Origin of the sequence: Tatumella morbirosei (assembly GCF_000757425.2) — a bacterium.
GTDB classification, from domain to species: domain Bacteria; phylum Pseudomonadota; class Gammaproteobacteria; order Enterobacterales; family Enterobacteriaceae; genus Tatumella; species Tatumella morbirosei.
This window is the reverse complement of the sequence record NZ_JPKR02000003.1, coordinates 1,383,261-1,440,931: the sequence shown is the minus strand read 5'-3', so window position 1 is coordinate 1,440,931 and position 57,671 is coordinate 1,383,261. Positions and strand designations below refer to the sequence as shown.

The 57,671-nt window shown below is 50.6% G+C and carries 49 protein-coding genes (2 of these 49 cut by a window edge); 15 read left to right on the top strand and 34 right to left on the bottom strand.

Annotated features, from left to right (window positions below; translation table 11 throughout):
* The 25 genes from HA49_RS09490 to HA49_RS09370 all read right to left on the bottom strand — a co-directional run.
* Positions 1-751, bottom strand: the 5' portion of a protein-coding gene (locus HA49_RS09490) for a peptidoglycan-binding protein (protein ID WP_038022417.1). The gene continues 107 nt to the left of window position 1, outside the view; 751 of the gene's 858 nt are visible here — the first part of the coding sequence; the start codon lies at positions 749-751; its stop codon lies off the left edge, out of view.
* A gap of 89 nt (positions 752-840) precedes the next feature.
* Positions 841-2,292: a serine/threonine protein kinase gene (locus HA49_RS09485; protein ID WP_038022414.1), complete on the bottom strand. Its 1,452-nt coding sequence runs from the start codon at positions 2,290-2,292 to the stop codon at positions 841-843.
* Between the two features lie 2 nt (positions 2,293-2,294).
* Entirely contained in the window at positions 2,295-4,946 is a 2,652-nt protein-coding gene (gene tssH / locus HA49_RS09480; protein ID WP_046791734.1) for a type VI secretion system ATPase TssH, read from the bottom strand.
* 50 nt (positions 4,947-4,996) lie between these two features.
* The gene (gene tssG, locus HA49_RS09475) at positions 4,997-6,058 is read right to left on the bottom strand and encodes a type VI secretion system baseplate subunit TssG (protein WP_046791733.1); all 1,062 of its coding nucleotides are present in this window, start codon (positions 6,056-6,058) and stop codon (positions 4,997-4,999) included.
* Positions 6,055-7,926, bottom strand: a complete 1,872-nt coding sequence (gene tssF / locus HA49_RS09470; protein WP_038022767.1) for a type VI secretion system baseplate subunit TssF — start codon at positions 7,924-7,926, stop codon at positions 6,055-6,057. The genes tssG and tssF overlap by 4 nt, the downstream gene beginning before the upstream one ends.
* A 2-nt stretch (positions 7,927-7,928) precedes the next feature.
* Positions 7,929-8,504 (bottom strand): type VI secretion system baseplate subunit TssE, encoded by a 576-nt coding sequence (locus tag HA49_RS09465; RefSeq protein WP_038022411.1) that lies wholly within the window; start codon positions 8,502-8,504, stop codon positions 7,929-7,931.
* A 12-nt stretch (positions 8,505-8,516) separates the two neighbouring features.
* Positions 8,517-9,464, bottom strand: coding sequence for a hypothetical protein (locus tag HA49_RS09460; protein WP_038022409.1), 948 nt, complete (start codon positions 9,462-9,464; stop codon positions 8,517-8,519).
* Positions 9,465-9,476: 12 nt separating this feature from the next.
* Positions 9,477-10,253 (bottom strand): PP2C family protein-serine/threonine phosphatase, encoded by a 777-nt coding sequence (locus tag HA49_RS09455; protein WP_038022408.1) that lies wholly within the window; start codon positions 10,251-10,253, stop codon positions 9,477-9,479.
* Positions 10,253-12,061 (bottom strand): type VI secretion system-associated FHA domain protein TagH, encoded by a 1,809-nt coding sequence (gene tagH, locus HA49_RS09450; protein WP_038022766.1) that lies wholly within the window; start codon positions 12,059-12,061, stop codon positions 10,253-10,255. Before tagH ends, HA49_RS09455 begins: the two co-directional genes overlap by 1 nt.
* Before the next feature lie 104 nt (positions 12,062-12,165).
* The gene (locus tag HA49_RS09445; protein WP_038022407.1) at positions 12,166-12,648 is read right to left on the bottom strand and encodes an Hcp family type VI secretion system effector; all 483 of its coding nucleotides are present in this window, start codon (positions 12,646-12,648) and stop codon (positions 12,166-12,168) included.
* Positions 12,649-12,731: 83 nt separating this feature from the next.
* Positions 12,732-14,231 (bottom strand): type VI secretion system contractile sheath large subunit, encoded by a 1,500-nt coding sequence (gene tssC / locus HA49_RS09440; RefSeq protein ID WP_038022406.1) that lies wholly within the window; start codon positions 14,229-14,231, stop codon positions 12,732-12,734.
* The gene (gene tssB / locus HA49_RS09435) at positions 14,224-14,784 is read right to left on the bottom strand and encodes a type VI secretion system contractile sheath small subunit (RefSeq protein WP_038022405.1); all 561 of its coding nucleotides are present in this window, start codon (positions 14,782-14,784) and stop codon (positions 14,224-14,226) included. The genes tssC and tssB overlap by 8 nt, the downstream gene beginning before the upstream one ends.
* Positions 14,785-14,824: 40 nt before the next feature.
* On the bottom strand, positions 14,825-15,850 hold the full coding sequence (gene tssA, locus HA49_RS09430) for a type VI secretion system protein TssA (protein WP_038022404.1): 1,026 nt from the start codon (positions 15,848-15,850) through the stop codon (positions 14,825-14,827).
* Between the two features lie 19 nt (positions 15,851-15,869).
* The gene (gene tagF / locus HA49_RS09425) at positions 15,870-16,586 is read right to left on the bottom strand and encodes a type VI secretion system-associated protein TagF (RefSeq protein WP_038022403.1); all 717 of its coding nucleotides are present in this window, start codon (positions 16,584-16,586) and stop codon (positions 15,870-15,872) included.
* Positions 16,587-16,606: 20 nt separating this feature from the next.
* A complete protein-coding gene (gene tssM / locus HA49_RS09420; RefSeq protein WP_038022400.1) occupies positions 16,607-20,227 on the bottom strand; it encodes a type VI secretion system membrane subunit TssM in 3,621 nt (1,206 codons plus the stop codon).
* 13 nt (positions 20,228-20,240) lie between these two features.
* Positions 20,241-21,470 (bottom strand): DotU family type VI secretion system protein, encoded by a 1,230-nt coding sequence (locus HA49_RS09415; protein ID WP_038022399.1) that lies wholly within the window; start codon positions 21,468-21,470, stop codon positions 20,241-20,243.
* Between the two features lie 20 nt (positions 21,471-21,490).
* Positions 21,491-22,834, bottom strand: a complete 1,344-nt coding sequence (gene tssK / locus HA49_RS09410) for a type VI secretion system baseplate subunit TssK (protein WP_038022397.1) — start codon at positions 22,832-22,834, stop codon at positions 21,491-21,493.
* A gap of 21 nt (positions 22,835-22,855) precedes the next feature.
* Positions 22,856-23,359: a type VI secretion system lipoprotein TssJ gene (gene tssJ, locus HA49_RS09405; protein ID WP_038022395.1), complete on the bottom strand. Its 504-nt coding sequence runs from the start codon at positions 23,357-23,359 to the stop codon at positions 22,856-22,858.
* A gap of 11 nt (positions 23,360-23,370) precedes the next feature.
* The gene (locus tag HA49_RS09400) at positions 23,371-23,865 is read right to left on the bottom strand and encodes an SH3 domain-containing protein (protein ID WP_038022394.1); all 495 of its coding nucleotides are present in this window, start codon (positions 23,863-23,865) and stop codon (positions 23,371-23,373) included.
* Between the two features lie 43 nt (positions 23,866-23,908).
* Complete coding sequence (locus tag HA49_RS09395) at positions 23,909-24,289, bottom strand: DUF4150 domain-containing protein (protein WP_038022392.1); 381 nt, start codon at positions 24,287-24,289, stop codon at positions 23,909-23,911.
* Between the two features lie 25 nt (positions 24,290-24,314).
* Entirely contained in the window at positions 24,315-24,923 is a 609-nt protein-coding gene (locus tag HA49_RS09390) for a DUF3540 domain-containing protein (protein ID WP_038022391.1), read from the bottom strand.
* On the bottom strand, positions 24,910-26,004 hold the full coding sequence (locus HA49_RS09385; RefSeq protein WP_038022389.1) for a pentapeptide repeat-containing protein: 1,095 nt from the start codon (positions 26,002-26,004) through the stop codon (positions 24,910-24,912). The genes HA49_RS09390 and HA49_RS09385 overlap by 14 nt, the downstream gene beginning before the upstream one ends.
* Positions 26,001-28,532 (bottom strand): DUF2169 family type VI secretion system accessory protein, encoded by a 2,532-nt coding sequence (locus HA49_RS09380; RefSeq protein WP_038022387.1) that lies wholly within the window; start codon positions 28,530-28,532, stop codon positions 26,001-26,003. The genes HA49_RS09385 and HA49_RS09380 overlap by 4 nt, the downstream gene beginning before the upstream one ends.
* 64 nt (positions 28,533-28,596) lie before the next feature.
* Entirely contained in the window at positions 28,597-31,245 is a 2,649-nt protein-coding gene (locus HA49_RS21165; RefSeq protein WP_052752464.1) for a type VI secretion system Vgr family protein, read from the bottom strand.
* A gap of 1,031 nt (positions 31,246-32,276) precedes the next feature.
* On the bottom strand, positions 32,277-34,874 hold the full coding sequence (locus tag HA49_RS09370; RefSeq protein WP_084706394.1) for a heavy metal translocating P-type ATPase: 2,598 nt from the start codon (positions 34,872-34,874) through the stop codon (positions 32,277-32,279).
* Positions 34,875-34,955: 81 nt separating this feature from the next.
* On the opposite strand from HA49_RS09370, the gene cadR reads away from it, so the two are divergent.
* From cadR to HA49_RS09345, 4 genes are all read left to right on the top strand, one after another.
* Positions 34,956-35,399: a Cd(II)/Pb(II)-responsive transcriptional regulator gene (gene cadR / locus HA49_RS09360; protein ID WP_038022380.1), complete on the top strand. Its 444-nt coding sequence runs from the start codon at positions 34,956-34,958 to the stop codon at positions 35,397-35,399.
* A gap of 122 nt (positions 35,400-35,521) precedes the next feature.
* Positions 35,522-36,436, top strand: a complete 915-nt coding sequence (locus HA49_RS09355) for an extracellular solute-binding protein (protein ID WP_038022378.1) — start codon at positions 35,522-35,524, stop codon at positions 36,434-36,436.
* Between the two features lie 5 nt (positions 36,437-36,441).
* Entirely contained in the window at positions 36,442-37,218 is a 777-nt protein-coding gene (locus HA49_RS09350) for a molybdate ABC transporter permease subunit (RefSeq protein ID WP_038022375.1), read from the top strand.
* Positions 37,219-37,457: 239 nt separating this feature from the next.
* Positions 37,458-38,024, top strand: a complete 567-nt coding sequence (locus HA49_RS09345) for an RBBP9/YdeN family alpha/beta hydrolase (protein ID WP_038022373.1) — start codon at positions 37,458-37,460, stop codon at positions 38,022-38,024.
* A 125-nt stretch (positions 38,025-38,149) separates the two neighbouring features.
* Here HA49_RS09345 and HA49_RS09340 read toward each other — a convergent pair whose 3' ends face one another.
* Positions 38,150-39,061 carry an SDR family oxidoreductase gene (locus tag HA49_RS09340; RefSeq protein WP_038022371.1) on the bottom strand — a complete coding sequence of 304 codons (912 nt, stop codon included), beginning with the start codon at positions 39,059-39,061 and terminating at the stop codon, positions 38,150-38,152.
* Between the two features lie 102 nt (positions 39,062-39,163).
* Between HA49_RS09340 and HA49_RS09335 the strand changes: the two genes are divergently transcribed.
* On the top strand, positions 39,164-39,985 hold the full coding sequence (locus HA49_RS09335; RefSeq protein ID WP_038022368.1) for a helix-turn-helix transcriptional regulator: 822 nt from the start codon (positions 39,164-39,166) through the stop codon (positions 39,983-39,985).
* A 24-nt stretch (positions 39,986-40,009) separates the two neighbouring features.
* Here the strand turns inward: HA49_RS09335 and HA49_RS09330 are convergent, their stop codons facing one another.
* Positions 40,010-40,399 carry a winged helix-turn-helix transcriptional regulator gene (locus tag HA49_RS09330; protein WP_038022365.1) on the bottom strand — a complete coding sequence of 130 codons (390 nt, stop codon included), beginning with the start codon at positions 40,397-40,399 and terminating at the stop codon, positions 40,010-40,012.
* A 97-nt stretch (positions 40,400-40,496) separates the two neighbouring features.
* On the opposite strand from HA49_RS09330, the gene HA49_RS09325 reads away from it, so the two are divergent.
* On the top strand, positions 40,497-41,225 hold the full coding sequence (locus tag HA49_RS09325; RefSeq protein WP_038022362.1) for an SDR family NAD(P)-dependent oxidoreductase: 729 nt from the start codon (positions 40,497-40,499) through the stop codon (positions 41,223-41,225).
* A gap of 79 nt (positions 41,226-41,304) precedes the next feature.
* Here HA49_RS09325 and yfiB read toward each other — a convergent pair whose 3' ends face one another.
* The 3 genes from yfiB to yfiR are packed head-to-tail and all read right to left on the bottom strand — an operon-like array spanning position 41,305 to position 43,578.
* Complete coding sequence (yfiB, locus tag HA49_RS09320; protein WP_038022360.1) at positions 41,305-41,781, bottom strand: outer membrane lipoprotein YfiB; 477 nt, start codon at positions 41,779-41,781, stop codon at positions 41,305-41,307.
* Positions 41,778-42,995 carry a diguanylate cyclase DgcN/YfiN gene (gene dgcN / locus HA49_RS09315; RefSeq protein WP_038022357.1) on the bottom strand — a complete coding sequence of 406 codons (1,218 nt, stop codon included), beginning with the start codon at positions 42,993-42,995 and terminating at the stop codon, positions 41,778-41,780. The genes yfiB and dgcN overlap by 4 nt, the downstream gene beginning before the upstream one ends.
* A gap of 4 nt (positions 42,996-42,999) precedes the next feature.
* Positions 43,000-43,578, bottom strand: a complete 579-nt coding sequence (gene yfiR, locus HA49_RS09310) for a regulatory sequestration protein YfiR (protein WP_052752483.1) — start codon at positions 43,576-43,578, stop codon at positions 43,000-43,002.
* A 684-nt stretch (positions 43,579-44,262) separates the two neighbouring features.
* On the opposite strand from yfiR, the gene HA49_RS09305 reads away from it, so the two are divergent.
* Genes HA49_RS09305 through HA49_RS09290 form a run of 4 tightly spaced genes read left to right on the top strand, consistent with a single transcriptional unit; the run spans position 44,263 to position 46,730 of the window.
* On the top strand, positions 44,263-44,544 hold the full coding sequence (locus HA49_RS09305) for a PTS sugar transporter subunit IIB (RefSeq protein WP_038022353.1): 282 nt from the start codon (positions 44,263-44,265) through the stop codon (positions 44,542-44,544).
* A gap of 3 nt (positions 44,545-44,547) precedes the next feature.
* A complete protein-coding gene (locus tag HA49_RS09300; RefSeq protein WP_038022350.1) occupies positions 44,548-45,912 on the top strand; it encodes a PTS galactitol transporter subunit IIC in 1,365 nt (454 codons plus the stop codon).
* Positions 45,909-46,364: a PTS sugar transporter subunit IIA gene (locus HA49_RS09295; protein WP_038022347.1), complete on the top strand. Its 456-nt coding sequence runs from the start codon at positions 45,909-45,911 to the stop codon at positions 46,362-46,364. Before HA49_RS09300 ends, HA49_RS09295 begins: the two co-directional genes overlap by 4 nt.
* A gap of 42 nt (positions 46,365-46,406) precedes the next feature.
* On the top strand, positions 46,407-46,730 hold the full coding sequence (locus HA49_RS09290) for a helix-turn-helix domain-containing protein (protein ID WP_038022345.1): 324 nt from the start codon (positions 46,407-46,409) through the stop codon (positions 46,728-46,730).
* 262 nt (positions 46,731-46,992) lie between these two features.
* Here HA49_RS09290 and HA49_RS21580 read toward each other — a convergent pair whose 3' ends face one another.
* From HA49_RS21580 to HA49_RS09275, 3 genes are all read right to left on the bottom strand, one after another.
* Complete coding sequence (locus HA49_RS21580; protein ID WP_038022343.1) at positions 46,993-47,163, bottom strand: hypothetical protein; 171 nt, start codon at positions 47,161-47,163, stop codon at positions 46,993-46,995.
* A 323-nt stretch (positions 47,164-47,486) separates the two neighbouring features.
* Positions 47,487-48,344, bottom strand: coding sequence for a PA4780 family RIO1-like protein kinase (locus HA49_RS09280; RefSeq protein ID WP_038022341.1), 858 nt, complete (start codon positions 48,342-48,344; stop codon positions 47,487-47,489).
* A 335-nt stretch (positions 48,345-48,679) separates the two neighbouring features.
* Positions 48,680-49,111 carry a carboxymuconolactone decarboxylase family protein gene (locus HA49_RS09275; protein WP_038022339.1) on the bottom strand — a complete coding sequence of 144 codons (432 nt, stop codon included), beginning with the start codon at positions 49,109-49,111 and terminating at the stop codon, positions 48,680-48,682.
* A 203-nt stretch (positions 49,112-49,314) separates the two neighbouring features.
* Between HA49_RS09275 and HA49_RS21975 the strand changes: the two genes are divergently transcribed.
* Positions 49,315-49,437, top strand: coding sequence for a hypothetical protein (locus tag HA49_RS21975; RefSeq protein WP_281177699.1), 123 nt, complete (start codon positions 49,315-49,317; stop codon positions 49,435-49,437).
* Positions 49,438-49,590: 153 nt separating this feature from the next.
* On the opposite strand, the gene HA49_RS09270 is transcribed toward HA49_RS21975, so the two are convergent.
* Positions 49,591-50,028, bottom strand: coding sequence for a MarR family winged helix-turn-helix transcriptional regulator (locus HA49_RS09270; protein WP_046791732.1), 438 nt, complete (start codon positions 50,026-50,028; stop codon positions 49,591-49,593).
* A 98-nt stretch (positions 50,029-50,126) separates the two neighbouring features.
* Here HA49_RS09270 and HA49_RS09265 point away from each other — a divergent pair, with 98 nt between their 5' ends.
* The 4 genes from HA49_RS09265 to HA49_RS09250 all read left to right on the top strand — a co-directional run.
* Positions 50,127-50,918 carry an HPP family protein gene (locus tag HA49_RS09265; RefSeq protein ID WP_084706393.1) on the top strand — a complete coding sequence of 264 codons (792 nt, stop codon included), beginning with the start codon at positions 50,127-50,129 and terminating at the stop codon, positions 50,916-50,918.
* Complete coding sequence (locus HA49_RS09260; protein WP_046791731.1) at positions 50,915-52,741, top strand: chloride channel protein; 1,827 nt, start codon at positions 50,915-50,917, stop codon at positions 52,739-52,741. Before HA49_RS09265 ends, HA49_RS09260 begins: the two co-directional genes overlap by 4 nt.
* Before the next feature lie 659 nt (positions 52,742-53,400).
* A complete protein-coding gene (locus HA49_RS09255) occupies positions 53,401-55,002 on the top strand; it encodes a ShlB/FhaC/HecB family hemolysin secretion/activation protein (RefSeq protein ID WP_425427724.1) in 1,602 nt (533 codons plus the stop codon).
* Positions 55,003-55,198: 196 nt separating this feature from the next.
* Positions 55,199-57,671 carry the beginning of a two-partner secretion domain-containing protein gene (locus tag HA49_RS09250; RefSeq protein WP_052752463.1) on the top strand. 5,864 nt of this gene lie beyond the right edge of the window, so 2,473 of the gene's 8,337 nt are visible here — the first part of the coding sequence; it begins with the start codon at positions 55,199-55,201; its stop codon lies off the right edge, out of view.

Below are 57,671 nucleotides of genomic sequence, written 5' to 3'. Positions count from 1 at the left end.
CTAAAACTTCGATATCCAGTTTGCGCAATACCCCCTGGTAACACATATCCACAATAACATCTTTTATTACAGCCTTTAAATCGCTCCACGGAGTGCAGTCTGCGCTTTTGTATGAGTCGTAAAAAGTCTGTGCTCTGCTGACATAAGCGGGATAGATCCTGGAAAATAAATTAACCTGCATGCTTCTGGTGATAGAACCGCAAATTTGTTTGTTCTGACGCACAAAATCCCGGGCTTTGTTGCCATGAAGACCGTGCCCTTTAGACATTAAAGAGGCGATATGCGGGTCGACGCCGGACTGAAACAGGTCGTTATAGACACTTTTTTCGGTTCTGGCTTTCATATCATATCCCCGCCCGATGGTGACACCGGAAGCCCCGCCCGGCCAGTGGAGTACCCTGCTAAAGTAAGGGCTGGCCGGACTATCATTCCCTTCCGCATCAAAGGTGACTTGCCCGCTTTTAACGTGCAAGGTACCGGACATATCTACAGGGATAGAAATTGCATTATCAGCTGAGATGACCTGCTTATTGAATAGCCGTTTTTCCGTTGCGCCGTTCGGTGAGATAATACCGTCGGGAAAGTGCATAAAGCGTCGTTGAAAGTTTTTTATCGCTGAGATGGTCTGAACCCCGACAACTCCGTCATCAGCCAGTCCGGGAAAACCATTTTCCTGGAGTTTTTTCTGCACGATAAATACATCATTTCTGTTATTTGATCCCCCGATGCCTACGGAGTTATTGATATTCATAGGTTCATTATCCCGTCAGTTATAGTTAAACAATAACGTATCCCGGCCCTCTGTTACCTGCTGCCAGGTACTTTGCTGTAACGAACTCATTATTCGGGCACCTTTAACAGACTGGTGCCCCCGGATTCAGGAATATGCAGCATGTGTTGCCAGGTTTTACCGCTATGTGCGACAGAAAGTTGATAGTCTCCGGGAGCCAGAGTGAGTAACCGGGCACCAGCGCCGGTATGGATTGCTTGCTGTTTGCCATCTATCAGTATTGTGGCGTCCTGAGAAGTGTTGAGATAGACCAGCCCCGACAGCTTTGCTGCGGCTGTTCTGGTGGAAGTCGTTTCTTTGGCGGATTCAGCGACAGCACTGGTCTGTCGGGGCGCTTGTGAAGAGACTACCTGCGGATTCTGCGAAGCGGCTGCCACCCTGCTGGTTTTTTCGGGGGGGGACCGGTGAAACATAACCCCCAGTGCAATGATTACCGCCAGGGCACCCGCGGCAACATAGATATAAACGGGGCGGGAAGCCACGGTATTCATCACAACAGGCTGAGATACTTCGGCCACTTCAGGGGGAGTCTTTGTGACAATCTCCGGCGTGGGATCTATTTTTTTCGGTTTAATTTCCGATGGTTGAACTTCATTGTTGTGGAAGGTGTCGGCCTTTAGAAGAATATCTTCAAGCTCAGTGATGGTTTGCGGACGATTTTCCGGGTCACGTTCGAGCATCTTATCGATGGTCTTCAACAATGCGCGGGAATAGCCTTCCGGCTGGCGCTCTGCCAGTGGCTGATAGCTGTCGCTGATTGAACGCACGACACTGACCGGGGGAGGTTCACCAATAATCAGCGTATGCAGTACTGCACCCAGTGCATAGATGTCTGTCCATGGTCCCTGGTCGCCATCCCGGCCTTCACTGTATTGCTCGATCGGTGCGTATCCAGGTTTCAGCATGATTTCAGTTTTATCTGTTAAATGCCCGATCTCTTTACAGGCTGAACCGAAGTCAAGAAGTACCGGTTCGCCGTTTGCCTGAATCTGAAGATTATCGGGAGCGATATCGCGATGCAGGTAGCCCTGGTCATGCAGGGTTTTCAACGCACTGAACAGCGGGGGTAGCATTTTGCGGATCCATGTCTCAGTCACGACTTCCGGCTGACGACTATAGAGGCTTTTCAACGTTTCACCGCTGTATAGCTGCATCACCATATAGGCGGTATCGTTCGCCTGCCAGAAACGCAATACATGTACCAGACCGGGGTGGGAAAAACGCGCCAGTGTTTTGGCTTCCTGAATAAAGCTGATCAGTCCGGCCTGGAAAATCCGGGTGAAACGTTCGCTGCGCAGCACCAGTCGCATGTCATCAGCACGGCTGACCATTGACGCAGGTATATATTCTTTAATCGCAACCTGGCGATCGAGCTCACGATCGTAAGCCCGATAAACGATACCAAATCCGCCTTCGCCGATGACTTCTTCTATTTGATACTCATTAAAGCAGTATCCTGGCGGCAGCGCCTGTGATGAGGTTCCGGAATATTGTGGGGACATTTTCAGACTCCTGACTGCTCTGTTGGTCCGGCGGATTCGGCGCTGAAGTTATACTGAAAGGCGTGGTCCGCATAAGTGACCTGTAAATGACGTCTGGCAGGCTTCTCTTGTGGTTCGCTTAACAGGAGCTGGCTGATTTGCGGCAGTAGCGTCTGAGTCAGAATTGCGTCGACCATTCGGCCGCCAGATTCACTCTCTGTGCAGCGACACATGACCTGTCGTGCCACTTCCGGCGAAAATTCAGCATCGATTTGATGGTTGTCCAACAGACGCTGTTTAATCTTTTCAAGGCGCAGGTTGATAATACTGAGCAGCATTTCGTCGTTTAACGGAAGGTATGGAATGACCACCAGACGCCCCAGCAATGCTGCCGGAAAGACTTCCCGCAGAGGCTGGCGTAACAGAGCGGTCAGTGCTTCTTCACTCGCCTGTGGACTGGCTCTTTCAATCAGCTCACTGCCGGTATTTGAGGTCAGAATAATCACCGTGTTACGAAAATCGATATGGCGACCTTCACCGTCTTCCATCCAGCCTTTATCGAACACCTGGAAGAAAATTTCATGCACATCCGGATGTGCTTTTTCGATCTCGTCGAGTAGTACTACGCTGTAGGGACGCCGGCGTACCGCTTCGGTCAGTACGCCGCCTTCGCCATAGCCGACATAGCCCGGAGGCGCGCCTTTCAGGGTAGAGACACTGTGTGCCTCCTGAAACTCACTCATGTTAATGGTGATCAAATTTTGCTCGCCACCATATAAGGTTTCGGCCAGCGTCAGTGCGGTTTCGGTTTTGCCTGTCCCGGAAGGACCGCAAAGCAGGAATACCCCGGTGGGCTTGTCCGGATCATCAAGCCGTGCCCGGGAAGTACGAATCCGGCGGGCAATAGCCTCCAGGGCATGCTGCTGGCCGACGATACGTTGTGAAAGGGTTGCCGCCAGGTTCAGTACCGCATCCCGCTCATTACGCATCATGCGCCCCAACGGGATACCGGTCCAGTCTGCAACGACACTGGCGATGACATTACTGTCTACGGCAGGGAAAGTCAGGGGAGCTTCTCCCTGTAAGGTTTTAAGCTGGTGTTGTATTTCAAGATATGCCGTCTGCTGTTCTTCGCTGACCGGAGATTCATTGCTCATTAGCTCACTGCGCAGAGTAATAAGCTGTTGGGTTAAAGCCAGTTCCTGCTGCCAGCGCGGGTAAAGCTCATCAAAACGGGACTGCTGTACGGTGAGGGCCTCCCGGGCCTGGTCGATACGCAGTGGTGCCCCGGGCAGACCAAGACGTGCTTCGCGGTTGGCAATGTCTATCTCAATATTCAGGGCGTCAATTCTGCACTGGCAGTCTTCCAGTTCCGGTGGTTTATTCCACAGACTGACGGCAACACGGGCACAGGCGGTATCTAACAGCGCGATGGCTTTGTCCGGCAACTGGCGTGCGGGAATGTAACGATGAGATAACTGAACCGCACTCTCCAGCGCTTCGTCCAGCAGCATTACCTGATGATGTTTGGACAGCGTGCCGGAAAGATGACGCAACATCAGTACAGCAGTGGCCTCATCCGGTTCGGAGACTTGCACCGGCTGAAAACGCCGTGTCAGTGCCGGGTCTTTTTCTATGTACTTTTTGTATTCGGCCCAGGTGGTGGCACCGATGGTGCGCAGTTGGCCGCGGGCCAACGCCGGTTTTAACAGGTTGGCGGCATCACCGGTTCCCTGCTGACCCCCGGCGCCAATCAGAGTGTGGATTTCATCAATAAACAGCACAACTGGCTGTGGACTGGACTGAACCTGGCTTATCACTGCCTGCAGTCGTGATTCAAATTCACCTTTCATTGCCGCACCCGCCTGCAGCATACCGATATCCAGCAACCACAGCTGAACCTCTTGCAGGGGCGGAGGTACGGTTCCCTGAGCAATACGCTGTGCCAGCCCTTCCGCAAGAGCGGTTTTACCGACGCCGGCTTCTCCTGCCAGCAATGGGTTGTTCTGACGACGCCGTAGCAGAATATCCACCATTTGACGGATCTCTTCATCACGGCCCACCACCGGATCGATTTTTCCGGCACGCGCCAGCGCGGTCAGATCACGGGCATATTTTTCCAGAACATTTTCACCCCCTGGGGCCAGTGGAGCAGGGCTATTTTCCAGTGCGGCTTCCGGGGAATGGTTTGCCAGTGACTCGTCACTACCCTTCATGCAGATATCAAACTGAGCCACCAGCAGGTCAGCATTAATATTAGCAAACTGCGAGGAAATGCCGATCAGCACGTTACGCAGCGAGAAGGTTTTCAGCAGGGCCAGAAGCAGATGACCGCCGCGGATGGTGGTACTACTGAAACTGAGAGAACAGTAGACCCAGGCGCGTTCAGTCGCGCTATCAATATGTTCCGCCAGATCGGCTACGGCACTGGCCCCCCGTGGGAGCCGGTCCAGTGCCGCCACGACATCTGCAGCAAGTCGGGCTTCATCCAACTCAAAATAGGTTATCAGGTGCTGTATATCGCTGTTGGGCTGTTGTAACAGTTGGTGTAACCAGTGCACCAGTTCAACATAGGGATTTCCACGCAGTTTGCAAAAGGCGGTGGCGCTCTCGAGTGATGAAAACAATGTGGTATTGAGTTTGCTGAAAAGTACGTTGCGACGAATATCAGACATATTTTTCCCTTGTGCGAGCAGACATCGGAAAAGGAGCGGATCACCGGAAGTCAGATGTCCGGGGTGAAGGTTAAGTCATCGCGGTCACGCGGGGCGGGTTGTTCACCCAGCCAGCTACTAAAGCCAAGTCGTTGCGGGCCGCCGAGTGCAACTCCCTGGACATCCTGCTGACGTAGCACCAGACGAACATCCCAGCTGTATTCAATGCCAAGATAGTGGCGCACCCAGTCGATGACCTGTTGTGCATAGGCCTGGTCTGGCAGAAAACGCTGATAATCTTTTAACTTCAGCGGGCCAAACTCCAGACGAAATTTATGTTGAATATCGCGTATCGCACCGCCGAGAAATGCTGTCCGGCCAAGGCGCGGAGAGTTTCTTCCTCCTTTTAGTCGGGCCTGTTCGCGGGGGTCTATCATCATCCACTGAGGGATGTTGGGGATTATTTTTGTCTTCACCTGGAAATACCAACTCAGACAGCGCTCCAGGCCTTCGGCATCGTGAGCCTGGCGGGTGAAGTGACCGCCGAGGGTATAGCGCGCATGTTCGTGAATGCTGCCCCGGGCATTTTCCAGTGCTGGTTGACCGACCCCGGTCAGGCAGGAGAGATAGTGATTGAACCTGTGGCGATCACTTCTGTCCAGTGAGACGGCCGGCTGTGCTTCGGCCCAGGCACGATAAAACATCAGTATCAGGCGGTGGTGAAACAGGTTACAAAACTCCACCATGCTGCGATCAGCATGGTGCGTTATCCGTTCATAGGCATATTCAGTCAGATGAAGGGGCAAAGGGCCATTGGGACCAAACAGACCGAAGCTGTAGATATCGATATCGTGGATTCCCGTGCCATTATCACGTGCTTTAATGGCAGCAATCGTGGAAGGAGCAAAGGCGAGGGAGGGTGCCTGACCCAGCCGCACCGGTTCTTCATGCGGCAAAGGTGCGTGTCCTAATGGCCACTCTGAACCTGTCTGCGCGTCGAGACGGCGCAGTAGCTGAAACAGATCGTAATTATACGGCACGGTACGACGCAGGTGCCAGAAATCCTCCGGCAGGCTGCACAGAATGTGCATCGGAGTCGCAGTCTCTCCGGGGAGTCTCTGTGCTAAAGTCATAGCAGTGTCCTTTTCCCCATCCGTGCCGGCCAGTAGCCGACCTCACCACGTTGCAGGGAGTTCATGGTCAGTTCGGTGAAAGTATTAATCGCCACCATGCGGCTAAACAGTGTCGCCAGTACACTCCCTAACAGCCAGGGGCTGGATCCACCAAATGCCTGTTCGTCCACCGTCAGAGTAATGGCTATTCCCCTGGCAAATACTATCGGGCCTGGCTCAGGTACCCGCCGGTAAACAGGCTGCATCTCGCACTGCCGGATACCGTCAATCTGTCTGGCTGTGGCGGTATCGGCTATCTCTGAATACAGTGCCATCAATTGGCGAAGCGATGCTGCGCCTTCTTCGGCATTAGTTTCCATCAGGCTAAGATAGTTAAGCTGCAACTGACTTATTAGCCGCCAGGCGACTTTTCCCTCTGCCAGTGCCGGACGTGGCGCCGTCGGGCCTTTACGCAAACAGATATCCAGTAATGGTGCGGAAGTCGGTAGGGTGAATTTCTCCATGCCCTGAGCTAACAGGATCAACGGCAGATCCCGGTTGGTACAGAGTACGTCGGCAATCAGATATTGTAAGTCGGGCGACCAGGGGGACTGGTGCTCGTCTGTCAGCGACACAAATATTTCCGAACCGATATACCCGGTACGGGTACCGTAAACTTTGGCTTGTTCGGAAATGACGCGTGGTTCCCGACGCAGAGAAAAATAAGCCCCGTAGTTCCCGGGATCGCTTCCCCGGCTGTTCCAGAAGGGGCGGAATGTCTGTTCCCGGGCCATATTTTGGCCACTGCCATAAAGATGCGACACACTGTATATTTCATAGTCCAGGGGGTTGGTATTATCCACCACCAGATGGTACTCGCTGGTCAGTTCGCTCATCGTGATGCGTTCAGCCGAACGAGGAAAAAGATTAACCGCCGGCGTACAGTGCAGCGCCAAATGGCTTTTATCAATCACACTTTCGAGATCATCATGACCTTTATCCAGCAGCAACAGAATTTCCATCTGCTGTTGTCCGTTAAGCTCCCTGAGCAGGGGGTTCATGCCCCGGGTGATAAAAAACAGGAACCGTGACGGAAAAGCGAAATATTCCTGAAGTAACCGGTAGCCGGAAAAGTTACGCAGGTCGTCGGGAAGCAGCGCTTCATCTTCATTAAAACCCTGCTGTAACAGAGCACTTTCTTCCAGTAACAGACTTTGTTGATTATCGCAGCTGCGGTAGAGCACACCCACGCAGTGTTCCATCAGTAATTCCATCAGGCCTGTTGCCTGAATATCCTGCCCGCTAAGATGAAAAGAGATGCTATCAATATCCAGCTGATTGAGTGGGATACTGCCAGTGGTCGTCAACCGGATACGCAACGCTCGTATTGCCCCGCGCTGCTGAAGCTCTCCGGAAGGGACGGGAAGATCTGCCGGGATGCCTGCCAGTTCCGCGTCACTGATTTGCAATGGCAACAGTGATACATCATGCGCGGTACGGTATTTACAACTGATCCCTTTGCTCTTCATCACCTGATTTTCAATCAGTGAGCCGTGGGGAATGGAAAAACCATTACTGATATTCCCTTTGGACGGGTCAGGCTGAAATTCAACAATCGCCATCGACGGCGTGGGCGAAAGATAGTTTGGGTAGAGCATTTCCAGTAGTTGCTGAGTAAAACGCGGAAACTCAGCATCCATTTTCAGCTGTACGCGGGAGGTAAGAAAGGCGAAACCCTCCATTAAGCGCTCAGTATAGGGATCGGAGACTTCAATACCACGCATCCCCAGCCGGCCGGCAACTTTGGGATAACGTTCAGCAAACTCTGCCCCTATTTCGCGCAGGTAGAGCAGTTCGCGATTGTAATAGTCGAGTAGTTTCGGATTCATCATTAACCCAGGTCCTGTAAGTAGAAACGACTATGTTCCAGGTCGAGATCGGTACGAAAAAGGAAAGCCAGTGGCCAGGGAACGCACCACAGATTGCCTTTTATCTCAATGCTTAACGTATTATGTGTATTCATTGATTTAATCTCTGTAATACAGTGAATCCGCAGGTCCTGAGGAATAATACGGGGCTCAAATTTCAGAATTGCCCTGCGCAGATTTTTATGGACGTCATCCCACACAATTTCTGACATTCGTTTCCCCGCAAGTGGCTCAATACCAAAATTGATAACAGAGTCCCGGGCCCGGGAAAAAGGGCGAAAGTCATGCTGGCTTTCGTTATTGATTGAGTTAAATAACCATTGAAGGTCCCGTAATACCTGCCGACGCAGTATCTGATGAGTGACGATGTTGCGGTTCAGCTCTGGTTGCTGGTTCTCCGGGGTATCATCGGTCAGCCTGTCGAGCAACCCGGGGGACATCTGGTCTCCTGAGTTCAGACGCTCAGCATTGCTGCGGTTTTTATAGCCGGAGAGATACATTGAGGTGCTGTCTTGCTGCCGGGAGTGGTCTTTACTCATTGGTTATCCTGTTCAGCGACCAGGGGCTCCTGCCGGTAGCGGCTGATCATGCTCTGTCGCTAGTGGCGTTTGTGCCGGATCACGTAGTTGCGGGTTGATGGATGAGACCAGTTGCCAGCTGATGGCGCCGGCAGAATATCCGGTCTCCCAATACTGACGGGCCTTTTCAATCAGGGAATCACGGGCCTGCTTGTCATTAGCCTGCTGGTGGGAGCTTTTCACCAGTACCTGGCCGGTAAAACGCCAGACCTGGTCGTGCGCATCCCAGGGTAAAAGAAGCCAACTGCTGGCATCGGCGGCATTCGCCAGAATCAGGCGTTGATTATTGGCGGTGACTACCTGAATGTTGTTATTTTTTTTCGCGCCCGGCGGCAGGTCCGCCAACGGGTAACCTTCCCGGAACCACAGCGGTTGTCCGTCGGCTGGCTGAAGGGCGCTCTGCACTTCCCCGAGGCCATTGAGCCAGCCATCACTGTCACACTGGCTCTGTTTACTGTCGACGCTGATAAGTACATTGCTGCCGGGTTCAGTGGACCAGTAGGTGCGGAAGTGACAACCGGCCGAGGTGGCAAAACGCTGCCAGGGGGTGGTATCGGCAACGGCCGGTTCAGGTGCAGGTATAGACATTTTCCATTGTTCATCTGCTGTTACGCTACCTTGTGAGACGGGCTTGCCGGTAGCGTCGATTAAGGTCCAGCGCAGTGTGGAAAGCTTTTTACACTGGCTATGCAACAGATTGCCAGCCTGAGGGATAAACTCACGTAAGGCATCTTCGCGAAGTGCCCCTGAGGGTTCTATATGAATTGCGACAGTGTCATCACACCAGTTTTTTACCTGTGAGTTGGGGACGTTATCGAGCCAGGCACTGAGCCTGGTGGCAGGGGACCAGATAATGCGAACACTTTTTGCCTGAGCAACGACAGGCAGACAGACTAACAACAGGACTATCCACACTTTCATAATAACTTCCGTTTAATTTTGTTGTGACAACAATATGCGCTGAGCATCACTCAGTGAGCTGAGCAGGGTGGTATCCTGGGGCTCTCCAACCCAGACGGCCAGGGCACTGAAATTATCCGGGTTCTCTGCAGGTTTCATTTTATGCAGTAAAGAAAGCCATTCTGCCGGGGTGTTAACCATCCTCAGAGACTGCTCAAGTTCGGGAATACTCAGTTCATGCCAGAAACCGTCAGTGCAGAGCAGAAAAACATCGCCATCCTCAAGTGGCAGAACGTCGCTATAACTCGCTTCACGTTCTTCACTCATACCTAACGCGAAATACAACAGGTTCTGATTGATCCCCTCGGCTTTATGACCAGCATCCAGCATTTGCTGAGCCAGACTGTGATCGCTGGTCATCTGCATCAGATATCCGCGGCGGAACAGGTAGAGGCGGCTGTCGCCGGCATGTGCCCAGTAAGCCAGTTGATAGTCGCGATCGATAAACAGGCTTACCAGCGTTGTGCCCATTTTATTTATCTCCGCATTGGCCGTTTGTTGCTGTTTAATCGCCTGGTTTGCGGAGGTGATATAGCGTCGGATATGCTGGGCATCGAGATGATTCTCACCGTCAAACTGTGCCAGTATGGTTTCACAGGCCAGACGTGCGGCCGTATCGCCGCCAGGCGCACCCGCAATGCCATCGCACATGACGAAACAGGCAGCGCGTTTACCGAGGGAATTGCCGAGCTGATCCTGATTCGTGTTGCGCAGCCCCTGATGCGTGGTTGAAGCGAACGTAATATTCATCATTTATCCGTTTTTTTGGTTTGCAGATCTTTGTAGTGATTCACTTCAACGTCATAGGCATGGAGGAAGGCCTCGCCAAACAGCGTATGGAAGTCATCATCGATTTCGTTGGCAGTGGTCTGAAAGCGTTTTACAAAATAATCCCATAGGGCGGCTTTACGGGATGAGGATAAAAAATGGCGACCCTGTCCCTCCTGTCTGGCAAGCTTTTCCAGTTGCTCAGGATTGAACGACTGCAGCATGGCGGCGATAATGGCGCGGATACCGGCAATCATTCCAAGCTGATGGGCCTGAAGATCGATGAGTGCATCACGTACCGCTTTTTCCGGTTCCATAAAGCCGGGCATCTGGCTGCCAAACATCTGTACCAGGACGGTTTTACCGGACGGTAGCAGCTTAAACGGGTTGTTGGCTTCTTCCAGAATCATCGTCATCTCTGCATTAACACCCCGCTTGAGCATGGAGCGTGAGGACAGCAATGCTACGGTGCCTTGTGAAAACAGACTGAGTAACTGACCCAGCAGAAACATCTGGTCTTTACCAAAGTGGGGTTTGATTTCCATATCGGTGAGATCAGCCCCTTCCAGCAGAGCCTGTAACAGCTCGCCATCCAGTCCTGCCGTTTTTTCCCTACGCCGCGGCCCGGAAGATTTGTAAGACACCGGGTCGATACTCATACGGCCAATGGGCGCATGGTTTGTATTGCTGAGTGCTTGTTCTGAGACTCTGGGAGCCGGCGGAAGATTAGGGTCCGGTGCCGCTGGTGGTTCAGGTTTCAGCTCAGGGGGTGTCCGGGCTTCCGCCTGAGGTGTGGGCGCGGGCGAATGATCTACATCAGGGGGCGTTAACGGTGTAGGGTCCACCGCCCGGGATGAGGTCGGAAGCTCCTGTTGAGTATTTCCATTATCCGCTGAGAGTGGTAACACCCCGGAGCTGATATCAGCGGGTTGCAGGGCTGGCCCGTTGCGGTGTTTAGCTGACCGGAACAGGTCAGGGGGGGTTAATGGCTGAGCCTCTCCGGACATGATCCCGAAAGGGTCAGTATCATCACTGCTGTCATCATTGCTGTTATCTCCAAACAACGCCAGCGGATCGATTTCTTTATGCTGTTCATTATCATGGTGGATTACCCGCGGTTGTTCTTTCAGAGTGCTGGGGGTGGTATCGGACAGAATGGTTTTCTGCCGGAAAATATCGTTGTTATCAAACAGGCGCGCAGGATCGGTTTCCCGCGTGCTTAATTGTTGAAGACTGGTAAATTGTTCTTCGTGTGCCAGTGGATCGGCTGGATTCAGTGGCTTATTATCAGGTTGTGTCAACGGATTGTCGTGACTATCCACACGAGAACTTTCAGATTCTGGTGGCGTGAACTCCCGCGACAGGCTGTCCCAGATTTCACCGGGAATGTTATCAGCGGTTTCTTTTTGCGGCTGTGAGGCAGTTCTCGCCTGCACGGGTTGTGACTGAGCTGGGCTGGCTGCAGGAACCGGTTTATCGACCCCACTCACTGCCAGAGTATACTCACCGATCCCCAGAATATCACCCTCTTGCAGCTCCACCTGACGACCGTGCTCCAGAGGAAGACCATTAAATTCAACGTTAATCACGTTACCGCGATTGGTTATCCGGCATCCACCATCCGCTGCCGTATGCACCAACAACTGCAGACGTGATATCGTGCGGCTCTCATCAGGAAGAACAAAATTGTTATCTTCACTGCGGCCAATGGTGCCTCCCGGCGGGTAGAAATCGAAGCTACTCTGCGGGAGCTGAACGCCACTTTTACTTTTTACAATCGTGAATCGCATGTCATCACCTGAATAATTTTGCACAGGACAAAGGGCGCCTGATAACACCACGAACAAAAAATTCAGCCAGTGACGGCAACCTCCGTAGAGGCTGCCGTCCACCATCAGGCAGTTGCGTTCTTTTTGATATCCCAGCTGAATGTGGTATCGGCGCCGGCGGTACCGTCATCGTTTTGCTGGGTATAGGTGCCTTCCACATGCGATGCCTGGAAGGTGTACTCAATACCCACGGTATCGTCGTCGAGGTTACCGGTATGCTGCACGCTGGTGACCAGAACTTCGGACAGCACAATCTTTTTGTAGACCATCTGCGTACCACCCGCTTTGCAGACGTTAAATTCGACACTCGGAATGTGCTTGCCGTTTGAGCAGTACAACATCAGCGTCGGCATTGCTTTGTCGATACGAGCGTGAACGTGTAAATCCTGATAATTCACTTTACCCGCACCGCCACCGCCGCCGACGCTCATATTGTTAGGTTGGTTTGCACCCCAGTTAAAGGAAAGGATATCGATCCATCCTTCGTGAGCAGCGTCTTTTGATTCACCAGTAACGCCTTCAGGTTTAAGAAACATTGCAATAGCCATGTTGTTACTACTCCTTCGGTTGATTAACTACGTGATTACTATTGAAAGAAAACCGGGCGTGGGAACGTCCCGCTCACAGAAAATTACCCCTGACCCTTATTGAGCGAGGGTAATTTTGATACCAGACGTAAAGAGACCGTCAGACCTTCGAGCTGATAGTGAGGGCGCAGGAAGAATTTTGCTGAGTAATAGCCGGGGTTATCTTCCTGCTCCTCGACGGTGACCCGCGCATCGGCCAGTGGCTTGCGCGCTTTGGTCCCCTGGGTTGAGTTCACCGGATCGCCGTCGACATAACGGACGATCCACGAGTTTAGCCAGCGCTCCATGTCCTCGCGTTCCTGAAATGAACCAATCTTGTCGCGCACGATACATTTCAGGTAATGCGCGAAGCGGCAGCACGCGAACAGATAGGGTAAACGCGCCGCTAGCTGTGCATTCGCCGCGGCATCCGGGTCGTGATAATCTTCCGGTTTTTGCAGCGACTGAGCGCCAATAAACGCGGCGAAATCGGAGTTCTTGCGGTGAACCAGCGGAATGAAACCATTTTTCGCCAGTTCTGCTTCACGACGGTCGCTGATGGCGATTTCGGTAGGACATTTCATGTCTACGCCGCCATCGTCAGTGGGAAAAACGTGGCACGGCAGATTCTCCACTGAGCCACCGGATTCGACACCGCGGATCGAAGTACTCCAGCCAAACTGTTTGAACGACCGGTTGATATTGGTTGCCATCGCGTAGGCGGCGTTGGACCAGGTATAGTTTTTGTGCGTAGCGCCTTCGGTTTCTTCTTCAAAGTTGAAGCTGTCCACGGGGTTGGTGCGTGCGCCATAAGGTAAACGTGACAGAAAGCGAGGCATAACCAGTCCGATATAGCGGGTATCTTCACTTTCGCGCAGAGTGCGCCAGGCCGCATATTCGGTGTTGGTAAATATTTTGGTGAGATCCCGTGGATTGGCTAGTTCCTGCCAGGACTCCATTTGCATCGCACTTGGCGCGGCCCCGGTGATCACCGGACAGTGGGCTGCAGCACCAATTTTTGCCAGCTCTCCCAGCAACTCCACATCTGGCGGGGAATGATCAAAATAGTAGTCGCCGACGAGACAGCCATACGGCTCTCCGCCAAACTGACCATATTCTTCTTCATAGATTTTCTTAAACAGCGGGCTTTGATCCCAGCCGACGCCTTTATAGCGCTTCAGGGTACGGGCCAGTTCCCTTTTACTGATATTCATCACCCTAATTTTCAGTTGTTCGTCGGTTTCGGTGTTATTGACCAGATGGTGCAGACCTCGCCAGGCGCCTTCCAGCTGTTGGAAACTTTCGTGATGAATAATCTGATTGACCTGTTGAGATAGCTTTGCATCTATCTCAGCGATAAGTGCCTGAATCGTGCGGTAGGCGTCATCGGAAACCGGCAGGGTATTTTCCAGTGCCTGGCTTGCCAGTGTTTGTACTGCACGAGTAATAGCATCGCGAGCCTGATCGTTGTTAGGACGAAACTCCTTGTTCAACAGGGCGCTAAATTCATCTTCGGTAACACTGAGACTTTGCGGGGTCGCGCTTTGTTGTGAAACGTTACTCATCATCTTTCTCCTTTTCACTGTCCACATGGGTTTCGCTGGCAGATTGCTTCGCTGCGGAGAGGGATTTCAGCAATGTCGGGTTTTTCAGAACTTCAGCGATTAACGCCTCAGCCCCATTTTTGCCGTCCATATAAGAAAGCAGGTTGGAGAGCTGGGTCCGGGCTTCCAGAAGTTCGTTTAAGGGGGCCACGCGACGCACTATGGCGTCCGGCAGGAAGTCATCCATGCTGTTGAAGGTAAGATCGACACCCAGCTTGCCTTCCCCCGTCAGGGTGTTATCCACGTGATAAGCGAGGTGTGGTTTCATGGACTTCATGCGTTCATCAAAATTGTCGATATCGACTTCCAGAAACTTACGTTCTGTGACCTCCGGCTGGGGTTCTGTGGGCTGTCCCACTAAATCAGCCATCACCCCCATGACAAAAGGCAGCTGGATTTTGCGCTCTGAGCCGTAGATCTCTACGTCGTATTCGATCTGCACACGTGGCGCGCGGTTACGTGAAATAAATTTCTGTCCGCTACGGGCACGTTTGATACTGGGGTAATTAGCCATAGTGTTTCTCCGTCAATAAAAGCAAAGAACTGGATGGGATTTACTCTCCCGTGCGGCCAAAAAGGCCCTGTAACTGATTTACGGCGTCCGGCGCTAAATCGCGAATAATCTCCAGAAAGTCGAGTTGAATAAGTCGCTGAACACGTTCCAGCATAATCGGGGCCGGGTGGCTGGGTTCGTGCTCCAGAAAGTAGACGCGGATCTTCTCCAGCATCAGCTCCGCGTCAGCACGTGATTGCAGACTGACCTGACGCCAGTCGGTAAGCGCAGGCGGGCTCTCTTTCGCGGAGGAGGCCGTCTGGACAGATAATGATTCACCCTCTGCATCATTGCTGGTCAGCAATGTTTCTTTCTCTTCAGGCAACGGACAGTACGGCAGCAGCAGTGAAATACTTTTTTCTATCATGCTGATATCCGGCCGGTCAGCGGGCTCAAGATATTGTGCCAGTATGGATTTTAGTGACTGAAGTTGGGTGTATATGGTGCGTACATTGATGGCCCCGGCATTACCGTGTTGCCTGAGCTCTTCGCGCAAGCGTGTCGTGCCGCCGGGAAATCCAGGGATTTCGCTTTTGCTGCCATCCAGCAATGAGGTGGCATCGCGGAACGAAATTTCGCCGGTGTTGCTTTTAATCAGCCAGCACTGGCGTAACGCAACCGCGAGTGAAGATTGTTCACTGAGTGCCGCCAGTGCGCTGGCACGGAGCATGGGATCTGGCTGACCGTCAAACTCCAGCGGAGGGTGCAGACTTTGCCAGTAGCGTTCAAGGGACAGAGTGAGCAGTGTCAGACCGCTGGCGAATCCGCTTAGACCCCGGGTGTAGGTCCAGGCTTCTGTGAGAATCAGAATCAGACGGATATCGCGGGTACGCTCCAGTAGATCCAGCGCCTGACGGGCCACCAGTGGCCAGTCCGGAGGCTCTGCCGGAATGATAGTTTCACCAAATTGCTGTTCAGCTTTACCATTACGCGCCTGGTCCAGTGCCATAAATGCGGCGTCATATTCAAGATTGTCTCCGCAGGGGGCATCTTCCCGCAGTGGGATAAGCAGCTTTTCGACATTCATCAGTTAACCTTCTGTACGATTAAGACTGGTTAAACAGTGGCGGGTGCAATCCGTTGTGATCCCCTCGTCTGGCATGCGGCGGATTAAATAACCGAAAAAACAGTCGGGTAGTAAAATTGCCACTGTGCGAATGGGTGTAAAATGCGCTTCCGTCGCTTTGATTGGTCCACCAGAAACTGCTGTACTGCAGCGGGTCAAAATAACTTTCTACCTGAGGCCAGTTGAGATGGCAGGGGACATCCTGGTAACCGATAATATCCAGCACGTCTGAGCGCAATCCGCTGTCCGGTTCAGGTATCGGAGGCATGCCCGCCAGTGCGCGGTCAAACTGATCGCCGGAATAACGATTCTGTACTGCCATACTGAGCGTCTTACCCAACTGGTAATACCAGTCTCCCGCCATACGCAGCCGTAGTGAATGCCACTCTTCCAGTAAATAAAGCTGCATCACGCATACCGGATACTGACGGCCCACCCGATCCCGTGCAGGTAACAGGCAGCCCATTTGTATGACGGGAACGCCAAGAGAGGCTGGAATAATAAAATTCCATAGCGGAGCTTTAATAAATTGTGGGGAGGTGCCTTTATCCGCTCCCTCAGTTGTGCGCATACGCTCTATCCCGTTCTGAAACCAGCGGGACCAGCTATCAATCAGCCCGGGAGGCAGCCGTCTGCGCATAAAATCGCCACTGCCGGGTAACTTTCCGTACCATCCTGGAGCAGGGAAGTGACTCATGATATTTTTCCTCTCACGGACTAAGGGCAGCTAAAGGCCGGCAGCTGTAGCGGATTACGAATACTGTTCGGCGTATATTCCAGTACCACCTGACGCCCGCCGATGATGAAGGTGGCGAGATGGCCGGACCGGTTATTACCCGGACTGATTCGCGCTTTATCAAACAGGCGGTTTAACGCCCAGGGGCCGGTGGTATTCAGTGTGCTGGTGGTACCATCTGTCAGACCGATCTGCAGGCGAACTTGCTGAGTATTACCGCTGCCCGGCCAGCTGACGATTTGTGGCGTCTGCGGCCCGTGGCTGTAACGAATAATTTGCCCATCCACGTCGAGGGTCAGGTTCAGAATGGCGTTATCCATGCTGACCGGGGTAATGGTCAGTCGATAAGATGGGGAGGCCGAACCATTGGCAAATAACGCCTCACGTATCGCCTGAGCCTGCTGGAAAGGGCGCAGCAGTGAAACACCTCCCGGCAGGCTTTTGCCGTCGACCCCCGGTGAGTAACGCCAGCTGCTGTGAGTGGTATCTACTTTGTTTGCCAGGTTTTCGCGGAAGAAGCTATCCATCAGGCCGGTCCCGGGGGCAAACACGCGGGCCAGATCGTCTGGCGTCACATCCACAGCAGAGTGCGGGGCAAAAGGGTAACGACCGGCGATAGCCTGGCGGCAGAAACTGCCGACCTCAACATCTGCCCGCTTTTGCACATTGTTCATATTGCGTTTTTGGGTATCGCTGCTGGCGCCCAGCACCAGGGACGTCAGAATGCTACGGAATGGTTCCGGCTGACGACCGGCATCTGCCTGCATACGCGAAATGATTTCGCTTTGTGGTGGCGCCATGCCACTGTTACTGGCGTCCTGCACAGCGGTCAGGTAGTTGTAGAGATCGTCGATATCTTTGAGCTGCGCATCAAACGGAATAGAACCGGTCTGAGCATCACTGGACTGAGCCTGTTCAATGATTGGCGCGAAATGTGCCATCACCATCTGCTCCGGTGCCTGAATATTGCCATCCTGTGCAGCCTTTCTGGCACGGAATAAGGCCTGTAGTGTGGCCGTCGCATTGTTGTTAACGTAGTGGGTACTGCGTTCCAGCAGAGACGGTTTCTCTTTTTTCTGTTGTTTTTCCAGCGTCAGGTTGCGGCTGAGGTTGATTATCATCAGACGCAGGGGAGAGGTACGGCCCGACAGCATCCGGGCTGCGTTAATTCGCGATTCAATACCCGCGACAGGCTTCAACTCAATGTCCTGCAATAACCCATCCCACTGCTGTATGTAATCCGCCATGTAGAGACGGCGTACTGTATTTTCGAGAGTTTTTTGCTCCTCCGGCGTTTCGCTGCGTGACAGCACCCATTTGTCTTCATTCAGCAGGCTGGTGGACACATTGCTGATATTACTGTTGAACAACCCCCAGTAACCTGCCGGTGTATAGAAACCCGGGATTGCATCAGTCAGTGGCCGACCACTTTTACGGGCAAACACCAGCTCGGTTTGAGAACCGCTGAGATCTGTCAGGCTGACTCCCCGGGTAATCCGCGGGATAAGCAGACGTTTCAGGCGTCCGTAAACCCGGGCTGACAACGGCGAACGGTTGATCATGTCTATCTGGCGCACCACCAGGTTGTCGTCACGTTCAAAAGGCGATGCATTGATCTTATTGTCAAGCAGCTGTCCCAGATGGTAGTCCAGTGCCTGAAGTGCAGTTTGAGCGGTATTTGCCCCCTGGGTTCGTTGCACATTAAGCATTATCCAGGCGTGCAGAAATTTGCCATCGTAGTGTTGTGGAAGATAGAGCATCTGATAAGCCTTGAGAGCCTCATAGCTGTAATCCACATCACTGCCGTTATCGTTACGTACCCAGTCAGTGATATTGCGTGAAATTACCGGCAACAGCATTTGCTGCAGTGCACGCTGGTAGAGTGAATCAGATGCACTACTGACTTCCGTTCCGCGATACAGGCCTGCACGCCAGCTGTAGGGAGGAGCGGTGAGATCATCAATGTTTTTACTGTCAGGCAGATGCGCAAGGTTATCCAGGAACGGCAGTAGTACAAACAGATCGCTGGTCGTCAGTGGCGGCAGGGTTTTTGCTTGTTTTTCCACTAGCGGAACGCGCTGCTGCACTGTCGCCAGATAGTTTTTATTGTGCTGATAACTGGCTGTCCACCAGATCACGGCAATCAGCAGGGCTACCCCCAACAATGCGTAAGCTGACCAGTAAAGCATCCGGCTTCGATACTCCCACCAGCGATTCACTCCCGCCAGCCCTGCCTCCCTGAACACCACATCTTCCAGCAGCCGGTGAAGAAAGAAACTTTGACCCCGTCCGGCCGGCACCGGTGAGGGTGGATCCTGCGGATCCCAGGGTTTGTCACTCTCTTCTTCATGAGAAGGCAGTGCAGGCAAACCCAGGGCCCGACTCATCTGCCCCATGACCCGATCAAACGGTAATCCTTCCCGGGTACCACTGGTAAAGTAGACGCCCCGCGGAACCAAAGTGGTTTCATAGCCAGTGACAGCGAATACGACACTCAGGTAGTGTTGCAGCAAGGGTTTGAGGGTCAGAAACTCCTGAGGAAACAGGTACATTTCCGCACGTTTCAGGGCATCATGTTCGCTTATCATCAAATCGGACAGACCCGCCTCCAGCCTCCTGTGCAGACGGTTAAACTGGTATTCAAATTCCTCAGACAGATTGTGGATCGACTGTTGCCAGGGCCAGGTAAAGCCCCAAATCTGGTCGCGCTGCGCTTTATTCATTGCACTGAAAGAGGAGGTAAACCCTTTCAGCAAATCGGTTTTGGTGACCAGCACGTACACCGGGAAGGGGATAGCAAGCTGTTCACGCAACTCCAGCAGACGTTTGCGTAGTGAGGTCGCTTGCTGATGCCGGGCTTCCTCCGGTTCACTGAGCAAGTCTGACACGCTGATGGTGATAATGGCTCCGTTAACCGGCTGGCGCGGACGGTATTTTTTAAGAAGAGCGATAAAACTGCGCCATTCCCCCGCATCCTGCTGTTTATCACTCTCCTGGGTGGTATAGCGCCCGGCGGTGTCCAGCAGCACCGCTTCATCGGTAAACCACCAGTCGCAGTTTCGGGTTCCCCCTACGCCCCGCAGAGCATTCTTACCAAAATGATCCGCGAGTGGAAAGTGCAGACCCGAGTTTACCAGGGCGGTGGTTTTCCCCGAGCCGGGGGCGCCAATCAGCATATACCACGGTAGCTGATAGAGATATTTACGGTCGAAACGTTGTAACCATTTCGGACGGAAACGGCTCTCCGGCCGGTTAAAACGAGCCTGACGTAATAGCTGAGTTGCTTCGTTGAAGCGTGCAGCGAGCACAGGATCCTGGCTGCTGTTTTCCTGCGGAGCCTCTTCTGCCGGAGCAGGCTCCAGTTTTCTGACCAGCCGGCGGTTCTGCCAGCGACGCCACAGACGAGGGACCAGTCGAAATAAAACCCAGAACAGATAGAGCACACCAATAGCAATAAAGCGATTGGTCTCAGACTCCAGAGGACGATAATCACCAATCGCTACCAGCGGTCCAATAGTCCAGATGAGCAGGCAGACCGCGGTAATACCAACGACGCCCCACAACAGCCGGCTGCGGATAATTGAAAACATAGTCCGAAACATGATCTGCCTTTCCTTATTTCACGCTATTCAGTTCAGCCTGAGTTTGTTTGGGGGCAACCAGCAGCGTGATTTCCACCCGGCGGTTACGGGCGCGGTTCGCATTGCTACTGTTAGCGACCAGAGGGTTGCTTTCCCCCCGGCCTTCGGCCGTGATGCGCCCGGGATCGTGCAGGTGTTCACCCAGCATTTGCTGAACTGACTGCGCACGGGCCATCGAAAGTTCGTAGTTGGAACTGAAACGTGCACTGCTAATCGGTACGTTGTCGGTATAACCGGTGACCAGGATCTGACCTTTAACGTTATCCATCGCCTGAGCAATACGGTCGATCACCGGACGATAGCGACTGCGGATAGTCGTCGAGGCGGAACTAAACAGTCCGTCGCCGCGCAGCAATACCACGCTTTGTGTCGCTTCATCACGAACGGATACCAGGCCTTCGGCAATTTCTGGTGCCAGAAAATGCCTTAAATTGAGTGGCGGTTCAGCAGGTGCAGCCGGGCGTGCAATATCCACTTTTGGCAGTTCAGTCTGATAAATTGCCGACAGCACCGGTGCGGTAAAGTGACTGAGCCGCCAGTTAAGGCTGATGTAAACCAGACAGCCCAGAAGGGCCAGCAGAGCTGCCAGGCTCCACAGCGGAATCAGAGGGCGCCAGAGTTTCTGCTGAACCGGGGCGTCAACCGGCTGCGGTGAAAGCGGCGTCGGATAGGGTCCGCGTACTGAACGAATCAGCTGTAACAGGCGTAGCTTCAGGGTTTCCAGTTGGGTACGCCCGTTTTCCATGATTCGGTAACGCCCTTCAAAACCGAGCAGCAGGCAGGCGTTCATCAGTTCCAGCAGTAAAATATTTTGCTGCGGATGACGCGATAGCCGGGCCAGCAACTGAAAAAACTTTTCACCACCCCATGTTTCATTATGAAACGTGACCAGAAGGCCGCTGCGTGGCCAGACGTTACGGCTGCCCCAGGGGGTCAGCGCCGCCGCTTCGTCCAGTGAAGTACACAGGCAGTAGCGGGCGCCCACGATGGTTTCATAAGGGAGTTGTGCCTTTTGGCAGGCCACTTCGAAATGACGTACTAAATCAATCAGCTGCTGACGCAAATCGTTCGGATTATTGTGTGACACTGAATTACGAATCTGAGAGATGGCGTTGATTAACGGATTAGCCAGGGTGACCAGCGGGTTTTCGTCTGATGCAGGCTCATTAGCACCATCGCCGTTGACTGAAAAGGATTGCATCATTGCTCTGCCTCTTTGTCTGCTCAGTTGCGGGAGTTACGCAATGCCCAAAGTTGAAGATCCAGACCCGGGAAGTCACCCGCAAGGTGTAGGGCAAAAGCTTCAGACTTCGCCATTTGTTTCCATAGTTCGCTTCCGCGCTCCAGTTCAAAATAGATATAGCCTGAGTGCCACGGGATCTGACGTGGGGCAGAGGGCATGACCCGTAACCCGATACCCGGCAGTTGTAATTGCACCAGGTCGCGAATACGGGTTACCGGGGCAATTTTCATCTGGGCAGGGAAGTGGGTAATCAGGGTTTCTCCCGGTAGATCGGCGCGGACGGCAAGGACAAAACCGTAATCCCGAATCAGACTGACATCGGAGACGGTGGCAACGTACAGACCATGGGAGCGCTCGGTGAGTGTCAGTTGCAGTGCGTTCTCTTCCATCACCAGCGACAGGCTCTGGCGCAACTGCAGCATCAGGCGGCTGAAACTCAGATAGAGATTATCGTGATTGTAAACCGGTAATTTGTCGCCGGGGCGCCGTGAGGGCGACCAACTGGTCAGTTCGGTGGCGAATTGCAGCCAGTCACTGAACAGTCGCTCAGGGTGCAATTGCGGTAACCGCCGTATGTGGTCTACCTGGCCAATGTAGCGATTAATCAGCGTTAACAGCATGAAATCGATCATTTCGGTATTACCGCCACGCCCGGCCTGTTGCAGACGTTGCCCCATTTGTTCGCTGCGTTGGGCCAAAATACCCTGCATGTCATTAAGAAATCCGGTGATTGACGGTGAAATATGACAGTTAAGTAACGGCGGTATAAAACCGGTATCCAGTTGCAGACTACGATCTTTACCGGTGCCCTTGACCCGGGCGACGCTGACTGCGGTCCACTCGGCATTTACATCGGCGGCAGGCATCAGACTCAGGCGCAGCCGGCCAAACTGCATTGCGGCCCGGCCGACGGCAGATGCATTGAGATCGTCCACTTCACGATCTTCACTCAGATAGCGAGCCAGAGAATCGGCCGCTTCATTGAATATCACTTCCGTGCGACCTTTACGTTGTTCAGGTAACGCCAGCACGATAGTGATCTCTTCTGTCACCCCGGAGAGGTCGAGGGGAACAGGCGCATTATCCGGATGGCTAATCGTAAAGGGTGTTCCGTCGGGCATGATGCCGCTGGCTTCAGCTATCGCCAGCTTTCCCTGACGCAGCAGCGCATTATCAATACTCAGCGTCATAAATCCCCAATGCCAGGGACACTGCAATTTTCCCCAACTGCGGCTGTAAGCCTCAAGCCAACGTTCAGATTGTTGAAAATGATGGGGACGTAAAAACATCCCTTCGCTCCAGATAACCTTATCTGCTGTGTTCATATTGCCTTCCGGGTGTGACGGTTAATCATCCGTCGGTTTGTATTGCAGCCCGCCAGCAGTGGCATCGACTACGCCCTTCATTTCATCAGGAGAGAACTGCCAGAATTTGTAGAAATTGGTAGTCAGTGGGGCTGGCAGTGGTAACGACAGACGCCAGCTTTTGCCATTGATTGACTGATATTCGGCAATGATTCCGATGAAGCGCGCTTCCGGGGGGGAATTCCCCTGCAGTATTTTATCGCCGGCCTGTTGAGTCAGGAAAAACTGCCGACTCTCCAGCACATCACCGCCAGTCACGTTTTCTGCGTTGTTTTGTAAAGAATAAAAGTCTGCCGACATAAAATTGGCGTCTGAACGTAGCAGAAATACCCGTATCTTCAGTGGTGCCCCGTTATTGGTGGCGGACGTTCTGTTAAAGGTCAGTTTCCAGTTGGCTGGCACCTGCCGTGCTGAAGACATACAACCTGCCAGACAGAGTATCAGTAGCCATAACAGGCTGATTCGTAGAACGTTAACTCGCCTCATGACCGGACTCCTTAGCGAATAACCCAGGTTCCTGACTTGCTGTTACGGCATGCCTGACCGGTACCCACACCGACGCACTGTTTTTGCTGAACGCGGCGTTTCGGTTCAGGAACCTTAATCGTGTCCTCATAACGATCGGCCGGGACCGCGGCTCTGAACTGGATATAACCGATAAGCTGTTTGTTATCATCGCCGGCAATGGCTAGCCATTGGTTCTCAACCAGACCCAGCACCTTAAGGCTTTGACCGGCGGTGAGATATTTAACCCGATTCCCACTGAAGTCAGGTTTACTGATCACCGAGGCGTTATAGAGTGCGCGGTATTCCGCATTGACAGGGGTGAATTGCCACGGGGCCTGCACGGAGTGGCGATGGACCAGTGCTACGCCATTGACGGTTGTGGTCTCTATGGGATTAGGATCGACCGGCGGCGGGGATTTGCATCCTGCAGTAATAAGCACCAGTAGTGTTGCGATAGCTGCGAAAATAATTTTTATTTTTTTCATAATGTTAACGCCGGTATCCTTTGAGCATGATAAAACGCAGTCGTTAGCGGGCAAGCAGTGAAACAATGGTCTGGCTGGGAGAAATACGAACCCCCGGGGCGTTATTAGTATTTTGCTGGGTTACGCTGGTTAAACGGGTGGCTGGCATGCCTTGTAGCAACAGCGTGCTACAACCCGTGATATGCCGCGAGGGACCCATTACTGTCTGAGAGATAACGCCACCCAATACTCCGGCTTCATCGCCCTGCGTTATCGGGGTGATGGTCGCCATATTATGTGCCGGCCCGCCAGCGAACAGGATGAAAGGAATATTAGGTATAGCGGTCGGCCCGGGCGCCAGATTGACGTAAGTCGCTGGTACCGGGTTTTTACATACATCGGCCATTGCCTGATCGGTTCCGCCAGACTGACAGTTTGCAAACATACTTTCCTCCACGGTGAAAGATTCATTAACCGATATGAATCTGCTTGCCATCGACCCGGGTCAGCGTTTCACTGCTGATAAAGGTGGCAGGGGCATGCAGACGGGTAAAGTCGCTGGTTTTTATATCCAGTTGTCCGGCCCGGACTTGTTCAGTTTCAATGGTCCTGCGCATCAGCCGGTGGCTGACCTGACTGAGACTCTCCCAGACACTTTCACAGCGTTTGCCAATAAACCGGCTGACACTGATCCAGGCAGACAGTGATTTCCCGCTGTATTTCATCTCCTCGACATGGCAGTCGCCTTTACCGGCGGTGAGGTTAAACTGCGGGCTGTTGAGGCTGATAGCCTGCGTCGCCTGAATCTGTAGTTCACCTTCGCAATGGATCTGTGCAGGTTGAGTCGGGCAATCACGGATCAGGACCGCCAGCAGCCAGAGCTGCATGCCACTGCTGTGAACCAGCACCAGATCGCCAGGCTCCGGTAGCAGCAGGCAACTGGCGGCACGCTGGCAGCACCAGCGGCGGCCTGCGATCAGTACCTGCACGCTGCCGTCGCTTTCTACGGAAATGACCTTTCCTTGATCCTGCACGGGGGGCTGAATGGGCAGGTACAGCGTTTGATCAACCTGGCTCATGGTAATCCTCTTGTGGTTTAGGGCGCGTTTTGGGTTGCCAGTTCTCTGCGGCAAACAGCGCATCATCCTGTTCAGAAATTCCGTCACGGGAGGAAAAACGACTTTCTTGCTGGCTGGCGCGGTGAAAACGGGTTTGCTGAAACTGTGCGCCGGTAAAGTCGGCATCATCGACCAGCGCATAGGAAAAGTCGGCATAATGCAGGGCGCACTGATAAAACCGGGTTTGCCGGGCACTGGCTTTCTGAAACAGTGCCCGTTGCAGAGAGCTGTTACTGAAGTCACAGCCTGTCAGGGTGGCGTCACTGAAGTTTGCCTGGTTAAAGCAGGCATTACGACAATCGGTGCCGGTTAACTCACAGCCGCAAAACATTGCCCGTTCTGCCTGAACGCCATCCAGTCGGGTACCGAACAGTGATAAATGGCTGAAGTTGCTGCCTGACAGAGCCGTCCCTGAAAAATTCACCCCTTCCAGACGGCATTTCTGAAACTGACAGCGTTCGAAACGCATATCTGCATATTGGGCGTTCCGTTGATCACACTCAAAAAAGGTGGTCAGGAAGAAATCACTGGCACTGAAATCGGTATCACGCAAATCGACCTGCATGAAAGCACTCTCTTTACAGCCGATATAATTGAATATTGCATTGTTGAGAGTGACTTCGATGAACGTGCATTTATTCAGTGAGGCCAGCTCAAAATTTGCATCATTAAGCTCGCAGTGGGTAAATTTTGTACCGTAAAGAATAGCTTCTCTGAAACATGCTTCATCGAGAATACATTGAGTGAACAGACATTCTTCGAGGGTGCCGTTGTCAAAGATCGTTGCGATCATCCTGCTTTGGTTGAACAACGTTTCTTTCAGTTGCGCCTGTTGAAAATTACTGCCCTGAAGCTGGCATTCGCTGAATAATGTTTCCTGCAGATTACAGCCGGAGAAATCCGAGCCGCTCAGATCGATCTCTGTCAGAATACCCCCCGACAAATCCAGATCTCTAAAGTTACGATCAATTACCTGAATATCTGTAAGGATCTCACCCCGCTTACAGGCTTGCTGAATTGTCTGCGGCGTCATAATTGTCATACGCGCAATCCCTTTCGGCGAGGCACTGTTTTCATACCTTCTATCAGGCTTTCTTCAAAACGGGTATCCCCGTCAGTGATTGTTTGCGAAAGATCGGCGCGGAACAGGTTACAGTCGCTGAGATCACAACCCTGAAGTTCACTTTTTTGTAAATCTGCCCCCAATAACAGACTGCCCCGCAGATCGGCGAAATGCAGTATGGTGCGAACAAAGCGGCTGTTGTGGGTGCGCATAAGCTGCATGCTGGCCTGCTGACAGTTCGCGCCACTCAGGTCACAGTTATCGAGTTGTGCCTGGTCAAAAATTGCCTGCTGCAGTTGCTGGTCACGGAAGTTGCATTCTGTCAGGGAAGCACGGTTGAAACGCGCCTGTTGCAGTGATGTCTCAGAAACAAACACCCAGTGTTTCATCAGGGCATCGCTGAAATCGACTTTTTCGGCCTGGCAACTCAACAGTGATATGCCGGTCGCGGTTATCCCCCTGAAACTGAAACTATCCAGCTGGCAGCGGATAAAATTGCAGCTCCTGAGTAATGCATCGCTGAAATCCAGGTCTGACATATGAAGATCCATAAAATTGCAGTTTTCCAGTACCGCCTGATGAAAACGGCAATGGCGAATATAGGCTTCACGAATAAGCAGGTCAGCCAGTTGAGCGTGGTTAAAAATACAGTGTTCAAACTGTGTATCCTCACACTCCACTTCCTTAAAACCACAGCCGGTAAAGTCGCTATAGCAACATTGCGCCAGTGACAGATTTGCACCGTCGAAAAGACAGCTTCTGGCGATACTGTGGTGAAATTCCGCCCGTACCAGCACTGCGTTAGTGAAATTACATCCTTCCAACTGGCAGTGGCTGAAATCGGTGTTTTCCAGTAACGCATTCTCAAAATTAGCGCCGCGCAGATCGAGACCAGAGAGATCAGCCCCTGTAAAGTCATGGCCGCTGGCATCTTTATCGCCGACCATTAATTCACTTAGCCAAGTTCTGTACGTTTGAGATTCCTCAGGAGAAAGCCGCTGTGCTGTGTTCTGTTTATGGGCAGTGAACCGATAGTTGTCATATATCGCTTGTTGGGATTTTTCGATTTTTTCGTCGCTACTACCTTGCAGATGGCGGGATGACGCCAGGGTGGTGCGCTGTAGGTGATAGTTCTCAATACCAGAAGGCAGTTCATCATCCTCCGGGATTCCAACATTACTGTTTTCCTGATGTTTATTAACCTCGTTCAGCATCTGGTCAAACAGCTCATCACCTTCCTGCTGTTTACGTTTTATGATTTCAGGCAGATTGTCATAGTCGTGCGGATCAGGGGCTGATGGCGGTGTAAATGACATCATTGTCTCGTCCACCGGATGGCCCTGTTGTTCCATGCGCTTGCGAAATTCTTCACGTTGATGGTTTACGCCGGCGACCGTATTTTGCATCGCCGGGCTGTCGCTGGCCTCTGGCAGGACAGATTTACTGCGTTTAACGATGGATTCATCAATCAAATCCTGATCGCGCATCGCGGTAAGTACCGCATCTTCGTCGTCGCAGCGCAGGTGATATATCTGCTGATAGTAGAGGATATCGCGAGGATTATCCTTCAGCTCCAGCGCCAGCATCAGTGAATCGATATCGCTGGCATCGTCCTCGTTAATTGCCGCACTGCCGTGCCAGATCAGCATCATCTGTTCGAGATGCGGAAAAAAATGCACCGTGGTGGCGCGCAGTAAAATCTCTTCAAAACTCCCGGCGCGTGTAATAAAGCAGCGTGCCTGCCATGGCGGCAGCGTTCCCTGCTGAACTGGCTTTTCCGGATGCATATTTTCGATGCGCCAGCGGGCACCGGCAGGCAACTGGGGCTGTTCCCTGAACCATTGATCCTGCTCCGCCTGGTTAAATACCCGCCAGTCGGTATCCAGCGCAAAGCCGGGATACTCATTTTGCAGCCAGTGCTCGTCATAATTTTTCCCCATCAATGCATGACGGCGCGGCGTAGTAAAGGAGAGCGCATTAAAACCGGCGGGCAGAGGGGACTGTCCCGGTTCAGTCAGTGATTGCTGCGGTGATTCAATATTTGGCAGGGCCTGACCATTTTCATTTCCCAGGCCGATACCCAAAGGATTTTCTGCATATGCTTCACCACCGAAGGCGTGTCGCCAGTCGAGGGGAATTGAATCAAAGGGAAGTGCCAGCCCGGGACGATTATCCCGCCAGACGCGGTCTCCGCTCACCACTAATTGTTTACGCAGACTGCCCACCTCTATAGTGGCGCAGCAGCGGGTTTTGTCCGGCTGATGACGCGTCCAGGCATAGCCGCTGGCGAGAAATTCAGCACAGGCTTTCGGGATTGCCATATCGGGCACACCATCCGGCGACTGCAATTGCTGCGGAAGCATTTTCCAAAGGTCCTGTTCACTGAATAAGCCTGGCTGCGCACCCATATCCAGTAAAGTAAGCGCTGCAATGCCCAGATAATCCTGTTGCTGCCAGCGATAAGGGCGCTGGAGACAGCTCATACGTAATGGTTTAATAATTTTCATTGCATACCAGGCGTGAGATGCGGATTAAAAGACTTATCAGGGGTTAAATACATCGACCTAATAGTTATTCGGCGGGAGGATCGCCATCGCTAGATTCGCCACTATTTTGTCGTTCAGAATTACTTCGGGCTTGTGTTGTTCGGGGAGTATTACCCGCCGATCTGTCAGTGGAGAGGTCTTGTAGTTCTGTTCCGGCATTATCGCGGTTCTGTTGTGCAGAGGGCGAATTTCTTCTTTCCAAATTCCTTATTGCCTGCGCACGATAAGAATCATCATTGTCGAGGGTGTTGTTGTTGGTGTTGTTAGTGTTGCTGGTGTTGTTAGTGTTGTTAGTGTTGTTAGTGTTGTTAGTGTTGTTAGTGTTGTTAGTGTTGTTAGTGTTGTTAGTGTTGTTAGTGTTGTTAGTGTTGTTAGTGTTGTTAGTGTTGTTAGTGTTGTTAGTGTTGTTAGTGTTGTTAGTGTTGTTAGTGTTGTTAGTGTTGTTAGTGTTGTTAGTGTTGTTAGTGTTGTTAGTGTTGTTGGTGTTGTTGGTGTTGTTGGTGTTGTTGGTGTTGTTGGTGTTGTTGGTGGTGTCGTTGTTGTCATAATCACGACGACTCGTGGCATGCGGCTTTGTCCCGTCAGTATCAGTTTTTTTCTTTTGATCTTGTATTTGCTTCATCTCTTTACGGACATTAATTTCTGCTCTGGCATCATTCACTGCAGATGAATTACCTTCCATAATTAACATCAGCTTAGTCATTTTTACAGATGAAGATAATGTCTCAAAGCGTTGAATATCGCTTTTATATTCTAATGAAGTTTTACTGCGCTTCAGGTAGGTATAATCCATCGAAACACCTTTGAGGGCGAAATCAGTGGTACTAAATGCCACATTACTGACCAGATTCATGGTGCCGTTGAGACCATTTATCGCAAGCTGAAGTCCAGTTAATGTAAAACTGGCTCCGTACCATCCCCTACGATATCCCTGATGAGATTCAGTTGCGACCTTGGAATTGATGCTGATAGCTTCATTACTATGAATATGCATTTTACCTGGCGTCCAGATATTAATTGCACCATCATCCTTTTTACCCGAATAAATATTGATGGAATTTTTGGCGGAAATATTTAGGTCTTTCTCTGCATGCATATCCAGGCTTTCTTCACCCTCACGATCTTCAAAAGAGATATGGTTGCCGTTTGTCGTATCGCTGCTGCCGATAGTTCGTGTCCAGAAACCACTTTTTGACCATGACCAGTCACTGTCAGCCTCGGTAGTAATCGAATCGTCATCTTGGATCTTACTCTTATCCTTGATATTAACCACGCTTTTAGCGAGTGGTTGGGTTTGCAGATTGTTATAAACACGACCAACAATCACAGGCATATGGGGATCGCCGTTAATAAAGTCTACTATCACCTCCTCGCCAACCCGAGGTATCTGATAATTCCCTAACTGAGCACCCGCCCAGCCACTGGAAACTCGCAGCCAGCAGGAGTAAAGTTCCTTTTCCTCGGTGGGTTTATACCAGAGAAATTTTACCCGAACGCGACCATATTGGTCGGTCGCAACATAAGTTTTGTCACCCTTGGTGGCATCCGGGGCATTGACCACCACCGCTGTTTGCGGCCCGGCGCTGCGCGGCCAGGGGGCAGTGCGGGCGGGGCGCCACTGGACTTTGGCGGGTACCACCACAAAGTTGAAGCGGTGTAAGGTTTTATCATCATCATTACTGGCGTAGCTGTTTTCAATTAACTCATAGTCTACGCGGGTAATTAAGAATTCCTCACCGTCATCGCTGTCGCGTGGTGCCATCGAAAATTTAAAGGTATATCCGGGGGCCAGGCCGAAAGCATCTCCTGCGCCTTTCGATTCCCGCTGTCTGGCAACATGCTCCTGCTGACGTATCGTCGTGTAATCTGTACCATCGCCTTGCGTCTGATACTGACCAGGCCACTCCCGGTGTGTGGCGGTTTTTAGCGCTCCGGAATCACTGACTTTCAGTGTGCTGGAGAGGTCGGCATTAGATTCCAGATAGTTATAGTCATCCTGTTGGTGCAGACTAGGGGTGATAGAGGCTGAGCTAAGCCAGGTATCAATCGATTCGCAGTTAACATAACCCCCGGGACCATCCTGATGATATTCAATAGTCTCATAACCGGTAAACGGCTTATGTGCTCCGGGGGCATCGGCAAGCACCAGCGTCTGTTTATCGACACTGTGTTTGAAATAAAAATAAATACCTTCATGCTGCATCATTCTTTGAATGAAGTTATACATGGTTTCCTGATATTGAACACAATAATCCCATTGACGATACTTGGCAGTGAGCGCACTTTCATAGGGAATGCCGTATTCTTCCAGAACTGACGTAACAATTTCCTGTACATTCTTGCTTTGCCAGATACGAAATCCTTTATTTTGTGTCAGATACCAGAGTTCAGGAACGAGTGTTACGCGGTAAACATAATATTCTTCAATATGTTTTTCGTGACCGACAAACTCCATGCGGGAAATTATGCCACTCAAATAACGTGTGACATCGGGTCTGGGCTTGAGCTCCAAAGCCAGTGTTTTTCCCAACATTTGGTTCAGGTTGATGCTGTTATCTTTTGACAGAAAATCAATAGTATATTCATACCATTCCGATAATATCTCACATCCCTTCATGCTTTTAAAAAGCAGAGAGTCTCCCAGAGATGAATGGGCAATAACAACACGTTCCATATCAGACCTTCGAAAAATTTAAGGCATAGCTACCGCACGGATAGCGACAGGATTTGTCTGCTAACATGAAAATAAAAAACAATACCCCCAAAACCCCACAGGATTTTGTAATGAAATAGTAATGGGTAATTTCGTTTTTTTACCAGATGTCTTATTTGTATAGGGTTCATTTCCAATTGAGAGAATAGGAAAGCTCTTAAACGATATATAATTCTTTTCAAATCTTTACCTTTGGTTTTCTATAAACTTTATGAGTTTGACCTGAGTGATGGGGTATTAATAGGTTGATATTTAATGATAAGTTTTTATTTTGGGCTGTGAAATATATTCCCGGGTGAGTTTTATGATGGGCTAATTTTTCAAAAATAAGTCAGAAATAAAAAATTTTGATTAAATATAAGTTTTAGATCTGGTGTATTAAGCAGTGATAATGAAAAAAATAAATCAGATTCACTTTCAGATAAATTTCCCTTTAAATTTTATTTAATTGCATCTGTTCGAAGTGTTAAGCATTGTTTCTGCAAACAAAAAGGGAAGTAGTTCTGGTGCTCCTGATGACTGAGAACTACCGTAGTTGCTGTTATATCTGCCTGAATGAGGTTGGAGCATCCTCTGTAGGGGCTCTGTTTGGTTATGAGGTTGCGAGGCGTTAAGGGTTTTCCGAAAATTTTGCGGATCCGTTGCTTCCCTGTGGCTGTGCAGGTCAGTATAAGACCACCGTGGCGGTTTAAACATCTTTAGCCCGCATCACAGGGTCAGAATTAGAGGGAAAAATTAACAGCATGATATTCTGGTTGACGTTTTGACAAGTGGCTGCAGGTGAGAACTTCCGCGCATATCCGGATAAATAAAACGGTGTCCCCTTACAGCTCAGTGACAAGCACAGTAAGGAACACCGCTTTTTAAGAGCCACAACGTTACTCATATCGTGATCTTACTGATATTTCCGGCTGATGGTTGCGGGCCAGAGGGCCACATCAGTATATTCATCTGCCTGTGGCACTCAGACACCCGTAGCCCGTGCTGATGGTTCAGGCTTTGGCTGAGTAACGCAGGATCCTTAACCCGTTTGCGACAACCAGCAGACTGGCTCCGACGTCGGCAAATACTGCCATCCACAATGTTCCTGAACCGACCAGGGTCAGAATCAGAAATACCAGCTTTATTATCAGCGCCATGGAGATATTCTGGACCAGAATCTGTCCGTTTTTGCGGGATAACCGGACAAACATCGGGATTTTCCGTAAATCATCATCCATTAAGGCCACATCTGCTGTCTCAATGGCGGTATCTGTTCCGGCGATACCCATGGCAAACCCGATATCCGCCCTGGCCAGTGCTGGGGTATCATTAATACCGTCCCCGGCCATTCCGGTCACGCCCTGACGGCTGAACTCTTCAATGGCCAGTAATTTATCGTCCGGCAATTGTTGTGCCCTGGCCTGATCTATCCCTACCTGGCGGGCTATTTCTTCTACCGCAAAAGGATTATCACCGGACAGTAACAGGGTTTTCACTCCCAACTGATGAAGTTCTTCAATCGCCTGTTTGCTGGTCTGTTTAACGGTATCTGCCAGGGCAAATATCGCCAGTAAGCCCCGTTTGCTGCCGAGGAATACCAGTGTTTTTCCCTGGCTCTCCAGGGACTTAAACTGGCCATCACTATCAGCCATCGGGATACCCTGTGATTCAAGTAACCGTCGATTTCCCAGCCAGTAATCTTCCCCGTCGATCTGTCCGGCAATCCCCTGTCCGGTGACAGAAGTAAACTGGTTAATGTTTAGTGACTGTCCGGCCGGATTATAGCGTGTGATGGCCTCAGACATCGGGTGATCGGAATACCCTGACAGACTGGCGGCAATATTTAATCGTAGCTCTCTGTCTGTATCCCCGGGAGTAATAAAATCAGTCACCTCAGGCTTGCCTTGTGTCAGCGTGCCGGTTTTATCGAGAGCCAGCCACTGCAGTTTTTTACCCTGTTCCAGATAAACGCCACCTTTCACCAGAATTCCCATCCGTGCTGCCGCAGTCAGGCTGCTGACCAGAGTGACCGGGGTAGAAATAACCAGTGCACAGGGGCAGGCAATCACCAGCATTACGAGGGCATTATAAATCCATAACGACCAGGGCAGGGCAAAGAACAGCGGCGGGACCAGTGCGACAGCCAGCGCCAGGACAAAAATAACCGGCGTATAAATCCGCGCAAACTGGTCAACAAAGCGCTGGGTCGGCGCCTTACCGGATCTGGCTGACTCCACCGAACGGATGATCTTTGCCAGAGTGGTATTTTGTGCCAGAGAGGTGACTTTATAATCGAAACTGCCGGATTCATTGAGAGTCCCTGCGAATACCGGATCCTCTGGTTTTTTCTCTACCGGCAGACTTTCTCCGGTAATGGCTGACTGGTTAATCGCAGAATTGCCCCTGACAATAATACCGTCCAGGCCAATTTTCTCTCCGGGCTTAACCCGCACAATGGCGGCCAGCGGGACATCTTTGGGATGCATGGACTGCCAGCTGTTATCCGGCTGTTGTACGGTCATTGATTCCGGAGCGAGTTTTAGTAATGTATCGATTGCATTTCTTGCCCGGTCGAGGGCTTTGGCTTCAATGAGTTCGGCAATATTAAACAGCACCATCACCATGGCAGCTTCGGGCCATTGCTGTAATAACAACGCCCCGGTGACCGCCACACTCATCAGCGCATTGATATTTAGATTAAAGTTTTTGACCGCAATCCAGCCTTTTTTATAGGTCTTCAGCCCGGCCAGCAGTACTGCTGCAAGCGCACAAGCCGCCTGTAATGCATAGGGAAATTGCAGCCAGCTAAGCGCTTCAGCACCCAGTGCCAGTACGCCCGCCATGACCAGTGGCCAGTAGCGGGTCCGGGGAGCAGGCTCGGATGAAGAGGTTGCCTTGACACCGGGAAGCTCCGGCTTAAACCCGAGTGAACGGATGGCCTGTAATATATCGTCGGTTTTATCCTGCTGGTGGGTCACGGTGAGTATTCGTTGCATCAGATCAAACTGCAGACTGAATACTCCTGGCATCTGATTAAGCTTACCGTTGATCAGATTTTCTTCTACCGGACAGTCCATCTCCATAATACGGATAGCCGTCACAGTACCGGTAGCGGTGGTTTCTCCCTTGGGTAATTCGTTCAGTACCGGGGCGGTATGAGAACAGCACTGCTGGCCTCCGCTGTTTTGTGGTTTGAAGATAGCCTGTTTAATCCGGCGTAATATCCCCCCGGAACTCCGCGAGCCACGGCGGTTATGCGAACCCCGGTGGCCGTGGGAATTGCCGTGGCGGCGAGAGTCCCGGTGATCATGAGAATGACCCTGGTCGAAGGAGTCCTGACGGTCACGGGAGTGGCCGTGGCTGTGGGAATCCCGGCGATCATGAGAATGACCCTGGTCGCAGGAGTCCTGACGGTCACGGGAGTGGCCGTGGCCGTGGGAATCCCGGCGATCATGAGAATGACCCTGGCCGCAGGAGTCCTGACGGTCACGGGAGTGACCGTGGTTGTGGGAATCCCGGGTTCCACGGTGATGGGATCCATGGGATCTATGAGAACCATGGGCGTGATTTTTATTAATTGATTTTTTATTTTTTATGTAACTGTTCATAATTTCTCCTGGCGGGTGTAACTTAACCCTGACAGTAAAAACCCTGTAGTCGCTATAGGGTCAAGACGCAAAGGAGAAAAAATGAAAATTGGTGAACTGGCGCGTTTATCTTTATGCAGTGTCGGTACTATCCGCTACTACGAGAAAGAAGGGCTGCTGCAGAAGGCCCTGCGTGATCAGAATAATAATTATCGTTATTACGATCAGCAGCATCTGGATACCCTGATGTTTATTCGCCGCTGCCGGACTCTGGATATGGCACAGGATGAAATCAAACAGTTATTACAGGCCCGCAGCCATCCTGAAGCAGATTGTAATGTCATTAACCAGCTGATTAATGAACATCTTTGTCATGTACAAACCAGAATTACCGAGCTGCAGGCACTGGAAAAGCAACTCGCGGATTTACGCGACTCTTGCCATGACAGCCAGCCAACCCGCGACTGCGGTATTCTTAAAGAGCTGGAACACCCTCAGGAAGATTTACCGGTTTTAACCAGCAAACATATTAGCAGCACCCATTAACCGGAGAAGAGTGAGCAGCCCTGCAAACCGCACAAAAAACCGGCATAAATACATTGTGTTCCTGCAGGGATGCCAGGATAATCGTTATATATTTTATTACATATCGAAAGGGGCTGTAGAGTATGTCCAGGGTTCTTTGTTCACTATTAGTTGCTCTGTCTGTCAGCATGCCTGCATTGGCATCAGATAATATTCGTGTGACTTATGCCGGTTCGATGGGCAAAGTTATGGATCAGTCCCTGGGGCCGGCATTTGCCAGCCAGCAGCACGGAACCTATCAGGGGCAGGGGCAGGGTGCTTACGGGATGGCTCGATTACTGGCCAGCCATAAAGTTACTGCAGATGTATTTGTTTCTATCACCCCGGGACCGATGCAGATCCTCAAAGATGCTGGTTTAATCGATAATGCGGTGCCCGTGGCCAGTACCAGTATGGTGATTGCCTATAACCCGAAAAGTAAATATGCCGCTGAGTTTGCGGCTGCCAATAGTCGTAATGATGGCAGTTGGCTGAAAGTGCTGGCGACGCCAGGACTACAATTTGGTCGTACCGATCCTTACCTCGATCCTAAAGGGCAAAATATAGTATTCACATTGCTGCTGGCAGAAAAATATTATAAACAGCCCGGCATCGCCAATAAGATCCTCGGTGGAGTACAGAACCCACGCCAGGTTAACCTGGAAGGCGGATTACTGACCCGGCTGGAAAGCGGTCAGGTGGATGCGGCAGCAGGTTACGAAAGTGAGGTGATTTCAGCAAAACTTCCCTATCTGAAGTTCCCTGACGAAATTAACCTCAGTAATCCGGACATGGAAAAACAGTGGTACGACACGGTTAGCTTCACCATTAAAGACAGTAAAGGCCAGGATAAAGTACTGCATACTCAGCCACTGGTTTATTACGCTGCTGTGCTGAAAAATGCGCCAAATGGGGTCGCTCAGGGTGAGAAATTTGTTGATTTCATGCGTTCAGCACAGGGGCAGAAGTTATTCCACGACAGTGGTTATGCTGAACCTAAAGGTAAGGCGTTGTACTGAATAGCATGCACCCGCGACTGCCTCTGATAATGTTACTGGCTATGCCGGCGCTTCTGCTGCTGGCGTTGCCATTCGCGACCTTGCTAGGAATTACTCCGTGGGATAATTTTAGTTTGTCCTACGGGGACGGCGGCTCGGTACTGGTGTCAGTCGGTTATGGGCTGGTATCACTGATCCTGATTGTGATAATTGGTTTACCGGTCGCCTGGTGGCTGGCAAGCTCAACCAGGGAAGGTGGTCTGCGACGGCTGGCAGAATTACTGGTACTGTTACCTTTAATGACGCCACCGCTGGCGATGGGGATACTACTCATCTCAGCCCTGGGACCTTACAGTTTGCCAGGGCAGTGGTTGTCAACTCTTGGCCTGACACTGGTCAACAATCCTGCGGCATTTATTCTCGCGCAAATTTATGGTGGTTTACCCTATTTTATTGTGACCGCCCGGTCGGCGTTTACTGCGGTTCCACGGACGTTGCTGGAAGCCGGACGAACACTGGGAGCCAGACCGTTTCAACGATTCCGCTATCTGGTTCTGCCATTGTCGGCTTCGGGGCTGGCATCGGCAGTCTCACTGGCATGGGTTCGGGCGGTAGGTGAGTTTGGCATCGTGATGATTTTTGCTTATTTCCCGCAAGGCATGCCGGTTAAGTTATATACCAATCTGCAAAACGATGGCGTCGATGCCGTCTACACCCTGGTCTGGATATTGTTGCTGGTGACCCTGCCGGTTCCTTTGTTCTGTTTTATGCACGCCAGAAAGCGTGAACGAGCCAGACTGTGATCCTCCGGGTCTCTCCTGCACCATACCTCATGGGATAAAAGTTGCCGGGAAAAGAGTAAGTATTTCGCCTCGTTGTGTTTTGTCCCTGCCAGAAACACCCTTTCCGCCATTACCTGTCTCGTTCAGGTCACATGCTTTGCACTATTTGATAGTTGTGCAAATATCTTCGCAGAGACAAACTGTTGCCGGTATCCTTCTGGTCAGTCGGAGATCATCAGTGCGCAACGGAGAACAAAAATATGGCAGCAAGAAGACTGGTAATTGTCCATGGGTTTACCGCGGCACCGGAACATCACTGGTTTCCCTGGTTGAAGCAACAGGCCGTAAAGTCAGGTCTGAATGTCACGGTTCCCCGCTTGCCGGATTCACAGGCTCCGCAACCCGAATCCTGGTTAGATGCATTGGAAGACAGTATTGGTGAGCCGGATGAGAACAGCTGGCTGGTGGGACACAGCCTGGGGTGCATCACTTTGCTTAATTATCTGACACAACGCTATCCGGGGGCCGCCGCAGGTGGACTTTTGCTGGTGTCCGGGTTCAGTGAACCGGTACCAGGACTAGAAATGCTGGACAGTTTTACCCGCAAACCTGTTAATGCGGATTCAGTTATCGCAAGGATCCCACAGCGAGTGGTTATCGGTTCGCTTAATGATGAGATAGTTCCGCCGGAATATTCTTTACGGTTAAGCCAGCAGCTGTCAGCCCCTTTTTATGCCCTGCCTGACCACGGACATTTTCTGGCCCGGGACGGAGTGACGGAGCTTCCTTTGATTACCAGGCTGCTTAACCCGTTCTGGCAAAAATAGCCGTTCCGGCGACACAGTGATTTTAAACCGAACAGAGTGTCCGGTGACCGGCACCCCACTCGCGGGCAGCCGGTTTTAGTATCTGACAGGGTCGCCAACGGTCATATCCGTCAAAGTAATAATGGTCAGGATACGGCTTCCCCGGTAAGCAGGCGATAGTCCATACTGGATAAATCTTCAATCAGAACGGGACCTCGCGGATGCCAGCCGAGTTGCTGCTGAGTCCATGCCCCTGAAGCCGGCATATCTTTATCTGCAAACATACTCATCCAGCCAAAAAATGCCTGCAGTTCATCACCACTGATAAATACCCGTGGTAAATTCAGTCCCTTGCTCAGTGCCTGAGTAATCAGATCACTGGTGACCCCTTCTTCAGCGACCGCGTTATAGCGTTGCCCTTTCTGTCCGTGGTCCAGAACCAGGGCATACAGGCGAGCGGCATCACTGACATGGACTGCCGGCCAGCGGTTACTGCCATCATTGGCGCAGGCAACTTTACCTTGTCGTATGCAACATGCGGCGTAAGGCGATAACAGGCCTTGCCGGGTGGTATCATGGACCTGAGGTAAACGTACAATGCGTACGTCCACTCCCTGAGACAGTAATTTCTGTCCTTCCAGTTCCGACACGATACGCGGGTTAGGGTGGTCAGAATTAAACACCGATTCTCTGGCCGGAAGCCCGTCCCCGGCGTCGCCGGTTCCGATACCGGACGTAATGATCAGTGGCCGGTCAGAGCCTTGTAAACCTGCACCCAACGCTTTGATTGCTTCACGTTCCTTCTGGCAATTTTCGGCAAATTTTTCGAAGTTATGATCAAATGCACAATGAATTACGGCATCTGCCAGTGAAGCTCCTGCCGTCAGGGTTTCGGGATGTTCCAAACTTCCCTTGTGCGCCTGAACGCCCTTCTGCTGGAGGTATTGTTCCGCTTCTGCTGTCCTGGCCAGCCCGATAACCTGATGTCCCGCCTCCGTGAGTTCACCAATGATCCGGGAGCCAATAAAACCGGTTGCACCAGTTAAGAATACTCGCATAGTCTGTTTCTCCGGGTAACATGTTCTGAAACTGAGTGTACCCGCCCCGTAACAGGATAAAAGTAGTGAGATTATCAGGGTATAAAAACTAACAGGAACACCATGACAACTGATCACGCGGACAATGCCTTAGGTGAATTTTTGCGTAGCCGCCGGTTACGGCTCGATCCTGACCATTTTGGTTTTGCAGTCGGTCGCCGGCGCACCCCGGGGCTTCGCCGTGAAGAGGTTGCTTCACTGGCAAATATCAGCCCTACCTGGTATACCTGGCTGGAACAGGGCCGGGGAGGCTCCCCATCCAGAGAAGTACTGGAACGGATTGCCAGCGGTCTGATGATGAGTGAAGCAGAGCGCGAACATCTGTTTTTACTGGCGTTCGGCCATCCCCCCTCTGCACTGGCTGCCCGACCGGACGAAGTCACACCCCGTCTTCAGGGGGTACTTGATGCCTTGATCTACAGTCCGGCGATAATCAGAACCCGTAGCTGGGACGTCGTGGCCTGGAATCGTGCAGCGAGGAAAGTGATGACGGATTACAGTGTGCTGCCCCCGGAGCAGCGTAATGTATTACGGCGAATTTTCACCGATCCACAGATGCGTGAGATTCAGGCTGACTGGCAGAGTCTGGCGCATTTTATGGTCAGCGCATTTCGGGCTGATATTGCCAGGACGGGCATGACCGAAGAAGTACAACAGCTGGTGACAGAATTATCCGGGGTCAGTCCTGAATTTGACGCATTCTGGCGGAGTAAGGACGTGGCTCACTCGGGAGAAGGCACAAAACGTATGCATCATCCGTTGTTGGGGGAGATAGAGCTTGAGTTCACCTCGTTGCTGGTGGATGGACAACCAGAACTGAGCATGATGATTTTTAATCCGGCAAACGCCGTTACCTGGCAAAAAATTCGTCAGTGTCTGGAATAATTTCTCTGCCAAGGCCTGAATGATTTAAACGGTGTTGCTGCATCCTGTGGAGTTTTTTTCTGCGTACTCCTGTTGAGCAATAGCAATATTGTCACTGTATTGACTGGCCCACTGCACCAGTGCCACGAACGGATCTTTAAGCGAGCGACCCAGTTCAGTAATTGAATATTCTACAGCGACCGGGGAAGAAGCTATCACCCGGCGATTAACCAGACCATTTCTCTCCAGTCTCCTCAGTGCTTCAGTCAGTGCTTTATGTGTTATGGGGTCAATTCGCTTTTTTATCTGATTGAAACGGGCAGGTTGTGAACACAATACCGCCAGGATCAGAACTGACCACTTATTGGCAATCTGATCGAGTACCACCCGGGCCGCATTGATTTCTGTCAGCGCTAAGTCAATATTCTGAGTCATGTAGGTTTCCTGAAGTATATCTGGTTTACATTAGGTGCGTAATTGACACTAAATATACACCGTGTATCTTGTCTGAGTCAAAACTCAGGAGATCACTATGTTAAAACTGACAGGAAAAACGGCGGTAATCACCGGCGGTAACAGCGGTATTGGTTTGGCCATTGCCCAGCGTTTTATTGGCCAGGGAGCCCGGGTATTTATCGCTGGTCGTCGTCAGGATAAACTTGATGAGGCTGTAAAATCGCTGGGGCCGGCAGCCGAAGGAATTCAGTGCGATGTGACCAGTAGTGAAGATATTGCCCGATTATTTTCGTTAGTGGCAGAGAAAGTGGAACAGGTAGATATTCTGGTGGCAGCATCTGGTATTGGCGGAGGGGCCCCTCTGAATTCACTGACCGAAGAACATTTTGATCAGTTGTTTGCAACCAATGTCCGTGGGCTGGTATTCACCGTCCGCGAAGGCGTCAGGCTGATGAAGCAGGGCGGTAGCATCATCTTACTGGGATCGATTGCAGGGAAAGTTAACCCGGCAGGTTATGGTACATATTCTGCGACTAAAGCGGCTGTGAGTAGCTACGGGCATGCATGGAGCAAAGAGCTGACAGGGCAAGGAATACGGGTGAATATTTTGAGTCCTGGCCCGACAGAAACTCCGATATTTGACGGCGTTAGCACTGAAGTGCGTCAGAGTTTTATCGATAAAATACCAATGAAACGTATCGGCCAGCCGGAAGAAATTGCCTCAGCAGCCCTGTTTTTTGCTTCAGAGGACAGTAGTTTTGTGACGGGTACTGAGATGTTTGTGGACGGGGGACTGACCGCCTGATTAAACAGCACCTGCCCGGCCGTGGGCAGGTTGGCTGATGTTCTGAAACGAGCGAATCAGATTCAGAGAAACTGATGTTTCAGGGCGCCGCAATAATGATCGCGACCCGGCGGTTCTGAGCACGTCCCTGACCGGAACTATTACTGGCCACCGGGTATTTCATCCCCAGTCCCCGGGTCTGGATATTGTCGCGGGGTACCGGTCCACCGGCAGCCCATTGATCCGCCACAACATTGGCACGTTTCAGTGACAGTTGCTGGTTGTAAGAGACTTCGCCGTAATTATCGGTATAACCATCAATCCTCAGGTGGAGAATACCCAGTGACGAAAGCCTTTTGGCCATACGGTTGATGGTCGCCTTACTTTGTCCGGTAAGTGACGATTCGTTAATCCCGAATAAAATACGGTCGGATAAACCCAATGACCATTCATCATTCTGTTGTGTAAAACCCTCTTCCTGCATTGCTTTTATCTGAGCGGTATTAAATACACCACGGTTCTGACAACCTGCGGTGCAAAGCAATAAAATACATACCAGGCCGGTGACTATTTTCATCTCTGATCTCCATGAGCTTTTTTAATTTTGTACATATTGGCATCTGCCCGTTCGGTAATATCTTTGGCAGTATCCAGAGCGTGCGACCATGCATAACCGATAGTCACTGAGGTGGTGATGATTATGCCGCTATCCAGAATCATTGGTGTGGCGATCGACAGGGATATCTGAGCTATCAGGTGTTGTACCTGCGAGTCATTTGTTAGTCGGGTCATCAGCATAGAAAATTCATCACCCCCGATCCTGGCCACTATGTCGTTGTCGGATTCAAACTGGCTCAGTCGCTGACTGATAGTTTTCAGCACTTCATCACCGACACTGTGGCCCCAGTTATCGTTAATACTTTTGAACCGGTCACTGTCGATAAATAACAATACAAAAGGTTTATCTGCTGCAGAATCGAGCAATTTTTGCAAATGTATGACGAAGGCCGAACGGTTAAAAATACCGGTCAGCGGGTCTTTGAGCGCCTTTGCGGCCAGTAACTGATTTTCGCTTAACAGAGAAGACTGTAACGAATGTATTTCACTCAATAGCTTGTTAATGTCACCGGATAAGACATTAAACTCTTTAATTTCAATGAGGGGGATTTGTCGTGAAAAATCACGATGTTCGATGATGTTATGGATCAGTTGCGTAATATTACGCAATGAGTCAACAATACTTCTGTGTAACAGTTCGCTGACAATGAGTGAAGCTGATATAACGACGGTAACGCCGACTAACAGAATTATTATCGAATACTTAATGAAGTCAGCGACAGCACTGATACTACCGGTAAGGGTTAAGTGGCCAATAATTTTATTCGAGTGAATAATATCCATTTCCAGCGGGGAGGAAAACACCCAGTTGCGAAGAATATGACGAAACCAGTTTTCATGGTTGTTATCAGTTCCATTATTCCAGCGAGCAATCAGAGTGTTTTTCTCCGTTTTTAAAACCGCGGAGCTAAACATGCCCCTGGCACCGGACTGAGCTATTTTATTGGCCGCATCATGAGTGTCTTCAAATACTATACTGGCGGTCAGGCTGCTACTGAGAATTGTCGATATCAGGTCAAGGTTACGCAACTCGTAACGTTTGATAAATAATAGTGAGGTAGAAAAAAGAAATATCCAGCACAATAATAAAATCAGCGTAGCATTGATGACACTGACTTTCCTGAGGCGGTAGATCAGTGATGTCTTATCTTTCTTGCTGCTACTATAATCCATGATATCAGTATCCCTTCCTTGAAAGTAACAAGACATCAGGGCTGACTTTAACTCCACTTCTGGAAAGAGAATCGAGATTGACAGAAAACGCAGGAGGATTCTGTTTCACCAACAGACAGAAAACTGCGCCCAGGGTGCAGTCCGGATTATTTTCAGCAATTGATAACACTGGACGGCCTCTGACTTTATCCAGAATTTCTGACTGCTGTTGTGGGGTTTCACTTCCAAAATAGATGACGTCACATTGAGCCGAAAGCAGGCCGGACTTGTCATGAATATGGGTAATATCAAAGGTTTTTGCTGATGCCATCCTCGCGGAATCATCGCTATACGACAGGTGACTGGCGGTTGAAAAAACACAAAGTCTTGGCAGGTTATTTTTTCCTGGCCAGTGAGAAAAGCTGATAATTCCGCTGACAATTCGGTTTGCAGCCGAATCTGGTTTGTCGGTTAATATTGCAGCAAAGCTACTCAGAGGTGAAAATAATAATAACCAGGCCAGTGGTATGAATGCACGACATTCCGGTTTTATTTTGTTGAGCTGTTCGAAATAGCTGCTTATAAAACGGATGGCTGATATCATATTCATACAACGTTTAAAAATATATTTTCCGCTATGACAAGCGGGTGCTGCAATAAATTGATAATGTTAATAAATGTCATATTAAGATTCGAGTTATCGTTATTAATTATTTATCACTGCAGGAATACAACGCAGGGGAATAATTAAATACCCCTGTATTAATATAATATTGTCAGTTCCCTTCGAGGGGAATGAAATTAATCAGACAGCCAACAGGTTCATTTTCCGTGAACTGCAGAGGACTGTCAATTCTCAGTTAGCAGGAATAATCAATTAAAATCTCTTCACTGATTGGTAATTTCATGATTTTTTCAGCCCGGTGACCAGGGGATTTCTGGTACAGGCCACAGGGAAAAATCAGTATTACGCGGTAGGATTTGTGATTAGTTTTTTGACCCATGGATAGCTTCTGGAGGAGCAATACTTTCATCCGGATTATTAATCTGTCATGGTGAAAATATAAATAAAATTAATGCTTCCTGGGAAAGGCTGCTCAGAAAAGTGAGCTACTTAACAAAAAAATACAAAAAATAATTATTTGATTTTTATAAAAACCTATAAGTTTCAATTTGATAAGGCGGTATTCATATTTGTTGGTGTAGCATGTGTGTAAAGTTACACACAGATCACAATTATACACATTACGACATGATTTAATTCCTCTTACTAAACTGAGGAGGAATTATGAAGCATATGATGATTTGTTGTGGCGCCGGTGTAGCGACCAGTACGGTTGCACTTAACAAACTGCAGGACTATCTGAAAAAAGAGAATTTACTCGATAAAGTCCGCATCTCTCAGGGAACGGTATCCGAAGCGAAAACCCGCGATGATATTGATTTTATTGTTTCTACCTCGCCAATATCACTGTCGATTCCGGTCGTCAATGCGCTGCCATTGCTGACCGGTATGGGCACCGACAAAGTATTCAGTAGTGTAAAAGAATTAATTCTCGCCGGGAGTTAAGCCATGTTTATTGTTGATTACATTGTCGGTCTGGGGGCATCCGTGATGATGCCATTGATCTTTATGATCCTCGGACTGATTCTGCGTCTGCCACTGGCTAAGGCAATCCGTGCGGGGCTGATGGTTGGGATAGGATTTATCGGTTTAAGTATCACCGTGAACCTGATGATCGAATCGTTAACACCGGTGAGTAATGCACTGGTGGAACGTTTTGGACTGCATCTCTCGGTACTGGATGTTGGCTGGCCCGCTGCCGCGGCGGTGGCGATGGGAACCCGTGTCGGTGCGCTGGTGATCCCTGTTTGCGTCGCGATAAATGTTTTAATGCTCTATACCAAAACTACCCGTGTACTCAATGTCGATATCTGGAATTTATGGCACCACGCTTTCACCGGCTCACTGGTGGCTATTATTACCGACAGTTTATGGCTGGGGATTTTTGGAGCCATTATCAACTGCATGGTGACGATGGTGATTGCAGACCGGACGACTAAAGATGTGGAGAAGTATCTTAATCTGCCTTCAATATCTGTACCCCATGGTTTTTCGGCCTCTTTTGTACCGGCAGCCTGGTTGGTAAATGCCATTGTCGATCGAATTCCCGGGGTTCGGGATATAAAAATTGATACGGAAGTCATTCAGAAAAGGCTGTCTATCCTTGGTGACCCTGCCTCTTTAGGGGCGATTATTGGTGGGCTGCTGGGAATAATTGCGGGTATTGACGTTAAGGCGATTTTGCAGACGGCGATTACCATGGCGGCGGTGATGACAATCATTCCGCGCATGGCAAAAATGCTCATGGAAGGCGTTTATCCGATCAGTGAGCGAATTCAGGAGATTGCTCAGTCCCGTGCCGGTGCCTTTGGTAATATTGCCATTGGCCTGGATTCAGCGGTAAGCGTCGGCCACCCGGTGACATTATCGGTTTCGATGTTAATGATTCCGCTAATGCTGGTGCTGGCAGCGGTAATTCCCGGCAATGAGTTCCTGCCATTTGCATCATTAACCGGTCTGCCATTTGCATTTGTACTGGTGACGGCAGTATGTCGCGGTGACATGTTCCGGACATTATTGACCGGGATTGTGACATTAAGCCTGGCACTGCTGATTGGTACCAGTCTTGCCCCGATTGTGACCAGTACCGCAGTCAGCACTGGTTTTTCACTGCCTCAGGGGACGACCAGTATCAGTAGTCTGGATTATGCCGGTTCGATGTTGCCGTGGGCTGTTATCCAGGGATTCAATTTTAAATTCATTGGGATCACTGTGTTAACGGTGCTGACATTGCTGTTGTTGCTGTGGAACCGCAGAAAACTAGCGATAGAAAGCCGTCAATTGTCAGAAGCCACGGAGGAGAGTCAGCCATGATGTTTAGTGCACAACGTGTTTTTAAATTGACGACCCCGGTAAGCCGAACCGAATTACTGACGACTCTGGCTGCCAGCCTGCAACACGACGGATTGGTGCACCCGGGATTTACTGAGGGGGTGCTGGAACGGGAGAAAGTCTATCCTACCGGCATTTTTATGGAAACCCACAGTGTCGCGATTCCACATACCGAGTTTGAACATGTCATACAAACCGGATTTGCAGTGGCAATTAACCAGGTCGGGATAGAGTTCCACCGTACAGATGAGCCGGAACAGGTGGTGGTTCCAGAGATCGTGGTGATGATGGCGATTGACCAGACCTGTGAAAAAGTGGCCATTATCCAGTCTCTGTTTGCCTTACTTGCTGACAGTGAGCGTGTTGAAGAAATCAGTCATCAGACAACAGAGGAAATAGCAAAAATCTTCACCCGTGCAGTCATCACGCAGTAAGATACCATGCAGCAGGATGTGAGTGGGTCGGAGAAGGGGAAGATGCTACGAATCAGTGATGTCATGGAGATGGCAAAAGTCAGCCGTAAAACAATCTATAATGCGATCAACAGTGGCCGGCTGAAATATCAGCTGGTCAGTGTCGATAACCGCCAGGTCCGCATGTTTCTGGAAGCGGATGTATGTGAGGCTTTCCCTAAAACCAGCCATAATGTATCCCGGGAAAGTGAAGTGGAAGCTTTGCGAAAGGAAGTGGCTTCGCTAAAATTTGCCCTTGCTGAACTACAAAAAGCGGTGAGCGCAATGGATCCTGAAGTGCGCTTTGAAATGATTTCAATGAATAAACAGGATTCGGAAGCTGATTAAAAAATATAAAATATTTATTCCGGGCAGGATTTATCATTTTTAAAGGGAGTTGCTTCTCTGAAACTGAGGTCAGACTCCGGAGTACCTTTTTCCGCCACCATTATGCTTACGGATAATTAATTCCGGTCATAAGATCAGAAAATAATAACTTCTCAGTACTGACTCATGACCGGAACAGGATTAACAGACTTTGCTGAGTATCAGATCAGTCCGGGTGGGATGATGTTTAAAATATCAGTGACCCGGAGGTGACTGCCTGATATTAAGACTGAGGCTGACCTACTGGTCCCTGACCCACCGGGCCTCCGGGTACAGCCTGTCCGCCGGCAGCTTGTGGACGCCCCTGATCTATAGCATCACTTTTATGCTGACATCCGGCAAGTACCGCCATGGTCGTGAGTACCAGTAATCCTTTAATTGCGCGATTAGTCATAACATTTCTCCTTATTTAAGGGGGAAGTTTAAAGGTCACTCTTAAAGGATAGATAATAATAAGCAATGCAGACTAATATTAAGATGATTCTTATAACAGATGTCGAAGGTGAGATTCTGAAATTATGAAACTGGGTGAAATAAACAAGGAGGATAAAAAGGGTTTTTTGGATAATAAAAAACTGACTTAAGGAACGGCAGAATAGCGTTATGCCTGATTGGTAAAGCGAATGGTTACACGCAAAATCAACTCTATATTGAGTGATAAAAAATACGCCAGATCACATATTGTCTTTGCTGATGATCCTGAAGTTAAAAACAGGTTTACTCATCGTCATGACCCTGCCGGATTGATCTTAATCTTTGATAATAGTCATTTTCTGCAGTAATGATTTCATCAAGCAGTGAATCCATATCCACCTGATGTTGCTGTTCAGTATATTTTCCGCTAAGCGGGGTCTCTGGGGTAAGCTTACCCTGAGCATAAAGCGACCAGATTTCTTTAGCATACTGAGTGTCGGCCAGAACCGGGGCAAACTGACTGTAGTAGGCGGTAATATTGGCGACATCACGTTCAAACATGGATGCGGCATGATGGTTGGCTGCGGCATCGACCGCTTGTGGTAAATCAATAATCACCGGACCTTCCGCTGCCTGTAACACATTAAATTCTGATAAATCACCATGCACAACGCCGGCACACAACATACGGACTATCTGACGAATCATTACCATGAAATCGTTCTGTGCCTGCTGCTCGTTCAGTACGATGTCACTCAGACGCGGAGCTACAGCCCCTTCTGCATCGGTCACCAACTCCATCAATAGCACGCCATCAATACAGACATACGGGCAGGGGACGCGAACACCGGCATTATCCAGCCTGAACAGTGCATCCACCTCTGCGGTCTGCCAGGATTCTTCCTGTTGCTTTCTGCCGAATTTCGACCCTTTTTGCATCGCTCTGTTTTGACGGGAATTACGAACTTTACGTCCTTCCTGATACTGAACAGCCTGTTTAAAACTACGTTGTGTCACTTCTTTATAAACTTTGGCACAACGGATTTCATCGCCACAGACGACAGTGAAAACGTCGGCTTCTTTGCCGCTTTTCAACCGACGCAGCACTTCATCGATTAAACCATCATCGATAAGAGGCTGGAGTCTGTGAGGAATTTTCATGCGGCTGTTTACCTTAGTTAGGCCGCTATTCTAATCAATAACAAATTATCGATGCTGTAGAAACGGGCAGCCGGGAAATGAATGCGCCAATTATACCGAAAAAAAGAGTTTTGGGGAGTATGGCGGGAAGATGAAAATAATTGTGATTATTTAATTTATAAACAATCAAATACTTTGGGCTTCTTCCTTATGCAAAGATATTGTCCGCCGCCAAATGATACATGCATCAATAACGGTAAAGTGTATATCAGAGAATTCGTCGCTGCCTGGCTGATACTATCACCGATGACAGAAAGGGCCTGCCGACCCTTTACTCTGTTTCTGTCGTCAGCCAACTACTGCCTCATGCCGATCGCCAGTCGGTTAAATGCGTTCATCAGTGCGACTGCAAAAGTGAGATCGGAGATTTCGTTATCGGTGAAATGTGCTTTCAGGCTGTCATAATCACTGTCAGGAGCATGGGTGTCGGCCACATTACACAGAGATTCTGCCCATTGCAGTGCTGCACGTTCCCGGGGAGTGAAGTGAGTACTGACATGCCATCCGGCGACTGCATCCAGTCGGGACTGTTTTTCTCCGCCCTCACGCAGCGATTTTGAGTGCATTTCCAGGCAAAAAGAGCAGCCATTGATCTGTGAGACGCGCAGATAGACAAGTTCAGTCAGGTTATTCCCTAATGAGCTTTTCTCCAGGGCTTTTTTGACCGATACTAGTCCCTGATAAGCTTCAGGAGACAACGATGCATAAGCAAGACGAAGAGGTTTCATTTTCTATCCTGTCGTTTGGGCAACAATCATGGGTAATTCTGGCCAGCCCTTACAGCATAATTGTTTTCAAACCCGTCATTTTCCCGGGAATGCTCAAAATAGTGCCTCATATGATGTTAAGCACAGAGTGAGACTTTTGACTAAGCAGCGCATGTACAGACTACAGGGCAGCACAGTAAGGTGAGGAAGGCTTAAACCACAGAGTGAGAGACAGCTTACCGATGGTTTACGACCATTTTGGAAAACCCATGCAAAACAGCACTTATCGTTACGAAGGTGATGCCGGAGCCGGGATTCACGTCCGCCAGTCGGTGATCAGTAAATAACGTATAATCATCTGTTATAACATCAACCTGACATGAGTTGATTTACCATTCAGCGATCATCTCTGTATCAGGGGCTGACAGGAAACAGTATGCTGTCAAACCACAAGATAAAACAGCCTGAACAAATGTGACTGATACGGTTAATGCTGAGGGTTATGAATTGATTTTCCCGTCACCGGATGGCAAGGTTTCGTTATTAAAGGCAGTAATCTGACTGACCTGAAAAATATCTTTCAGGGATTTCAGCTCAGCTTCGTGCAGTGCCGCCAGCTTTTCGAGCCTGCGTCGTCCTTCCTCCAGCAGGTGTACCTCGACGCGACGGCGGTCGTGTTGGTTCTTTCTTCTTTCCACCAGACCCAGAGCTTCACAGCGGGTTAACAGTGCGACTGTACCGTGATGTTGCATCTGCAGGCGTTCAGCCAGCTCTCCTACCGTCGCCCAGTGACGTCCGGGAAATCCTTCAATATGCAACAACAGCAAATACTGCAAAGGCGTTAGCCCCTCAGTACGGGCGATGGTCTCACTAAAGTGCAAAAAACGTCTGAGCTGATAGCGAAACTCAGACAGCGCCTCATACTGGCTTTTTTTCATGTCGGATACTCACTTTATAAAAACATGATTAAAGTTGAAGCAAACATGATTTATATCATAGTATGATATAAATCATGTTTAACCTCCCTGTGATGATAATGAAATCGTCGTTCCTAAAAATTTATCAAAGCTTGTGTAGCCTGAGACCTTCATCGTTGCTCAGTAGAGACCCCGGGTATATTCCGTCAGCCTGCGGAGCCGCTCTGGGACTAATGTTGACCGCATGGATATCCCATTACCTGCTGGCTCAGGACATTCCGTGGCTGATTGCTCCCATGGGGGCATCAGCAGTATTGCTATTTGCGGCTCCGTCCAGCCCGCTGGCTCAGCCCCGTGCTGTTATTGGCGGCAATCTGTTGGCTTCGTTCTGCGGGGTGACCTGCGCGTTATGGATACAGGATACAGCACTTGCCGTCGGTTGTGCGGTAGCATTAGCCATTGTGGCAATGTTTTTCTTGCGCTGCCTCCATCCACCCAGTGGAGCTGTCGCGGCGACTGCAGTGCTTGGCGGCCCTGCTATCACTCATCTCGGGTATCATTTTGTTTTGATGCCGGTGATGTTGGATTCATTGCTGCTTGTTGCATCGGCTCTGATACTGAATAACCTGTTCAGGCGTCGTTATCCTTATTCCCGACACCAGACAGACAGGCTTGTGCAACAACCGGTATTATCCATCGGACCGGGAATCAGTGTTGTCGACCTGCATGCTGAACTGACCGAACGTGGTCATCTGGCTGATATCGATGAAAACGAGCTGATCGATATTCTTGTACAGGCCGAAAAAAGAGCTGAATTCAGATCGACAGACCAAAACGCCGGGCCTCGGGATTCATTGGATATTTCTGTTATCCCTCCACATTCTCCGCTAAAGACGAGTCTGAAACAATGACCCTTAAACACTCTTCAGGACGGGTACATGACACAATTTCGCTGGCCCCGTCACCGGAATCTTCAATACCTGCAAGACAATCATTGTTCACCGATAGCAGAGTATTGCTGATATCTGCTCTGTGTATTCCTTTAGGTATTGCGGCAGCGTTGATTGCTAAAGGGTTACTGGCACTGATTGGTCTGATTACCAATTATACTTTTTATGGCAGGCTTTCTACTGAATTCAGCAGTCCGGCGATGAACCACCTCGGGCTATGGGTTATTCTGGTACCGGTAGTCGGCGGATTAATTGTCGGGGCTATGGCAAAATGGGGTTCGAAAGCAATTCGCGGCCATGGTATTCCTGAAGCGATGGAGAAGGTACTTCGAAACCAAAGCCGAATTCCACCACGTATGATTTGGTTAAAGCCGGTTTCTTCCGCCATTGTGATTGGTACCGGAGGCCCCTTTGGTGCTGAAGGCCCAATCATTGCAACCGGAGGGGCACTGGGATCGTTGTTTGGGCAGATAATCAACGTGACTGCCGATGAACGCAAAGCCTTACTGGCAGCTGGAGCTGCTGCGGGGATGGCCGCCATTTTTGACGCACCGGTTTCAGCCATTTTGCTGGCTGTTGAGCTATTGTTATTTGAACGCCGGGCCCGCACACTCGTCCCCGTAATTGTCGCCGTAGTTTCATCAACCAGTTTGCGTTATGTGTTGGAAGGGGACCATGCCGTATTTGCTATGTCTCATATTCAACAACCCGGGGTTGCTGCGTTAATTTCCTATACACTGCTGGGAGCCGTGTTGGGGGTGGTGGCTGTTGTCGTAACAAAGTTCATCTATGCTGTGGAAGATGCTTTCGAGAAATTGCCATTACACTGGATGTACTGGCCGGCCATTGGCGGACTGGTGATTGGCGTGGTGGGATTTTTCGAACCACAGACCCTCGGTGTAGGTTACGACAATATCTCCGCTATTCTGAACGGCCATATGGCTGTGAATGCGATGCTGGTACTGTGTTTATTAAAATTCCTTTCCTGGTCAATTGCCTTAGGCAGTGGGACTTCCGGTGGGACTCTGGCTCCGCTGTTTATGGTTGGCGGGGCATTAGGAGGGATTGCCGGTACCGCAATTAGTGTGGCATTTCCACAACTGGGAATTGATCCGCGAATCGCCGCAATGGTCGGGATGGCGGCATTATTTGCAGGGGCTTCCCGCGCTTTTATGGCCTCTGTGGTCTTCGCGTTTGAAACCACACAACAATACCATGGCATACTGCCATTGCTGGCGGGCTGTACCGCGTCCTTTCTGGTCTCCGGACTGATGATGCAGCAAACCATTATGACCGGGAAAATTCATCGTCGGGGTGTCAGAGTACCGTCTGATTACAGTAGTGACTACCTGGCGACCATCAGTGTTGGCATGATTTGCAGCCGGGACGTAGTGTTTATCGAAGCTAACCGCACCGTGCAAAACATGCGTCAGTGGCTGGATCAAAACAGCAGAGAAACTCAGCATCAGGGGTATCCTGTCAAAACTAACGGACATATTATCGGGGTGATTACCCGTAAGGATATCTCGAATACCAGTCTGCCACCGGGTATGACCGTGGGTGATTGTCTTACCCGTCCGTTGCTGACGATAAGCGAAACACATTCCGCGCGGGAGGCGGCAGATTATATGGTTGAGTCAGATGTCGGGCGACTGTTGGTAATAAGTGACGGCCCGGGTCCGAAGATCACAGGCATAATCACTCGTGGGGATCTGTTAGCTGCACATTCGAGGCGCCTCAAAGATCAAAAGCAACGCCAGGCAGGGACCAATGAGCTAATCTGATTCTGACATGGGATGAAGAGTATGGTTGTGACGTCACTATAGCCAGGATCGGTTAGCGTTGTTTGCAGTTAATCCGGTCTGACAGGGCCCGGCAATGTTGATTATGTAATTTTGCCGGGAAATATCCATATTCGCTAGCCATTCATCATTGTGGTTAATCTGGCATCCTCCAGTGTGATAACAGTTTACGTATTGGTTAACGGTGCTTAATCCCGGTCTCTTTTCGCATAAGTCCATATTCTGTTTCATTCCTGAACAGAGTTGGTTTTGGTAACAACTCCTGACACTCACTGCGGGTTCTTTCTATAAAGTCGCCACGCCGTCACCTCGCTGAGCATCTGTCATAAATTGTCACCTGATTATTGCATTCAGGGTTAAGCGTCATAAATCACAAAACAAAAATTTACTGGTAGGTTTGCCGATCATTTCATTGATATTTTTTATAGTAAGTGTAATTTTGCGAAAATAGTTACGGCACAAAAAGGATGTTTTGTGTTTAGCTCATAAGGATATGAGAAGTGATTAAACCTGCTTATCAGGTGCTGTGCTGCACCTGCATCACTCTGCTGACATTATGCTCTTTGTCAGTCACTGCAACTCCGGTGCCCCCCACGCTTTGGGTAAAGCCTCCTGTCGCCGGAGGCGGGCGCACGCCGAATGTGGGTGACAGAGAACTAATCCATCAGCAGGAGCAACAGCGGGCTTTAGAGCTACGCCTCACCCCAAATGCGCCAGAAGTGCGCCTTTCCCCGTCTGCCGGCAATTTTGGCCGCATTATTTTCCCGCAGGAAACACCGTGTTTTGCTATATCGCAGGTTATCCTTTCGGGTACAGAGACCTTGCCGGACTGGTTGCCGTTGCAACGTATCAGCAATCAGGCGACCGGCCACTGCCTGGGTGGCAAAGGCATCAATCTGCTGATGAGCTCGCTGCAAAACCGGTTGGTGGGCCACGGCTACATTACCAGCCGGGTATTAGCACCACAGCAGGATCTCAACAGTGGCAAACTTAAACTGGTGGTCATTGCCGGAGGTGTCCGGCAGATAAAACTGACGCCGGACAGTGACCACTACATCACGCTGTATAGCTCGTTTCCTGTCCATGCAGGCCAGCTGTTAGATCTCCGGGATATTGAACAAGGGCTGGAGAATCTGCAGCGGTTGCCCACGGTACGGGCCAGCATGGAAATTTTACCTGCCAGCCAGCCCGGAGAGAGTGATATTGCGTTGCTGTGGCAACAGCAACGTATGTGGCGGGTAGGGACTTCCCTGGATGATTCGGGTACCCGGAGCACCGGGCGATATCAGGGCGGGCTGACTCTGTCGCTGGATAATCCCTTCTCGCTCAGCGACCTGTTCTATCTGTCGGGTAGCCGCAGTCTGGACAGGCAGGGTGGAAAAGGCTCGGATAATATTACCGGTCATTATTCCGTGCCAGTGGGTTACTGGATGTTTGGCATGACTGCCAACAATTACCAATATTATCAGACGGTTGCCGGTATCAACGGTGATTATCGTTACCGTGGTAAAAGCAGCAATATCGGTTTCCAGCTCAGCCGCATCCTGCACCGTAGTGGTAGTCAGAAAACCACCCTGACTTACGATGTACTGGCCCGTGATTCAAAAAATTACATTGATGATACGGAAGTGGAAGTTCAACGCCGTCGTACTGCGGCATGGCGCATTGGTTTACAACACCGTCACTATATTTCTCAGGCCACGCTGGATGCGGGCATCAGCTATCAGCGGGGCACCCGCTGGTTCGGCGCACAGCCTGCCCCGGAGGAATATTTCGGCGATGCTACGGCACTGAGCAAAATTGTCCAGATATCGGCACAGCTGGATATTCCTTTCGCGCTGGTGAACCAAAAGTTCCATTACAACCTGCGATACCAACGGCAGTTCAGCAACACGCCGCTGACACCACAGGATCAGTTTGCCATTGGTAATCGCTGGACAGTCCGTGGTTTTGACGGTGAGCGCACACTGAACGCCGATCGCGGCTGGTATGTACGCAATGACATCGCCTGGGCAACCCCGGTTTCGGCGCAGGAACTTTATCTGGGGGTTGATTACGGTGAGGTGGGCGGGAATGGCTCGCAATATCTGGTGGGTAACCACCTGGCCGGGGGCGCTGTTGGTATCCGCGGTTCGGCTTTTAACACCGGTTACGAGCTGTTTGCCGCCGTGCCGTTTTCTAAACCTGAGGGTTTCAAAACCGACCCGGTTTCGATCGGTTTTAACCTTAACTGGCAATACTGAGAGACCCGGAGGTTAACCTTGCCGCCCCGAACAGCATTGCCCGGGGGACGGCTCACGGGCTTAAGTCTGCCGGTCAAACCAGGATAGGGTGTTTCATTTTTTCAGAAAATATTGTCTTCCTACAGCGGCAGAGGGATGGATATCCGGGCAGTTATCGCTGCGTAGCAATACTTTATTTTATAGCAAGGACGCTGTTATGAATAACAATCTGTACCGTATTGTGTTTAACCGTGCCCGCGGCCTGATGATGGTTGTGGCTGATATTGCAGGTGCAGGCCGTACCGCAGCTTCAACTCCTCACTGTGGAGTTGTTCAAACCTGCAGTCAGCTAACGGGAAAAGTTCATGCTCTCTGTTTTGCGATATTACTGGCGTCCGGGGCAGTACAGCCCGTACAGGCAGGGATTGTCGCAGATGGCCGTGCACCTGGCGCTCAGCAGCCCACCATTATTCACAGTGCTAACGGTACCCCTCAGGTCAATATTCAGTCCCCGAGTGCCGCAGGGGTGTCGCGCAATAAATACAACCAGTTTGATGTTGATAGTAAAGGCGTCATCCTGAACAACAGCCATAACAACGTGCAGACTCAACTGGGTGGGATGGTTGCCGGTAACCCGAACCTGGCGAGAGGCGAGGCGAGAGTTATTCTCAACGAGGTTAACTCGCGGGATCCCAGCCAGCTCAATGGGTTTGTGGAAATCGCCGGGAGTAAAGCGCAGGTGGTGATCGCCAACCCGTCAGGCATTACCTGTAACGGTTGTGGTTTTATCAACGCCAACCGGGCCACTCTCACCACCGGTCAGGTACAGATAAATAATGGGCAGATCACTGGCTATGACGTAAGCCAGGGCGACATTGTCGTCAATGGCGCAGGTATGGACAGTCGCCAGCAGGACAGCACTGATCTGATTGCCCGTGCGGTGAAACTCAATGCAGGAGTCTGGGCCAGAGAGCTGAAAGTCACTGCCGGACATAACGTGGTAGACGCAGCGCATAACGTTGTGACCGCCAAAGCCGCCGGGGAGAGTGCATTGTCGGGCATTGCGATTGATGTGGCGGCGCTGGGGGGGATGTACGCCAATAAAATCCGCCTGGTGGGTACGGAAAGTGGGGTTGGGGTGCATAACGCCGGTAATATTGGTGCTTCGGCCGGAGATGTGGTGGTTAATGCTGACGGAAGTATCAGCAATAGCGGATATATCACGGCAACCAAAAATCTACAGCTGACCACACAAGGTAATCTTGATAACCAGGGCCATCTGTATGCATCAACCGATACCACAGTGAGCAGCCGGGGTACCCTGACCAACAGCGGCGTGATTGCCGCGCAGAACAATACGGTGGTGAGTGCGGCCGGTATTAACAGTAGTAAAACCAGTGTATTGGCGGCAGGGATGGGTAGTGACGGTTCACAGGTGGCTACCGGTGATCTCAGCTTAACCAGCCAGGGCAGACTGACGGCTAAAGGACAAAACTCCGCCGCCGGGAGATTAACGGCACAAGGCACGCAGCTGGATATCAGCGGCAGCCAGACTTATGGCGACAATGTGTCGCTGCTGGCCACCACCGGGGATATCAGCACTTCCGGTGCCACCCTGTCTGCCAGGGCGCAGTTTACTGCCCGTACCTCAGGCACGCTAAATAACAATGGCGGCAAGCTCTCCGCCGGACAGCTCACCCTCAGTGCAGACAAACTATCTAACCGCAACGGTTTGATACAGCAACTCAGCAGCCACGACCTGATCTTCTCCTTTGCCGACAGCATCGATAACACTAACGGCACCCTGGCCAGCAACAGTAATAATTTCCGCCTGTCTACCGCGGTATTCAATAATCAGCAAGGTCAGGTCGCTCACTATGCTACTGGCTCGCTGGATGTGATGACCGGCCAACTGGTGGGTGCGGAGGGCTCGTTGTTCAGTAAAGGGGGGCTGAGATTAAATACCTCGCAATTGCTGCTGGATAACGCTACCACGCAGGCTGACCAGATTATGCTGACAGCAGATACTTTCTCGCATCGCGGCGGTACTCTGTTGCAGACCGGTAGCACTAATATGTCAGTCGCAGTGACCGGCACTTTGGATAATCAGGCCGGAAGCCTGGCGGCGAATGGCGATATTCATCTGCAGGCTGCCCGCCTGAACAACCAGAACGGAAAGCTGACCGCTGCACAACGAGGATCGCTGCGCATCATTACGCTTAGCTCGCTCAATAATGAATCAGGGAGCCTGGCAGCGGGGGGAAACTTATCGCTGCAAAGTACCGGACTTAATAATGACAATGGCCTGCTGCAGTCCGGCAGCGATATGCAACTTGATATGCAGGATGGCCACCTGAGCAACCGTTTCGGCACCCACAAGGACGGTATTCTCAGCCAGGGAACTCTGACGCTTAACAGTGGCTCACTGGATAATTCCCGGGGCTACATTGGTGCCAGCGGTGTAAGGCTGGCGACAGGAAAACTGAATAACCTCAACGGAAGTCTGGTCAGCAATAAAGATCTGGCGGTCACCACACAAGGTGTCTTCAACAACCGAAATGGGCTATTACAGGCCGGGACCTCGATGGTTGTGAATACCTCAGGCGCGGAGCTGAACAATACACAAGGGCTGATGGGAGCGGGACAATCGCTGAACCTGCTGAGCGGCGCGTTAATTAACCAGTCCGGCC

Bases quoted from the DNA above. Each gene is read 5' to 3' on its own strand.
- HA49_RS09390 (WP_038022391.1), bottom strand. From the start codon at position 24,923: ATGAGCCAGGTTGATCAAACGCTGTACCTGCCCATTCAGCCCCCCGTG.
- tssK (WP_038022397.1), bottom strand. From the start codon at position 22,834: ATGAACACAGCAGATAAGGTTATCTGGAGCGAAGGGATGTTTTTACGT.
- tssA (WP_038022404.1), bottom strand. From the start codon at position 15,850: ATGAATGTCGAAAAGCTGCTTATCCCACTGCGGGAAGATGCCCCCTGC.
- HA49_RS09345 (WP_038022373.1), top strand. From the start codon at position 37,458: ATGGCAGCAAGAAGACTGGTAATTGTCCATGGGTTTACCGCGGCACCG.
- yfiR (WP_052752483.1), bottom strand. From the start codon at position 43,578: ATGATATCAGCCATCCGTTTTATAAGCAGCTATTTCGAACAGCTCAAC.
- HA49_RS09325 (WP_038022362.1), top strand. From the start codon at position 40,497: ATGTTAAAACTGACAGGAAAAACGGCGGTAATCACCGGCGGTAACAGC.
- HA49_RS09395 (WP_038022392.1), bottom strand. From the start codon at position 24,289: ATGTTTGCAAACTGTCAGTCTGGCGGAACCGATCAGGCAATGGCCGAT.
- HA49_RS09275 (WP_038022339.1), bottom strand. From the start codon at position 49,111: ATGAAACCTCTTCGTCTTGCTTATGCATCGTTGTCTCCTGAAGCTTAT.
- HA49_RS21165 (WP_052752464.1), bottom strand. From the start codon at position 31,245: ATGGAACGTGTTGTTATTGCCCATTCATCTCTGGGAGACTCTCTGCTT.
- HA49_RS09265 (WP_084706393.1), top strand. From the start codon at position 50,127: ATGAAATCGTCGTTCCTAAAAATTTATCAAAGCTTGTGTAGCCTGAGA.
- HA49_RS09465 (WP_038022411.1), bottom strand. From the start codon at position 8,504: ATGAGTAAAGACCACTCCCGGCAGCAAGACAGCACCTCAATGTATCTC.
- tagH (WP_038022766.1), bottom strand. From the start codon at position 12,061: ATGCGATTCACGATTGTAAAAAGTAAAAGTGGCGTTCAGCTCCCGCAG.
- HA49_RS09290 (WP_038022345.1), top strand. From the start codon at position 46,407: ATGCTACGAATCAGTGATGTCATGGAGATGGCAAAAGTCAGCCGTAAA.
- HA49_RS09460 (WP_038022409.1), bottom strand. From the start codon at position 9,464: ATGAAAGTGTGGATAGTCCTGTTGTTAGTCTGTCTGCCTGTCGTTGCT.
- HA49_RS09335 (WP_038022368.1), top strand. From the start codon at position 39,164: ATGACAACTGATCACGCGGACAATGCCTTAGGTGAATTTTTGCGTAGC.
- tssJ (WP_038022395.1), bottom strand. From the start codon at position 23,359: ATGAGGCGAGTTAACGTTCTACGAATCAGCCTGTTATGGCTACTGATA.
- tssG (WP_046791733.1), bottom strand. From the start codon at position 6,058: ATGACTTTAGCACAGAGACTCCCCGGAGAGACTGCGACTCCGATGCAC.
- tssF (WP_038022767.1), bottom strand. From the start codon at position 7,926: ATGAATCCGAAACTACTCGACTATTACAATCGCGAACTGCTCTACCTG.
- HA49_RS09305 (WP_038022353.1), top strand. From the start codon at position 44,263: ATGAAGCATATGATGATTTGTTGTGGCGCCGGTGTAGCGACCAGTACG.
- HA49_RS09260 (WP_046791731.1), top strand. From the start codon at position 50,915: ATGACCCTTAAACACTCTTCAGGACGGGTACATGACACAATTTCGCTG.
- HA49_RS09415 (WP_038022399.1), bottom strand. From the start codon at position 21,470: ATGATGCAATCCTTTTCAGTCAACGGCGATGGTGCTAATGAGCCTGCA.
- dgcN (WP_038022357.1), bottom strand. From the start codon at position 42,995: ATGGATTATAGTAGCAGCAAGAAAGATAAGACATCACTGATCTACCGC.
- HA49_RS09485 (WP_038022414.1), bottom strand. From the start codon at position 2,292: ATGTCCCCACAATATTCCGGAACCTCATCACAGGCGCTGCCGCCAGGA.
- HA49_RS21580 (WP_038022343.1), bottom strand. From the start codon at position 47,163: ATGACTAATCGCGCAATTAAAGGATTACTGGTACTCACGACCATGGCG.
- tagF (WP_038022403.1), bottom strand. From the start codon at position 16,586: ATGAGTCACTTCCCTGCTCCAGGATGGTACGGAAAGTTACCCGGCAGT.
- tssC (WP_038022406.1), bottom strand. From the start codon at position 14,231: ATGAGTAACGTTTCACAACAAAGCGCGACCCCGCAAAGTCTCAGTGTT.
- HA49_RS09355 (WP_038022378.1), top strand. From the start codon at position 35,522: ATGTCCAGGGTTCTTTGTTCACTATTAGTTGCTCTGTCTGTCAGCATG.
- cadR (WP_038022380.1), top strand. From the start codon at position 34,956: ATGAAAATTGGTGAACTGGCGCGTTTATCTTTATGCAGTGTCGGTACT.
- HA49_RS09300 (WP_038022350.1), top strand. From the start codon at position 44,548: ATGTTTATTGTTGATTACATTGTCGGTCTGGGGGCATCCGTGATGATG.
- HA49_RS09340 (WP_038022371.1), bottom strand. From the start codon at position 39,061: ATGCGAGTATTCTTAACTGGTGCAACCGGTTTTATTGGCTCCCGGATC.
- HA49_RS09270 (WP_046791732.1), bottom strand. From the start codon at position 50,028: ATGAAAAAAAGCCAGTATGAGGCGCTGTCTGAGTTTCGCTATCAGCTC.
- tssM (WP_038022400.1), bottom strand. From the start codon at position 20,227: ATGTTTCGGACTATGTTTTCAATTATCCGCAGCCGGCTGTTGTGGGGC.
- yfiB (WP_038022360.1), bottom strand. From the start codon at position 41,781: ATGAAAATAGTCACCGGCCTGGTATGTATTTTATTGCTTTGCACCGCA.
- HA49_RS09370 (WP_084706394.1), bottom strand. From the start codon at position 34,874: ATGAACAGTTACATAAAAAATAAAAAATCAATTAATAAAAATCACGCC.
- tssB (WP_038022405.1), bottom strand. From the start codon at position 14,784: ATGGCTAATTACCCCAGTATCAAACGTGCCCGTAGCGGACAGAAATTT.
- HA49_RS09280 (WP_038022341.1), bottom strand. From the start codon at position 48,344: ATGAAAATTCCTCACAGACTCCAGCCTCTTATCGATGATGGTTTAATC.
- HA49_RS09455 (WP_038022408.1), bottom strand. From the start codon at position 10,253: ATGAATATTACGTTCGCTTCAACCACGCATCAGGGGCTGCGCAACACG.
- HA49_RS09445 (WP_038022407.1), bottom strand. From the start codon at position 12,648: ATGGCTATTGCAATGTTTCTTAAACCTGAAGGCGTTACTGGTGAATCA.
- HA49_RS09400 (WP_038022394.1), bottom strand. From the start codon at position 23,865: ATGAAAAAAATAAAAATTATTTTCGCAGCTATCGCAACACTACTGGTG.
- HA49_RS09380 (WP_038022387.1), bottom strand. From the start codon at position 28,532: ATGAAAATTATTAAACCATTACGTATGAGCTGTCTCCAGCGCCCTTAT.
- HA49_RS09330 (WP_038022365.1), bottom strand. From the start codon at position 40,399: ATGACTCAGAATATTGACTTAGCGCTGACAGAAATCAATGCGGCCCGG.
- HA49_RS09385 (WP_038022389.1), bottom strand. From the start codon at position 26,004: ATGACAATTATGACGCCGCAGACAATTCAGCAAGCCTGTAAGCGGGGT.
- tssH (WP_046791734.1), bottom strand. From the start codon at position 4,946: ATGTCTGATATTCGTCGCAACGTACTTTTCAGCAAACTCAATACCACA.
- HA49_RS09350 (WP_038022375.1), top strand. From the start codon at position 36,442: ATGCACCCGCGACTGCCTCTGATAATGTTACTGGCTATGCCGGCGCTT.
- HA49_RS09295 (WP_038022347.1), top strand. From the start codon at position 45,909: ATGATGTTTAGTGCACAACGTGTTTTTAAATTGACGACCCCGGTAAGC.